This is a genomic window from Ignavibacteriales bacterium (assembly GCA_026390575.1).
Taxonomy (GTDB): domain Bacteria; phylum Bacteroidota; class Ignavibacteria; order UBA10030; family UBA10030; genus Fen-1298.
Map to the genome: position 1 here is coordinate 403,699 of JAPLFR010000008.1, position 57,671 is coordinate 461,369.

Consider the following 57,671-nt stretch of genomic DNA (forward strand, 5'->3'; position numbering starts at 1 on the left):
AGCGAACGAACAATTTGAATTGCGATGTGCAGCGTTGTGGCACATCGTTCCGGATTCGACTTGAGTGTTTTCCACGGTTCATTATCATTGAAATATTTATTTGCTGCACGCGCGAGGTTCATCACTTCCATCAATCCCTCACGGAATCGATACCGCTCAAACAATTCTCCGGCTTGTAGAGGCGTGTGTTTTAAAGTGTCAATCATTTCTTCATCACGTGCATTGAATTTGCCAAGCACTGGAACTTTACCGTCGAAATTTTTATCTGTAAAAGCCACCGTTCGATTAACAAAGTTACCGACGATATCAGCAAGTTCGTTATTAACGCGTGCTTGAAAATCCTTGAGATAGAAGTCGCTGTCGCGTGTTTCCGGTAAATTCACTGCCAGAGCATAACGCAGCATGTCTGCCGGAAAGAATTTTAGAAAATCTTGAACGTCAATTCCCCAGCCCCGGCTCTTGGAAAATTTCTGTCCTTCGAAGTTTAAAAATTCGTTTGCTGGAACATTTTCGGGCAGAACATAGTGATCGGTGTGCGCGTCGTTCCATGCCATCAGCATTGCCGGGAAGACAATGCAATGGAATACAACATTGTCTTTGCCGATGAATGCAACATATTTTGTATCTTCCTTCTGCCAAAACTCTTTCCATATATCAGGTTTGTTATTGAGAGCCGCCCATTCTTTTGCAGAGGAAATGTAGCCGAGCACTGCATCAAACCATACATAAATAACTTTGTCTTCGTATCCTGCAACTGGAACTTGGACACCCCAATTGAGGTCGCGCGTCACGGCACGATCCTGCAAACCGTCCTTAAACCAGCTCTCGCAATAGCGGAGAACGTTATCTTTCCACCCATCACGCTTATTGCGTTCATCGATGTATGCCACCAATCGCTTCTGATAGTTGCCAAGTGGAAAATACCAATGCGTCGTTTCGCGCATGACCGGCGTTGTTCCGCACAATTTGCACTTTGGATCGATGAGTTCTGACTGATTCAGCCATGTTCCGCAATTTTCACACTGATCGCCGCGGGCCTGTGTTGACTTACATTTTGGACACGTGCCTTCCACGTACCGGTCGGCAAGGAACATTTTGTCTTTTTCGCAGTAGAGCTGTAATTCTTTTTTTGCGACAACAATCTCACGGTTATGAAATTCCCGGAAGAATTCTTTTGTCGTCTCATGGTGTAATGGAAGTGACGTGCGCGAGTAGTTGTCAAAACTCATCTCGAACGCTTCAAATGCCGATTGGTTTGCCGGATGATACCGGTCAATTATTGCTTTAGGTGTTGTTTTTTCTTTTTCTGCTGAAACGGTAATCGCAACGCCGTGCTCATCTGAGCCGCAAATAAACAGAACATTGCGTTTCTTGAGACGTTGATACCTTGCATAGATATCTGCCGGGAGGTATGCACCGGCAAGATGGCCAAGATGCAGATACCCGTTGGCATATGGCAATGCTGCCGTAATGAGAATTCGTTCAAATGGCTGCTTCATACGTATGATGCTTCCGTAATATTTTTCCGTAAGTCAATTGCTAACATTGTGAGAATAAGATGAATGTAGACATTTTTGTCTAGATGAGCAATCGCCTTCTCGACGGACTGATTCGCTGCAACGAGATTCGCTTGCTGAAAATTCCTGACGAAGTTTTCCATGCTCTGTTTTTCATCTTCCATAAGAGGAGCGTGAGCTTTTTGCTGAATGAGTAAGGCATCACGCAGCCATGACTGCAGGAGCTTCAGCCATCGTTCCATGCCTGGTCGATCAGTCGATGAAGCAATTTCATCAATCGCATCGATGAGCGCTGTTTTACGTTTACCAAGAACCAAGCGCATAAATTCAACGACATCCTTCCGTTCTTCTGCCATATTCTGCACACTCAGTCGCCGTGCATTACTGTAGCTTCCATTAGCGAGCTGCGCGACGAGACGTGCAATACTCTCATCGACGCCATCGTGGGCAACAAGCGCTGTTTCAATTTCACCATCCGATACTAAGTCGCATTGTATTAATTGGCAGCGAGAGACGATCGTCGGTAAGAGCTGATCTTTTGCAGATGTCGTTAAAAGAAGAATCGTACCGGGCAACGGTTCTTCCAGTGTTTTCAAGAGAGAATTGCTTGCCTCATTATTCATCATATCGGCATTCAAGATAATAAAGACCTTTTTTCCATCTTCACTCCGGCTCATCGCCGCTTCGCGCTTGATATCCCGCACACTGTTAATTTTAACGAAGTTGGCCTTCGTCATTTCAATCCGTTGGTATGGATCTTTTGCTTTTGCCTGAATCTGTTCACGCACTTCCGCTACCTGCGCCTCCGTCAGCACGTTGATTGGATCGTCCCCATTCTTTTCATTTTTCCCCACCGGAAGCGCGAAAACCAATTTTATATTGGGATGTTGAAACGAATCCATCCGCTGGCAATTAGAGCATACACCGCACGCTTCTATCCCGCCTTGTGTGCAGATTAATGCTTTAGTGAATTCAATTGCGAGAGCATCCTTGCCGATTCCCTCCGGTCCGTAGAAAAGGTATGCGTGGGCTATCTGATCGCTCTGCAGTGTGCGTTGGAGAAGCGATTTAACACGTTCCTGTCCAACAATGGATGACCAGCTCATATCAGTATCGCCTTAGAACGTATGACCTACACCAAGATGGATGATACCTTGGTTAAAGGTTTCCGGGAAGAATCTTTTACTTGAAACCCAACCTTCATTAGGATCTGGATTATACATTTTCATACCAAAATCGATGCGAATTGGTCCTGCAATAGTGTTATAGCGCAGTCCAAATCCAAATGCCATCGCAATTTCATTCAAACGCATTAATTGAGGTGCAGACCAAAGATTACCGAAATCATAGAATAACACAAACGAAATTTTTTGAAGATCAATAAATCCTATTGATCCTGTACTCCAAGGATTTATTCGAGCTTCAATGTTACCTTCAACTAACGCATTGCTCCCTTGCTCCCTCTCTGTTGTAGTCATTGACGGTGCACCAAGAGCTCTCGCCTGCCAGCCACGTACACTTCCACTTCCTCCTGAATAAAATCGTTGAGTGAGTGGTATAACATTCAACGGTGCAACACCATAGAGGAGTGCGGCTCCAGTTCTTAAACGAACTGCCCAAATAAGATCCTGCTTCTTGTCCGGATTCCAATACCATTGTCCGGTGAGCAATGCCTTGACATACTGTGCATAGGGAAGAGTTACTTCTAATACTCTCGGGACAAAGCCGCCTTCTTCAAGTGAGATAGATTGAACGATTCCTTCTGAAGGATAAAAAATATCATTACGCTTATCACGCTGGAGCGTGACTGTGACAAAGGAATTGAATTGTTTTTCAAATCCTTTATCTCTAAAAAAGGTGGAAGTGTACTGCAGGGGTGCTTCAGTCTTCGGATCGCTCAATTGAAGACTCCAATCAATAAAGAGTCTTGTATACGTCGCTGTTTGTGATTGGGTCCCGAGGCGAAAGCTGAGACTTGGAATATAGTATGTTGACTGTTTATCGAGGATGGCTGAAACTGCTGCACTGATACTCGTTTTGTTGTTGATGAAATACGGTTGAGTGATCTGTGTCGTCCATTCTATTTTTGATACAAGAGAACTATCTTTTAAAGCATTGCCTTTAAAGATTGTTCCGAATTGAAGTGACTGGACATTCAGCCGAAGATTTGTAGAAAAATTCCTTGCACCGCCGAAAAAGTTGCGATGATTATAGCCAATACCAAAAAGGACATTAAAAGCGTTGTTCTCGTCATTAATACCTACTTCTGGCGTGAATTCCTGGAACGGCCGAGTCCGCACATGGATTCGAATTGGAATTTGAGAAATCTCTGAAGAATTGTTCGGAATGGCATTTTCAATTTTTGCTGCTTCAAAAACGCCCAACCTATTAAGGTTTCTTTCGCTTTCTATTTTCTTTTCTTCGCCATAGAATTCCCCTGTAGAAAAATCGAGATGCTCGAACACAACAGTAGTATCAATATACTGCTGGGATGTAGTATCTTGTTCAACAGAGATATTCCCAAACGTAAAACGTTTCCCCGTATCGAAGACGAAAACAAGGGAAATATTATCTGTAGATGCGTAACGTTGAGCCCCTACAGTTACTAACTTCACATTGACGTACCCGTTATTGGCACAGAGTCCTACAATGCGCTTGTATTCTGCCTCCACCTTTGTTTGAATATACGGCATTCCTACGATAATCTGTTTATTCGATGAAAGTTCTTCCTGGATATCAGACGAAAGATTCTCGAGACCAAGAAACAAGATAGTGTCAATCAGTGAGCGCCGCCCCTCGACAATGGAAAATGTTAGAAAAACTTTGTTTTTATCCGGATGAACAACAATGCTCGTGTCCACCTTTGCATGGAAAAATCCATTATCTTCATAATATTTTTTTATCTGCTGATAGTCTGAAACAAAGGTAATAGGATCGAAGTATTCTGGTTTTTTTCCAAAAAGAATTTCTTTGTCAAACCTGTTGTAGATCCATTTCTGCACTGCCCACGGAGTTTCACGTGTACGAATCACAGCGAGAAATTGGTCAGTATTGAGCTCTTCGTTTCCTTCGAAGCGTATTGCGCCCACCTCAAATCCATGATCTCCAACCTGTGCAGAAGATAAAGAAATGCAGAAAGAAATACACAATATGATTGTCGTTAATTTGCACATAGAACATCAAAAATAAAAAACCCAGCAGGTAAGTGCTGGGCTCCATTCTATACTCATAATCCCGAAGTACCCTAATGTTTTATTCACATGTTACGTTTTTAATACTCTTTCTCATCCTCGAAGAAGAAATCCTCATCGGTGGGATAATCCGGCCAGATTTCTTCAATACTTTCGTATGGTTCATCGGAATCATCAAGCTCTTCTAAATTTTGGATGGCTTGTGTTGGGGCTCCAGTCCGGACAGCGTAATCGATCAGCTCATCTTTTGTCGCAGGCCAAGGAGCATCATCTAAATATGTCGCTAGCTCGATGGTCCAAATCATTGTTGTTCCATTTCTCTAAATAAATAGTATGAATCATTTAACTAATTTTGAAAATCGCTGGCACTCACATCATCGAAAAAATAATATGCAGGATTTTGCGCCACACCATTCACCCGCACTTCATAGTGAAGATGCGGTCCATTGGAAAGCCCGGTATTGCCGCTGCGGGCAATAAGTTCACCGCGTTTCACTTTTTGTCCTTCATGCACTAAAACTTTTGACAGATGTCCGTACAGTGACATCAACGAGTACCCATGGTTAATCTCGAGAGCCAATCCATAGTCGCCTTTACGCCCTGTGAATTCTACCGTTCCCTCTGCTGATGCATACACTGGAGTACCAACTTCATTGATAATATCAATCCCCTCATGTTTGCGAACAAAGTTCAAAATTGGATGAAGGCGCATACCAAAACCATGTGGATTGTAAAATCCATCCATCGGCTTGATGGCGGGGAGATGCGCAAAGCGGACTTTATTCTGATCGTACGCAGTTCCGATAGCTTCATAACTTGTTGTTTGGAGACGCAACTCGTGTTCCGCTTGATTTGCAGTTGCACGCAAGTTGTTCAGCAATGTGTTCACATTGGATGATGATGTAAAATCGACACGTTCATCTGTTCCGCCAATGCCTGCCTTCTGCAGATCTTCATCAAGTTTTGGCAAATCAGCAAGCATGCGTAATTCATTTCCTTTATTGCCGAGTAACTGGAGTTGCTTCTGAATAGCATCAAGCCGCTGTGTAAGATATTGCAGCTGATTTTGCAGAACTCTGTTTTCATTTACTAAAGAATTATTTTGAATGAATCCGATTCCAAAAGCATCATTATAGTACTGATTGACGGCAAAAAGAGAACAGAAAATAATTATTCCGAGAAAAACCCCGAATATCATAAGGCGGGTTCGTGTCCAACGCGCCTCATGAAAAGTAAGCGATTCAAATGAAAAGCGATAGAGTCTTGTTTTTCTCATATCCTCAATCAATCTGTGAACGAACACACACGAAGCATCAGGGAAACTGCTCGCTGAAAATAGGAAATTATCAATTCTTTGTCAAGAATTGTCATCACTTATTCAAAGTCGTGGTCAAAATAATTAATAACTCGTTTTCCCTTTGATTTTTCAGCAATTGCAGCATCAAGCCGTTTTGCAAATTCTTTGGCGGAGTCGTAGCCATAGTGTTTCAGTTGATAATCCATAGCGATTACTTCAACGATGACGGTTATATTTTTTCCCGGGACTATGGGCAGTTTAATGTGGGGCAAACTGACGCCAAGGATGGAGATGTTCTCATGGTCAAGTCCTGTTCGTGTATATTCGAGATCGTTCCGCCATTCTTGTAATTCAACAATAATCTCAACTCTCTTCTGAAAACGGATAGATCGAATACCAAATATTGAACGAACATCAATGAGACCAAGGCCCCGGATTTCCATATAATGTTTAACGACATCCGAACCAGCGCCCATGAGAATTCCTTCGCCTTTTCGTGTGACCATCACAACATCATCCGCCACGAGGCGATGTCCGCGCTCGACAAGGTCTAACGCAATTTCACTTTTTCCTATTCCGGAACGCCCGGTGATTAAAACACCGATGCCATCGACGTCTACAAAAGAACCATGCAAAACGGTTTGCGGAGCGAAATGATCATCGAGAAAATCGCTCATGAAATAAACAAATTTCGTTGTCTCTAACGGTGTAAGAATCACTGACACATGGTGTTCTGTGGCAATGGCCACCAGTTCATCATCGAGTTTATTTTCGCCTGTAACAAAGATACATGGCAAATCAAATTTAAAAATTGTTTTAAATGCATTGATACGTTCAGTAAAGGTCAGGTGGTTGAGATATCGAATTTCTGTATTACCAAAAATCTGGACACGGTCGTAGGTGAACAACTCAACATATCCTGCAAGCGCCAGGCCGGGCCGATGGATGTTCTTGTCTGTAATCTCCCGCTCAAACCCAACGTCGCCATTGACGCTCTCTAACTTTAAGCGCTGTTTATTGACATCAAACAAGAAACCCACTGTCATACTATTTTTCTTTGTTTCTTTAATATCACTCAGTGCCATTGCCCGTCTCCCGGGTTATTTATTCTTTCTCTCGTATCTTTCTTACACCCTTGCGATCTTTTTCGTGAAGTTTCTCTTTGTACTTTTTCAGGCGAGTTTTTATTTTGGCGATTGCTATATCAATAGACTTTTCATACGCTTCACTTGAACCAATACCTGTCAGAACAGTACCATACACCGTCAATGATATTTCTGCGTTCTTCACACTGTCATGCGACTTTTCATAAGAAAAGATTACTTCGGCCTTAATGATACCATCATAGAAATGCGACAAGTCTTCAATTGCTCTTTCCGCATATTCTGTCAGCGTGGCATGAGGTTTGAAGTGACGTGATGTAATTTTTATATTCATGGTACGTTCTCCTTCCACCGAATGATGATGAGATGCAAAACATTATTTTTGAATCTATGCCTTGGGATGAGCGTCTTCGTAAACTTTTTTCATCCGCGCTGATGACACATGCGTATAGACTTGTGTGGTGGATAAACTTTCATGACCAAGCAATTCTTTCACAGCACGCAAATCGGCTCCATGATTTAACATATGTGTCGCAAACGAATGCCGCAAAACGTGAGGGCTTCTCTTTTCTATCTCTGAAACTGCTCCGATATATTTCCGTACCATTCTTCCAACTGCCTGGGGATACATACGGCGTCCTTCTTTGATTATAAATAACGGACGTTCGTCCGCCTTAGCAGGCGTTTTCGGTGACAGTTCTTTTTTTTCATGAAGATATTCGTCTATTGCAGACAATGCTTTTCTGCCTACAGGCACGATGCGTTCTTTGCGCCCTTTCCCTCTTACTTTGATGAGACCTTCTTCTTGCTTCAGATCGCCGATATTCAGACCTATCAATTCGCTCAATCTCATGCCAGTGCTATAGAATAATTCTAAAATTGCAGTGTCTCTTTTTCCATTCGGTGTGGATCGATCGGGTGATGAAAGAAGCCGCTGCACTGATTCTTCATCTAAGAAGGACGGCAACCGCTTCCCAACTTTTGGTGTGATCAGCACCAAAGCAGGATTTCCATCAATTATTTTCTGCCGCCGAAGATATTTGAAGAACGAACGCATCGATGCAATTTTTCGTGCAGTGCTTCGCTGGCTGAATCCTTCATCAAGCAATGAACCAATAAACGCTCTGAGCGCTTCTTTATGCACATGATCAAACGAATGAATTCCTTCCTGGCGAAGAAATTGAACCAACCTCAACAAATCTGTCTCGTAGGAAAGAATGGTATGGGCAGAATAATTCCGTTCGATTTCCAAATATTCAAGGTAACTTCTGACTATTTTTTCCATAGCCTGTTTCGTTCCCTTGCCCATGCCTTCGTTACGCAGAAGCGACAGCTTCTGCTTGATTGACTTCCTGCTTACACGATGGACACACTATATACTCGCCTTTTGCCTGAGAATATTTTGCAACGACATATTCATTTCCACAATACGTACATGCCTGCGCTACCGGTTTATCCCAAGATGCGAAATCACAATTCGGATATTTTGAACACCCATAAAATGTCCGTTTGCCTTTTTTCGTCTTTCGTTCAATGAGTTCACCTTCTTTGCACTTTGGACATTTGATGCCCATGGAGATCGGTTTTGTATTTTTGCATGTTGGATAGTTAGAGCATCCTAAAAATGTTCCAAATCGTCCACCCTTCACAAGCATATCTCCGCCGCACAGTTCACACTTGCCTCCAATAACGTGTTGTGTTTTTTCTGCATCTCCTGGAAGGGGCTTTGTACTCTTGCATCCCGGGTAACCTGTACAAGCCATAAATCTTCCATTACGGCCCCACTTGATCACCATAGGTTTGCCGCACAACTCGCATATATCTTCAGTTTTTTCCTGCAATGACTTTTTGATTGCAGTTGCTAACCCTGAAGCTTTTTCCACCGCCTGGTGAAATGGTCCATAAAAATCTTTCATAACATCAAGATATTCTTGCTTGCCGGAAGCGATCGTATCTAATTCTTCTTCCATCTTTGCAGTGAACTTTACATTAAAGATTTCAGGAAAATGACTTACCAACAATGTGTTCACTTGCATGCCCAGATCTGATGCGTAGAGCTTTCGTTCTTTTTGTTCGACGTACTTTCGATCAATAACTGTTGTCACAATCATCGCATACGTGCTCGGACGGCCAATACCCAGCGACTCTAACTCTTTTACCAATGTAGCTTCCGAGTACCGGCCCGGCGGTTTTGTAAAATGTTGCAGTGGAAGAAGATCTGTAAGCTGTGCCGCTTGACTTTTTGCCAGATTCACTGGGAGCTTAGACGTAGGATCAGTATCTCCTTGTTCCCCCGCATTTTCTTCTTCGATATCGTCATACACTTGTAGAAAACCACGAAATGTTGGAAGTTGATCGCTTGCTCTAAACAGGTACTCTCCGCCTGTCACTTCAACTGTCACCTGTTCGAACTCTGCAACCGCCATCTGGCAAGCGATGAACCGATTCCAAATAAGTTCGTACAACGCAAACATATCTTTATCCAGATATTTCTTCACGACCTTCGGTGTCAGCTTTATAGAAGTTGGTCGGATAGCTTCGTGTGCGTCCTGTGATGCTTTGCCTTTCTTGAAGAGACGAGGCTCTTTCGGCAAGTACTCCTTGCCATAATTGTTATAGATATACTCGCGGACATGCGATACTGCTTCCCCGCTTAACCGCGTCGAGTCTGTACGCATATACGTAATAAGACCTGTCAATCCTTCTTCGCCTATTTCCTGGCCTTCGTACAATTTCTGCGCCAGCATCATCGTCCGCTTAGCGGACATGCGAAGGCGCTTTGCAGCTTCTTGCTGCAACGTACTTGTAATAAATGGTGCAGGCGGATTCCGTTTTACTGGTTTTCGAGTAACATTGCTGATTTCGTACTTCTGTTTCCGAACGTCAGCCATGTAGCCGTTCGATGTTGTTTCATCTGGTATACGCGGATCGTCACCTGCAACTTTTACAAGTTTGGCAAGAAATTTGTCATCATGCTGTGTTGTGAATTCAGCTGTCAACGACCAATATTCTTGAGGTAAAAATTTTTGAATCGCCGCTTCGCGCTCGCAGATCAACCGCAATGCTACCGACTGCACTCGTCCTGCAGAGAGTCCGTAATACATTGTCTTCCAAATAAATGGCGTCACTTTGTAGCCCACAATTCTGTCCATCGCGCGTCGTGCTTGCTGCGACATCACCATATGCATATCGACTTTTTTGGGATGCGCCATACCATCTCTGACGCCTGCCTCGGTAATTTCGTGAAAGAGCACGCGTTTAATATGTTTATTGTCATCTTTCACTTCTTCGGCAATATGCGCCGCAATTGCTTCACCTTCACGATCAGGGTCAGTTGCGATGAAGACAGCTTTCGCCTTCGCGGCTTTTTCTTTGATACGCCCAACAACATCTTCTTTCCCTGCGATCGTTTCATACACGACAGAAAAATCATTGTCGATGTCTACGCTCAATTTACTTTTAGGAAGATTCTTGATGTGTCCAACCGATGCCTCAACAAAATATTCTTTCCCTAAATATTTGTTAATCGTTTTTGCTTTTGCAGGTGATTCAACGATAATAAGAGATTTTTCCATGCGACCTATTCTTCAGTGAATTGTATCATTCGTACCAAGTGAAATTTGTCCATTGCTGCTTTCCATATCAAAGAGATATCCGGCAACAAAAGATTTCATTTCCGGTAAACCGACAGCTGCGAATCCTGCCATCATAATACGTTCGATGATAGTCTCAACATCTACATTGTTGAGAAGTCCCAGCTGTTGACATTGTATCAAATATCCATACGCCTGCAACCCAACGACCATTTTCTCGGCATCATTTAATATGCGATGAGATGTGCTGGATCCGCTGGTTACATCCGTGATTGACTTCCCTACGGAAAGCCGTTCAAACAGCCATGAGAATGCAGACGATATTTCACTTTGTGTATACCCATCGCGCGTCAGAGATGATACATCCACATCATTGAGACGCTTATTAGAACGCAGTTCATTGACTAAAAAAAGAATTATTTCCACAACTCGTTCTTGCATGAGTATTACAACCGTGCCTTTCGACTCATCAATCCTAAGTAAAATTCTTCTCTCGCATTCATCATATTTTTTTTGCCTTGAGTTTTATCATCATACCCAAGCAAATGCAGTGCACCATGAATCAACAGCCGACGCGCTTCTTGCGTGTATGTAACATTATATTTCTTTGCTTGGTTTCTCGCCGCATCAAGATTGACATAAATTTCTGCTTCAACACCGCCATCGTTGCCCAGTGGAAACGCAATAACGTCTGTGATGTAATCGTGCTCAAGAAATTCCTTGTTCATCTTACGGATAAAACGATTGTGCGTACAAACTACAGCAAGTGCCGGAATTTCTTTTCCTTCTTCTTTATAAACAATCTTTAATGCGCGGAAAACTTCCTTGCTGGGGAACCGCAAACGAGGATGGTTAGTTGAAAGAAGTATCATTCGTGTTGTCATCTCCGCTTCAGACTCCTTCCCCGCACCGGTACTGCAATTACCTTTTGAGTGGTGGGCGGAAGAATCGATTCGGTTAATGACAATGCAATACCAGAAAGCATTACTTCGGGACCTAATTTTGTGAAATCACCAGAGAGAATATTCCGATCAACGTTTGCATACAGCGAGCATCCACCTTCGCGTTCAATTGTTAATCCAGAAAGCTTGCCATCCGATTCACCGACGAATGTAATCTCTCCTAACATCTTGCTGATAACATATCCTGTGCAAAAATGCAGCTGGAGATGCGCGGTGCGTGTATACACGGAGACAAGATTTCCTTTTCGGTTGCCAATATCGATATTGGAATATATCTCAACAGCTAACTTGCGCTGTTGTTCTTTGTTTTCAATTTCGAAACGAACACTTGTGCCTATTCTCTTCGGCTTCACTTCCAGCACTTGCGCCAGCTTAGCAATATCCTTTTTTTTGAATTCGAATTTCATTCCCGCCCTGCTCAAATAATTATTCACCACGCATTATTTATTCACCGTAAAACATATCCATCCAAAATCAACTCACGCCAATATACATTCCACATGAGTGAATGTCAAGTTTAGATGACAATCGTTGTGTTTTCGACAGCAGCTTCACACTCGAATTTGTATCCCCTGCTTCGAATTTCTTTCTTGCACTTTTTTAAAATATCGTCAACTTTTTCATCACTGTGATTCTGTTCATGGTGGAAAAGATATAAGCGCCGCACGTTCGCTTCAGCTGCTAGCCGTAGCGCAAATAAATAATCCGAATGTCCCCAGCCAACTCGATCAATATACTCTTCAGGTGTATACGTCGTGTCATGAATGAGCACATCAGCACCGCGGCAAAAATCGAAGATCCTTTGATTCGGATCGCCACTCGCCGTCATGAATTTTTCTTTGACCTTTGACTCAAAATTGCTCATGGATCCGGCAAATGCTTTATCGAAGGGTTCATTGTCACTAATATATATTAATGACTTTCCCTTATAATCAACGCGGTACCCAAGTGCAAATCCGGGATGATTCACATAAATCATCTTCACGAGAGCATCATACACTTTCATTTCTCCCTCTTCCGTAATAGGGACGAATTTTATCTTTGCTTTAAGATCATGAAGCTGGACAGGAAAATAAATACGGTTCATTTGCTCTGAAATAATCTCACTTAACGGTTTCTCCGGGCGGTCTGTTCCAACAATAGTAAGTTCATTTCCGGGGCTGAATGCCGGTTTGAAAAAAGGAAATCCCTGAATATGATCCCAATGAGGATGCGAAATGAAAAGATGTGCCTTGACCGATTCTCCGTTATTAATCAGATAGTCACCGAAACTTCGGATGCCAGTACCTGCGTCAAAAATAATGAGCCGGTCATCGTCAAGACGAAGTTCCAAGCATGGTGTGTTCCCGCCATAGCGAACCGTTTGTTTGCCTGGAGTTGGAATTGAACCACGAACGCCCCAAAATGTGAGTTTCATATCATCTCTCTTCGATTGTTCATGATTGGTATGCCTGCACATAACCGACGTAGTTTGCTGCTGACTGACGTATGAATTGTTTTTCTTCTTCTGTTAATGCACGTTTTACTTTAGCCGGAATCCCTGCTACAAGCATTCCTTCCGGAACATCAAATCCTTCAAGCACTATCGCTCCAGCCGCTACCATAGAGTTTTGATGAATATGCGCTCTGTCCAATACAATAGCACCCATTCCGATCAAGCAATTATCGTCAATGGTACATCCATGCAGAACAGCGCTATGACCGATCGTGACATTCGAACCGATATTCAAAGGAGCCGTTTTCGTTGTAACATGTAATACAGAATTGTCTTGAATATTTGTGCGTGAACCAATGCGAATGAAATTCACATCACCGCGAATGACAACATTAAACCAGATGCCGCTGTGTTCTCCAATTTCCACATCGCCAATGATCTTTGCACCATCCGCAACAAATACCGATGCATGCAACTTCGGTATTCGATCCTTATAAGGGATTATTCCCTTCATTTTTCGTTCGCTGTTCTGGGCGGTATCCAATTATCTCGTTTCCAATTCTTCAGTTCCACCTTTATGCTTCCCAGAATAACTTTCATTCGTGCTGTCATGGGAATGCCCGCAGCATCATTACTAAACACTCCTTCGAATCCGCCTGTCAACCCAAAGACACCAACAAAGTCTGCGCGTCCATCTAATTTCATTACATCTATGGGATAATCGACTGCATCAATATCTTCCTCTAAATGTTCGATACCAAAATTGATATGTGTGGTTACTTCATTCGTATCAATGAATGTCGGAATTTTTGTCTGGTTCTTTTCACGTACATGTGCACGCGCGTAATAGAAAAGCGATAATCCATCCTGACAGTTATTTGTTATAGTAACTATACGTTCGCCTTCTTTTTTGTATTCGTTCGTTTTGAGTTTATTTCCCCATTCGAAGTACATTTTGTGTGCCTCATAATCGAAACGCATTTTTCGATACGTCGTTTTTTTACTAGTGCTGTCTTCGCTCAGCCATTGGTAGGTGAACGCATCCTGATCCATCTCACTGTAAAACCTGATATGCAAATCAACGAGCCAGCTCAGCGACGGATTGGAATCCATGATTGCACAAGCGTGATAAATCACTTTTCCATTTCTTTCTTCTTTATTCGTCACTTTAAAACGAATCGTCCCAATGTGGAAGAAAGAATAGTGGACGCTATATTCCAACTCTTCTCCAGCCTGCAGCATTCTTTCACTCTGCCTCACCGGTTCTGAATTCTGATTGAAAGATCGAATGGAGAGCTTTTCATTCTGCAGAGGCAAGCCCGCAGCTGTCCGTAAAAAAAGCATAAACCAGATGACTATGGGAATAAAGAACCGCACGTATACCCTGCTCCTCATTGAGTGCTTATTTCAGTTTGGCAATTTTTTCTGCTTCTGGAAAAAGAGTCAACGCTTTCTGAATTTGATTATCAACACCTACCATCACACCGATATATCCTTCTAAACCGAAAATCATCTGTGCAATTTGTGCCTTCAGACGAGCTTTCAGGAAATCGAGATCCTTTGCGTATTCTTTTTCATCAATTTTGACTTCTTTCGTTTCGATGAACTTTCGAAATTCTGTCATGAGTTCGTTCGAGATAGTGTATTTCAATTTATAATCTTCATAATTCTTGGCGTATTTTGCCCGAAGAACAAATCCGGTACCTTCCATATAGTTTTTACAGAAATCATAGAAAAGATTTCGCCGCCAAACAGTCTGTATGAGCCCCGTAACCTTTTCCGACTTGACAACATAGTCCGGAGTGATGCCGCCGCCGCCAAGCACTGTGCGACCATCAGCAGTTTTAAAGATTGGGATAGTTGAATCCGGCTTAACCTCATGCTTTTGTTCAAGACTGTCATTCTTTTGTCGAGATTCCTTTGCTGATTCTGCATCATGCTTGTGTTCTAGATTATCGCCTTCTTGTTCATCGCGCTGAAACGCTTCCAGTTGATATTCGTCTTTGTCTTTCCCCTGATACGATCGTTGAATCAACCGCCCGCTTGGTGTATAATACCGAGCAACAGTTAACCGAAATGCCGAACCATCCCGCAGCGGCCACTGACGCTGTACTAATCCTTTTCCAAACGATGTTTCACCAACGATCAAACCGCGGTCCCAATCCTGGAGAGCGCCTGCCACGATTTCACTTGCGCTTGCAGATGCGTTATTGATAAGAACAATAAGTGGAAGTTTTTCATACGCTTCTCCGCTTTTTGCAGAGTACGATTCTTCAAATTCTGGTTTTCGTGCTTTTGTGTAAACGATTCTATGCGGATTGTCGACAGGCCCACCATCAAGGAATTGATCTGCCATTCGGACTGCCTCTTCTAAATATCCTCCGCCATTATCACGTAAATCTAAGATGAGCTTGCGCATTCCTTCCGTCTTAAGCTTTTGCAGCGCCTTCTCCATTTCAATATGTGTCGTTTCCTTAAACTGATTCACACGGATGTAGCCAACATCTCTGGTAATCATCAGCGCAGCATCAACGCTCGTGAGGGCAATTTCATCGCGAATAATGACAAACTCAAGAATTTCTTTTACACTTGGGCGAACTATGGAGATTTTTACTTTGGTTCCTTTCGGTCCGCGAAGGGTACGCATCACTTGCTGATCTGTCCATTTAACGGAAGACGTATCGTTAATTTTAACAATTCGGTCATTAGAAAGCACACCCATTCTTGCTGATGGACCGCCAGCGACCGGTTCGACCACTGTAATGCTGTCATTCAAAATACGGAACGAAATACCAACTCCTTCAAATTTGCCTTTGAATTCCTCCTGTACCTTTTCAAATTGTTTAGGCGGAATATAGACTGAATGAGGGTCAAGCGTGTTGAGCATTCCAACGATCGCCGCATCCGTCAGCTTCCCGGTATCGACATCATCAACATATGATTTCTCCGCAGCACTGAGAACATCACCAAATTTTTTAATTTGTTCGTAAATGTTGTCAGCTGAAATGAGTTTATTGATTTCCATACCGGCAAAAATGCTCACAACGACCAGAGCCACCGCTGTGGCTAACGAAAACCTCTTTTTCATTACACTCTTCCTTAAAAATTGCAACATTGCATGTTGAATATATTATTTTTGACTTGATATTTTGTATGCATCATCACTTATCATAATAATATACGTGAAATCAGCCGAAAATCAAAGACGGATTGAACCGTAATTCTCTCTCAAATACGCATACGTTTCCTTCAAGTTGCTGGAATGTTAATAATTCTTTCAGATGGAAGTTGAGAAGAAACTGAATGAGTTCGATTACCATGTGAACATAGTAAGTCTTTCTCGTCATTCTTCGTTCGTCCTGTTCGTACAGACGCTATTCTGGCTTCATTTGCGGGAAGAATATAACATCTCTGATTGAGTCTTGATTTGTCAATAACATAGTCAACCGATCAATACCGATACCCAGACCTGTTGTTGGCGGCATACCATATTCAAGAGCGCGGAGAAAATCTTCATCCAGTACTTGTGCTTCTTCGTCTCCGCGCGCACGAAGTTTCATCTGTTCTTCAAATCGAGCGCGCTGGTCAATCGGATCATTGAGCTCAGAAAACGCATTGCATAACTCCTTCCCATTGACAATTGCTTCAAAGCGCTCAACTAATCCAGGTTCTGACCTGTGTTTCTTCGCGAGCGGAGACATCTCAAGAGGATAATCTGTAATGAATGTCGGTTGAATTAAATATGGCTCAACCTTCTCGCCAAATATTTCATCAATAATACCGCCAGCGCCTATGCTTGGTTCTACCACGATGTGCAGCTCGTTTGCAATTGCCCGGAGCTCCTCCTCGTTCTTTCCTCGTAGATCTTTACCGGTGTGTTCTTTAATAGCATCAAACATAGTAATTCGCTTCCAAGGCGGAGTAAAATTAATTTCGTGATTTCCTAATTTCGCAACAGAGACTCCGTTCAGTGCAATCGCTATACTTGACACAAGTTCTTCCACTAAATTCATCATCCATCGATAGTCGTGGTACGCAACATAGAGTTCCATCATCGTGAACTCCGGATTGTGCGTTTTATCCATCCCTTCATTGCGGAAGTCTTTAGATATTTCATACACGCCATCGTACCCGCCGACAATCAACCGTTTCAGATAGAGTTCATCTGCGATCCGCATATACAGTTTCATATCCAACGCATTATGGTGCGTCATAAACGGTCTCGCAGATGCACCGCCATACATCGGCTGTAGAACGGGTGTTTCCACTTCCAAATACCCACGCTCATCTAAAAATTTCCGAATGGTGCTTATCAGCTTCGATCGCTTTATAAATACTTGTCTTACATCCCGATTAACGGCAAGATCAAGGTATCTCTGACGATAGCGTAATTCTTTGTCGGAAAAGGGATCATAGATCGTCTTGTTTCCTTGTTCATCCACTTTTTCTTTTGCAATGGGCAGCGGTCTTAATGATTTTGAAAGAAGAGTAAGTTCTGATCCGTGAACAGAAACTTCTCCCATCTTCGTGCGAAAAACAAAGCCTTGAACACCAATGATATCACCGATGTCCATAAGCTTAAAGGCATCATACGATGTACCTATATCATCACGTCGTAAATAAACCTGGATGCGTCCTTGCGAATCTTGAATATGGCAAAACGACGCTTTACCCATCCGGCGGATGGACATAATTCTGCCGGCAATTGAAACCGTACGCCGCGGTGCATCGTCTAAAAATTGATGAATGATTTCCTTGGAATAGGCATCACGCGTAAATTCATACGGATATGGATTTATACCAAGCTTCGTGAGTTGTTCTAATTCTTCCTGCCGGCGCAGCATCAGGACATTAATATCTTCATGTTCCGGTTCAGATGATTGAGTTTTCTTGTCTTCAGCCATTGTCAATTCCGATAATCAAAAGTGTTCAGTGTCATTTTCTTTATGTTTCATAAAAAATTAAGTCGATCAAGAGTACCTCGTCTATTTAATACAATCCATTCAAATAACGGATCTACCGGTTCAGATCTAACTTTCTCTCTCCCTGAAGAATCGTATCCATTTCTTGCATTGACGATCAAAGCATCATTGTGTGAATTTGTGAAAGTCTACGTGCTCCCTCAGATCTTCTGTCACTGTCTGTAATACATATGAATCCCCTTCGGTTATGTTATGGTCCCAAATAGACCATTCTACACCATCGTATTTATGCTTCACTGCTTGAAACAGTGTATAATCATCCAAACATGTTTTTTCACATTCACACAACGTATAATATTGATTTTGACATTCTAAATTTATTATTAAAAAATCTTTTCGATACTTTCTTAAGTATGTTTATTCAAAACGACATAACCTCCTAACAATTAAGGCGATTAGGAGATTTACATTGAGTATCATCAAGCTCGTTTTGTATCAACCAGCCAATATTAACCACCTCATATAAATCAAGAAGTAATGGATTCCCGGCAAACGCAGAGAGAGACATATAAAGTGAATTTGCATGACCAACCAGACCCAATGGGAGCATCTGCCAAAGTGAATGAACTGTTTTTAATAACCAATCAATAAAACGAGAAGAAGATGCTCCAAGATCTCCAGAACCAAATGGCCCTGGCAATAGTGTGGGATGCAGAAGAATTCCGCTGCTACGAGTAAATCTCATCAATTTCTTTTCTGCTAGTAGAGCCGGCAAGTTTTTTTAAGTAGTTGATTTCGCTTCTGTTGAGAAATCTCCAATTTCCACGAGGAATCCCGAGCGGCGTAAGTCCAGCAAATGAGACGCGGTCAAGTTGCCGAACATCATACCCGATAACTTCGAACATTCTTCGAATCTCACGGTTCCTTCCTTCACGGAGAGTAAGAAGCACCTTCTTTCGTTTAGAACCATCGATAAGTTCAGCAGACTGTGCCTTTGCTAGACCATCTTCAAGCCGGACACCTTTGCGCAGTTTCTTCAAATCTTCATCACTTACTTGACGATCAAGCGTCACGCGATATAATTTTTCAATTTCGAATTTCGGGTGGATTAATGCATTTGCCAAATCGCCATCATTTGTAAAGAGCAGCACACCTGTTGTATTTCTATCTAATCTCCCAACTGGATAAATGCGTTGTTTGACATGGACATATTTCATAACTGTGGTGCGTCCCTTTTCATCACTCATCGTCGTAATAGTATCTTTTGGTTTGTTGAAGATAATATAGACGAGCTTCTCTTCGAGGTTCACCAATTCGTCTTGAACAGAAACTTTATCCTTCCCTACGCGCACCTGAACGCCTAATTCTTTTACTAATTTGTTATTGACTTTCACCGCGCCTGAAAGAATTAATTCATCATTCTTTCTGCGAGAGCCAATTCCAGCCATTGCAAGATATCGATTCAAGCGAACAGTTTCTTGATGTACCTCTGTATCTTTTCTTTCCATACCTTCCAACGTTTTTGCGTCTGCCCCTTTGGGGTTTGAGGCTTTCCTGCTTCCAAAGTGCTTTGGCCGTCGTCTTGATTTAATTCTTCTGTCGTTGATGAGATTTCTCCATTTTGTATTTCTATCTCCGATGTTCTTTCTGATTCAATACTGATGTTTGTTGTCTCAGATGCTAATTCGATTTTTTCATTTTCTCCTATTTGAATGACCGATTGATTCTCTGTAGCTCCATTCGGAAGATCTTCTTGTAATGAATCGATCGATACTTCTTGCATTTTTTCATCTGCGACGTCGTCATCCGTTACCTTCTTTTCTAGTGGAGAATTTTCCGGGATAAACTCAATCTTTTCTTGTCCCGCTTCTTCCAATATTTTTCGTTCTTCAAGAGGCATGATCCTGATTTCGCGTGTTCTCTTGTGTGGAACGATTTCAACACCTTTTTCGTCAAGTTCTGGTTTCTTTTTGGGAATGTGCGGTAAGCGTGATTTAAAGTCCTCTTGATCCTTTCGCGCCTGTTCAGCTCCAGCTTGGGCTTCCAACATTCTGCGTTCTGTCTCAAATTGACTTTCCCCAAGAATTTCTTCAATCTCTCTTGGCCGAGGCAAATCCGTGATGTCGTTCAATCCAAAATGTTTTAGAAATTCTCTTGTTGTTCCGTATAAAAGCGGACGTCCGACACTTTCAGCCCGTCCTGTTACGGCCAGCAATTCCTTTTCCAGCAAAGTTTTAAGGACATAATCGCAATTCACACCACGAATTCTTTCAACCTCTGCTTTTGTAATCGGCTGTTTATAGGCAATGATTGCCAACGTTTCAACACCGGATTGTGAAAGCTTCCTGCGTCCTTGTTCCTTGTAAAGCTTGCCAAGCCATTCAGCATATTCTGTCGATGTTGCGAATTGATATCCACCGGCAATCTGCACGATACGATACGGCCGATCTTGCTTCGAATATTCTTTATTCAGATCAGCTATGATTTGTCGTATGGTTTCCGGTTCTACGTGCTTGGATTCATCATTCCGTACGTTCTCACCTTGATAGATAGAACGTATCTGGTTAACAGAAAGCGGTTCCTGCGCGGCAAAAATGAGTGCCTCAACCAATGCTTTGAACGTCGTCGGAATTTTCAGCTCAGTTTTTTCTATGGTTGTCTGTTCTTCTGTCACATCACGTTTCTCATAATCGAAAGATCACCGAATGGCTGTAATTGTCTGATAATGATTTTCTTTGTCCGTATAACCTCTAACAAGGCAAGAAATGTTACGACAATACGAATGCGTTCTGTAAAGTCTTTGACTAAATCGTAGAAAGTCGCTTCAGAACGACGGGAAAAATATTCTTCAATATAAGCAATCTGTTCTTCGACAGTCACATTGATTTTTTCAATTTCATGGACGAATGTTTTCGGCATTCGGTCAATTGCAAATTTGAATGATGCAATCAAATCGAAGAATGTCACATCACGGATCATATCTTCGCCTGTCTCTTCTTCTACGACATGTTCATCGGCAGAATGATATCCACGATAGTTCACTTTCATTTGTTCTTCTTCGCGATTCTTCATCTGTAAAGACATTTCCTTGAAGCGCTTATATTCCACCAAACGTTGCACTAAGTTTGCACGCGGATCAAGTTCTTCTTCTTCACCTTGCTCCGGCGGTAAAAGCATTTTTACTTTTATCTGCATCAACTCAGCAGCCATGACTAAAAATTCACCGGCGATTTCGAGGTCAAACTGCTGCAAGAAATGCATGTAATCTAAAAATTCCTTCGTGATGCTCGCAATCGGAATGTCATAGATATCCAGCTCATCGCGCTTGATGAAGAACAATAGAAGATCCAGGGGACCTTCAAAATCATTGAGTTTTATTGTGTACAAATAGGTATCAGCTATCAGTTGTCAGTAATCAGTTTATTTATGCCAATACTTTTTTTCTCGCATCAGTAATAAATTGTTTGAATCTATTATCATTCTGCCTTTTACTTTCTACTTGTTTACCCCAGGTTCATCGCTTCATGAACTTCAGCCATCGTCTGCTTGGCAACCGATTTCGCACGCTGTTCGCCATCGGCAAGAATATTCTTGACGTCATCCATATGTGCTTCAAAATATGATCTCTTTTCAAAACTTGGTGCAAGCGTTTCTATAATTTTTTTGGCACAGTTCATTTTGCAGTCAAAACATCCGAGCTTTCCACTTTCACAACCGGCACGAATCTCCGGCACTTCTGCGGGATTAAATTTATTGTGATAGGCAAAAACCAAACATATATCGGGATGCCCAGGATCACCTTTACGGACTTTTTGTGTATCAGTGACAGCTGTCTTTAACTTTTTCATTATAGCTTCGGGTGAATCTGAAAGAAGAATTGTATTGCCAACTGACTTGCTCATTCTTTTTCCATCGAGACCCGGCAAACGAGCGAACTTTGTAATTTTTCCTTCCGGTTCAGGGAAAACCGCGGCATATTGTGTATTGAACCGTCTTGCAAGCTCACGGGTAATTTCAATGTGAGGCAATTGGTCTTCACCGACAGGTACTACTTCGCCTTTGTAAAGCAAAATATCTGCAGCTTGCAGAACGGGATAGCCGAGATGACCATAGACGATGCTGTCTATTTCAAGATCGCGAACTTGTTCCTTCAACGTTGGATTTCGTTCAAGACGTGACGTCGTAATAAGCATGGAAAATAGGAGATGCAGTTCAGAGTGCTCTTTGATTTGCGATTGACGAAACATTGGGCTTTGCACTGGATCAAGTCCGGCAGCAAGCCAATCTATCAGCATATTGATAGAGTTATCATAAATATCCGATGTATCCGGATTTGTTGTCAATGCGTGATAATCGGCAATGAGATGGAAATTCTGATATTCACCTTGCATGGCTACCCAATTTTCCAACGCACCTGTAAGATGGCCCAGGTGCAATTTCCCTGTGGGACGCATACCGCTGAGAATTATTTTTTTCTTTTGACTCAAGAGAATACGTGACCCCTTTCGGTGGAACATTCATAGTATTCAGTTATCAGATATCAGTAGTCAGGAATATGTAAAACTATTCTCGCTGGAAGCTGAAAACTGATAGCTGACTACTGATAACTAGTTCATAAACAAATACGGTTTCCAATGGTCATCCACCGTGCCAACAAAATGCCGAATAAACATTACGTGATTGGGACGAATCGGTTTGCGTAGGAGTTTCATGTCTGCTTCATGCAACGTTCGGTCACCTTTCTTGTTATTGCATGAAACGCATGCCGCAACAAGATTTTCCCAAGTATCTGGACCGCCCTTTGCTTTCGGAATAATATGATCTACAGTAAGCATTGATTCAGTTTTCCCGCAATATTGACATAAATGTCCATCACGGCGTAATATGTTTTTGTGGGAGAGGACTATTTTCTTATAGGGTAGACGAATATAGACGGAGAGGCGAACGATGCTTGGAAAAGGCATCGACGTATAGACAGAACGCAATTTTCTACCATCGCACGCTGCAATCAATTCTGCTTTGCCTAAATACAGAAGAATGATCGCTTTCTTTACGTTACAAATGCTTAACGGCTCATAGTCATGGTTGAGTACAAGCACTTTTCGGCTCAATTTTCCGTCTGCGCCGACGGTTCGTTCAAAGACACTGAAGACCTATGCACCTCCTTTTATACAATTAAGTTTTTAACTTAAAAATTTCTTGCCGGATACCATTGAGTCCATTGAAAATATACCATAATCCATAGCCAGAGTCAAGATTTGAAAAGAAATGAGACTGTACGTGTTGTTATGCAGTAAGAATATTCTATTAAGAAATTCCAAGCAATCCCAATAACCAATTCCTATTACTTGTTGAAATCCTAAGAAACCTTAGAATTTGTATCAGCAGTATGGAAAAAACAAAGCTGCCCGATAATATAAAACATCGGACAGCTTTTTAAGTAATTGCAAAGAGCTTTTTTAGTTTTTACTGAACGTTCGCATGAGTAGCCGAAAGCCAACCGACGAAGTGGTTTTGACTGCAATTTTCAGGTCTGTTTTGAGTTAACACATAGGTTCGTGTTTGTGGGGCAGCCATTCCTAAATCACTATAACGAGTTAATATTATTTCGTATGGAGCGCTGTGCCTTTGTGAACCAGAACTAGATTGGTAGTTAGGTGTTCCTGTCCCCATTAAACATTTCACATAACTCTCCGAACACAAAAGCAAGCGAGGGCTTGAAGTTCCATTTGTTCTGGTCCAAAGACCGTCATCACCTTGCTGATGGGCTATCTCTGCACCTTGTGCCATTCCAATAAGACAATATTGTGAATGTTCAAAATCACGGGTAAGCTCAGGCACATCACCGTTTGCGCTGATCTCATCAATTTGATTTTGCATCCTGGTATAACCCGTATTATAAATTGCTACACTATCAAAAAAAACCCCCGTAGCCATAATTGATAAGGCTTGTGAAATATGCCAGTTTGGTGCACTGGCTGAAGGACCTAAAACAGTATGATATTGCTTGTCCACAAAGGAAAGAAATTGCCCAACGTCATCGGCCGACCATCCTGCTGCGCCATTATTATAGAATCTGATAATTTCGGCACCCGCTATCCATATAGGCAATGCCCATGAAGATTCTAATGTTTGTTGATTATTCGAATACACGACCAAACCTGTAAATGTATATGACCAAGCGTTGTATATCTGTATTGCCTTATCTTTATAAGCAGGATTTCCGGTGACGACCCACTTAATGGTATGGATATATGCTGCATGTGCATCATCCCGATATGCATCTTCCGAGGGACTAGAGCCCGATGGAACGCCATCTACTATTGCAAATGGGGTTGGTGTAAAACTTAAACTACCACGGCCATCGTTCGCTAATATCTGATACCCGGCTACCAAAGGATGACTGCCTCCAGCATTCACTGTTGATTTAATGAAATCAAGATCAGCCTGGCTATTAAAAATTCCCGGATGCCTCAGATTGTAAGTTGGTGGTACGGTTTTATTAGTATCTGTGTTTGTCGAACTCGTAGAAGCACTTTTTTTACATCCGAAGATCACTAACGCTGCAAAGGCTGTGATTGATATTACTTTCCAAAAAGAGTTTATCATTTTTCTTCTTTGTTCCTAATTTTAGTCTATGAGTTCTTCGACTCATATTAAAATATTATGAGTGTATTGTATCCCTTTTCAAAAAAGAATGCAAATGAATTGAGGTTGACCAAAAAGTATCGAAAACATGGTAGTCGAAGACTTTAGTCTTCGTTTATTATCTGAAAACGAAACCTGATGGTTTCGACTACCGTTAATTTTACACTTTTTGGTCAGCCACATCACTGTGAAAAACATTTCATCTTAATGAATCAAGATTCGGGGTATTTAAACCGAATTGAAATTTTGTACTCAATAGGGTAGATTGGATTAAGCATTCCAAAGGTTTCCAGCGATTAACCAAAGTGAATCTTCGGAAGTTCGTACTTAATTACATTTGTGTCTTTTACTTATCTCTTTCATTGAATCGCCGCCAAACTTTTCTAAGAATGCATTTGCCAAAACTGGAGCGATCACTGCTTCGCCAATGACCGATGCAGCCGGCACAGCACATACATCGGAGCGCTCATATCTAGATTCAACTAATTTATTCGTTGCTAGATCAACAGCTTTCAATGGTTTAGCAAGCGTGGCAATCGGTTTCATTGCAGCACGGAGAACGATCCTCTCTCCATTCGTTACACTTCCCTCAAGTCCGCCGGCGCGATTAGTTGTACGTACAATTTTATCGCCTTTCAATGTGAACTCATCATGGACCTGAGAACCAAATCTTGTAGCATTTGCAAATCCATCTCCAATCTCAACACCTTTAACCGCTTGAATCGACATCAGAACTTGAGCAAGTTGAGCATCCAGCTTTCTATCATAATGCACATAACTTCCTAATCCTATTGGAACGCCCGTAACGATAATTTCGAATATTCCGCCAAGCGTATCACCTGCTTTCTTTACTTTCTTGATCAGTGATATTGCTTTCGTTCCTAACGATGTGTCAAGCATACGCACCTCGGATTTATCCGCTTCTTCCGCCAATTTATATGCCGCTCGCGGTGCAAGGCTGATGAGCTTCGTAATCGTATGATCGATTTTTATTCTATTCTTCACCATTGCTGAACCAATACTCAAGACATGACTGCCGATGAAAATGCCATTGTCTTCCAAAAATTTCCTGATGATGGTACAAAGTGCCACGCGCATCGCTGTTTCTCGCGCGCTTGCTCGATCGATCACATTACGTAGATCATCAAATCCGTATTTCACTGCACCGGCATAATCAGCATGACCGGGACGAGGAATTGTAATCTTCTCGATTCCTGCTCCATTACTATCGACGGACATCCTCTCTGTCCAATTCTGCCAGTCTTTATTCTGAATAATTAAAGCAATCGGAGAACCGATCGTTTTGCCAAAGCGTACGCCGGAGAGAATCTCAACATGATCCGTCTCTATTTTCATCCTGCCGCCGCGGCCGTATCCTTGCTGCCGCCGCTTCAATTGGTGGTTAATGTATTCAACAGAAATCTCGACACCTGCCGGCATTCCTTCCAAAATACCAACGAGCACTTTGCCATGCGATTCTCCTGCAGTTAGATAGCGGATCATAGGTTTACTCTCATGTTAAATAATATTGATGGAAAGACGAACTGGATTTCGCTTTTTCACGTATTCAATAAAACAAAATTTCGAGGGAGATTCAATCGACCGGCAAACAAAAAGCGCGACCAATATGCTCAGCCGCGCTCTTTGTTTATAGTTGTGAATTGCTCTTTGACGTTTATTTGGGCATTTCAATAGGGACAAAGCGCATTTTCTTGTCTTCGCCCTTTACCCGCAGCATCACAGCATCGCCCGCCTTCAGTTTCTTAATCGATTTTTCAAATTGGTCAGGTGTTGAGATTTTTTGATCTCCAATATCCGTTACGATATCACCCTTCCGCAATCCGCGTTCTTGTGCAGGGCTAAGATCTTCGATATCAGAAACCAATACGCCCTTCTCCACCTCATAGCGCTTTTTTATTTTTGTATCGATTGCTTTTACAGTGACACCAATTTCCTTCACATCAATAGATTTTTCTAGCTCGACGTCAGACTCAACTTCGTCTTTTTCACTATTTGCATTCTCTGCCACTGCTTCATCTTTTTCATCGCGTGAACCAAGCGTAACTTTTTTCGTAATTTGCTTTTTATTCCGCCAGATCTGAAGTGTCACATCTTCTCCCGGGTGCTTTGTCGCGATAGCTGTTTGCAGAGTTTGCACTGAATTCACTTCTTTTCCATCGACTGAAAGAATAATATCTCCGTCTTCAAGGCCTGCTTTATCGCCTGCAGCGTCTTTTGTGACTGATTCAACCCAGACTCCTTTTTTCTTATCAAGTCCTGCTGCTTTCGCATAGACTGCATCGACATCTTTAATTTGTACGCCAAGAAATCCACGACGAAATTTTCCAAATTTGATAATGTCGGTGGCAACCCGTTTAGCAAGATTCAAGGGAATTGCAAAACTGTATCCTTGGTACCGCGCGTTTGTTGTCGCGATCGCCGTATTAATACCAACAACTTCTCCATTGATGTTCACAAGAGGCCCGCCGCTGTTGCCAGGATTAACAGCCGCATCTGTCTGAATAAAATTCTCTATCCCATACCCATCTTGTTGGTTGATACCAATGGTTCTTCCGAGAGCGCTGACAATTCCCTGTGTCATTGTCGATTTCAATCCTAAGGGTGCGCCAATTGCGAAAACGATGTGTCCAACCTCAACATCATCTGAATTTCCAAGGGCCGCAGCCGGCAGATTGTCTGCTTCAATCTTGATCACGGCAAGATCTGTATACTTGTCTGTCCCAATGAGTTTTGCTTTGAATTCTCTCGTATCAGAAAGCTGAACTTTTATTCCGTTCTTCTTTGCATTTGCAACAACATGATTGTTGGTAAGAATATATCCGTTTGATGTGATAATCACACCCGATCCTGCACCGACTTCCGGTCCGCGTTTCGGCATTTCAAATTTAAAATCAGGGCCAAAGAATCGATGGAAAAATTGACCTGGATCTTGCTGAGAATCTGGCTCTGATTCTCCGCTCATTTCAACTTGCACATACACGACTGAAGGCGTCATCGTTTTACCGACATCGTGAAATGCATCATTTAATGCCTGCAATGTTGAATTCGGTTTGATGGGAGCCTGCTGAGCGCCAAGTTTGACGTCTTCCCCTGCAAACGAGAAATCGACGCCTTTGAAACTTGATACCAACACTACTCCAAAAATAATTCCCAAACTAATAAGAAAGACAGCCGCTAGTACTGATTTGGTTGACATACTACTTCCTCCAATTAAATTACAGCTTTATTATATTGATGAAATAATTCAGTCGATTTCAAAGGCTTTAGTCCTTCAAAGTGATATCGTAAATATAGACGTAATAACTCATCGATTTGGTTCCCGACCTGCATATCAAACTCGAGGTTGCCGAGACTGCTCATCTGTGCATTCAATAATCGGCGCACAATCTGCAACCCCTGTGCTGAAATAGAAACAAATGCGACACTCTCATTACGCATGCTCATGAAAGAATCGTTTGGCATACAGCATCTATTACAAAATACTGCACCGCGAGCCACTTGAAATGCGAACTGCTTTTCACCATTGCCCATGATAAGAGAATTCCCACATTCATTGCAAACTTCAAAGTTCGGTGCATATCCGAACAATGAGGCCAGACGTAATCGGAATGCATGTAAATATGACGAGTAATTTTTAGAACTGGAATTTAGTGCGCTCAATGTTTCAACGAGCAATGCAAAGAGCGCAGGATTGCGTTCTTCTTCATGTGTCACTTGATTCATGAGTTCAATCACTGATAACGCTGTGGTCATTCGATCTAAATCTTCTGTGAGATTTTTAAACGAATCGATGGCATCACATTGTGAAATCAGGTGAAGATCGCGATGTTCCTTTTTATAAATAACAAGCATCGAACGTGACATTGGTTCCAATGACGAACCGAATTTATTCTTAGCAGTTCGTGCCCCCTTGGCAATCCCTTTCAGTTTTCCGTACTCCTGTGAATAGAACGTGACAATCTTGCTCGTGTCACGGTATTTCATGGATTTCAGGACTATGGCTTCGGTCTTAATCAGCATGCATGGTTGATGATGAGGGATCTGGCATAAGGGATTGGAGTTTATGAATCGAATCGGAATATGGCGGATAGAGAATTCCTTGATCTGTAACGATCGCCATTAGTAATTCATTCGGTGTGACATCAAATGCTGGAGAATAAACTGCTACACCTTCCGGTGCTATTCGTTTACCGAATATTTCCGTGACTTCTCTTCCATCGCGTTCTTCAATAGGAATATCGTCACCGGTCTTCATCGTGAAATCAATTGACGAAATTGGTGCGGCAACATAAAATGGTATTCCGTGATGTTTCGCCGCCACCGCAATAGTATACGTTCCTACCTTATTCGCAACGTCACCATTCATTGCTATGCGATCTGCACCAACAATAACCACATCAATGATTCCTTGCTTCATGAGAACCGCTGCGGTATTATCAACAATTAATGTTGCAGGAATGTTTGCTAGTTTCATTTCCCATGCCGTGAGCCGTGCACCTTGCAAAAGCGGCCGTGTTTCATCCATATAGACGCACTTGAGTTTCCCATCTTCCCATGCCTTTGTAATAATACCAACCGCGGTCCCGCGTCCTCCGGTGGCAAGAGCACCTGCATTACAATGAGTAAGAATGGAGCAGGATTGCGGAAGAAGTCCAACACCAAAGGAACTAATGCGCTCGCACATTTCAAAATCTTCATGATGGATGAAAAGCGCTTCATCGAGTAGGTGTTTTTGTAAGTCAGCGACGGAATTTGTCCGCCATGCGTCCAGTACACGGCGCTGTCGTTTCAAAGCCCAGAAGAGATTAACCGCAGTTGGACGCGTAGAAGCAAGGAGATCTATTGTAGATTGAAGATACGTTCGTATTTCGTCGGCGTCGTATTTTTCTAATCGAAGACTTGCAAGAGCGACACCATATGCCGCGGCAATACCAATCAGCGGTGCACCGCGGATTGCAAGATGCCTCATCGCTTCGGCTATGACGGCAACATCATCCGTTTTAATAAAAACTTCCTCAAGAGGAAGTTTTGTTTGGTCAAGAAACCGGATATTGCCGTTTACCCATTCTAACGGCTTCATCGCAATCACTTCTCATCAAATCGTGATAAATCCATAAAAGAATGGAATCGGTCATGAATTTTGAGATAACTCAAGTCACGCAGACTATCCAGACTAAATTTTTCTACGCAGAATGAAGCTAATGCACTGCCATAGACTATGGCGCGTTTGAGGTTTTCAGAAGACATATCGTCAGTACGAGCAAGCCAGCCAATGAAACCACCGGCAAAGGCATCTCCCGCTCCCGTCGGATCGAAAATAGTTTCCAGCGGATATGCCGGCGCTGAGAAGATTGTCTCCTCCGTGACAAGCATTGCACCGTGTTCGCCTTTTTTGATTATAATGATTCGCGGTCCCATCTTGATGATTTTTTTTGCCGCTTTTATAAGATTCGGTTCTTGTGTCAGTAAGCGTGCTTCAGAATCATTGACAATGATGACATCCATAAATTTCATTGTTTCTATTAATTCTTTTAATTTCGTATTAATCCAATAATTCATGGTATCACCGACAACGAGACGCGGTTTCTTGATTTGATTCAATACCTGCAATTGAAGCACTGGATCAATATTGCCTAGACAGACGTACGAAGAAGATTTGAATCTTTCAGGAATTTTCGGATCGAATTTTTTAAACACATTAAGATCCGTAAAAAGTGTATCACGAACATTGAGGTCGTAATGGTACTTTCCGCCCCATTGAAAGGTTTTCCCATGTTCGATGATTTGCAATCCATCCAAATCTATTTGCCGCGACTCCATGAATTTGATATGCTCCTTTGGAAAGTCTCCGCCGACCACACCAACCAGGCGTATCGGCACAGTGAAGTAGCTTGCCGCAACAGAAATGTACACTGCTGATCCGCCCAGCGCTTTTTTTACACTTCCAAAAGGTGTCTCGACAGTATCAAGTGCAACAGAGCCGACAACTAATAAACTCACGATTGTATCCTTTCGATGTTAGAATGGTGTAATTTCTACTAATTGGGCGGTTTCTTTATTCCCGATTATAAATTCATTTACAATATCCATAGAACGTCTTTGGCCAGGCCACACGAGTCTTTTTCTTGCATCTTCAAATCGCAACCATTCGAAGCGTTGATGTTCTGAGGATAAGTGCAGTGCTGAAGACGAATTGAACTCAACGGCAAACACTGGGACCAATTGAATCGTATCCTTTGCACGATCAAAATATGTATCTACATAAGGGATGGTCCAACAACGCTTAGGATGTACCCCTGTTTCTTCCTTCAGCTCGCGTATCGCTGCTTTTAATGCACTTTCATTCTTTTTCATCGTTCCGGTTACAATCTGCCAGAGTCCGGGGTAAAGCTTTTCTTCTTGAGCACGCTGGAGAACAAGAAAATGCGTTTCTGTCTTATGCACTCTAAAAACGCACACTTCCACAATTTGATTTACAATGCTTGCCAGATAAACTCTTTCTTCTATTGCAAAAAAGATAAATCAATTTTAGTTGAATTCAAATTGCAGGATTTGTTGGATGTACAATTAATCTCGTACTGACTGATTTCTCCAATTTGCCAGAAATATACCGCAAGCGATTCCGACATTGAGCGATTCTGCTTTACCGAAACGCGGAATACTTAAGACTTCATCAACTTGCTGAAGAATATCCGGGTTTACACCATGCGCCTCACTTCCTAGAATAAGAACTGATTTCTTCTGTGGTGAAGTAAAATTGAACGGTTTGCCATCAAGAGCAGTTGCAATGAGTTTGAAACTTTCGGATTTAAGATGAGAGAGCGTTGTTTGTAAATCAATTTTCTCGAACACGTTCAAATGAAAAATAGAACCTGCAGTTGCACGGACTACTTTCTCATTGTAGAGTGAAACACTTCCTTCGCCTAAAAGAACCGCATCAACACCGAACCAATCGCACGTGCGAAGTATGGTTCCCAAATTTCCCGGATCACTTACATTGTCGCACGCAACAATATATTTTGCAAAACGAAGACATTGTATATCGAATGTCTCAGTGTGTTGGTGTACAAGAGCAACAATTCCTTGAGAATGTACTTCATCAGAAATTTGCTTTAGCTGCACTTCCTTCAATTCTTTTATCGGAATACTGCGGTTTTTTGCAAGTGCAAGTACTGATTGGTGCTCGGAATTTTGACCTGCTTCGGGCTTCACGGCAATCAGTTCAATGGAGAAATTTGACTCCAATGCATCTCGGAGCGGACGCCAGCCCTCAAGAAGAAATTTACGTTCGGTATCCCGATACTTCTTTTGCTGAAGTGAACGAAGATATTTTACTTCGGCTTGAGTTATATTCATAATTGGAATATAGAGAAAAAGGCAAGGAGAAACAAAATATGATACGTAACCTTGTCAAAGTTCCAAACCTTTGACAAGGTTAAATTAGACCTTTTACCTCCATTCTTTTTTCGTCCATTTCATACCATCACTTTCTAATATGATTGCTCCTAATTTATCAGTTCGCTGTATATCAATTAAATTCGCTTTCATCCGCCAAAGAGTGAATGGTGATGGATGGCGGAATTTATTATGATTTCCGACGGAGATCAGAACTGTCTGAGGACGAACAAGTTTTAGAAACTCTTCACTTGTACTGCTGATGCTCCCATGATGACCGGCTTTTAGAATATCGCTTGAAAGAAATGCACCATATTTGGGAATTATTCTATGTTCAACAGCTACTTCCGCATCTCCAACAAGCATTAACGATGAATTGCCATAAACGATTTTTAACACTATGGAAGAATTATTCATGTTCCTTTCTGCAATGTGATTCGAATCAGGATGGAGAACGTACACGCGCGCATTTGAATCTATTTGAATCTGATTTCCCGCTTGTACCGTCTTTATTCCTGAGTGTCTCGCTTCCGCAATTTCTAATACATCTTTTACTTGATGATTTGCTGCGGCAGGAGATGCCATAATTATCGTATCAATTTGTAGCAACTTGAGAACTGATCCTGCTCCTCCCATGTGGTCACTGTGTGAATGAGTAATTAGTAAATAATCGAGCTTTGAAATTCCATTTCGTTTTAAGAATGGCACAATGGTACGCTCGCCTGCATCGAATTTCTGAGACAATGGACCGGCATCGATCAACATCCGTTTAGTATTTGGGAATTCAATTAAAATGGCATCGCCCTGTCCGACATCAAGAACTGTCGCAGTACACTTGGGATGCGCCAGAGATACGATATTCGAATAGAGAACATAATTACTAAACGCTAGAACCATAATGAGCAGCCATGCACGGACGCGCGGCAAATTCAAATTGAAGATACCGATCACCAAGATATAATATCCGACAACAAACACAGCTGTGAAATGCCACGCTTCTAAATATGCAAATGGAGCACTCGACGCTTGTTTAACGAATCCAAGCAAAAACCAAACTAAAAAATCATTTACCGATGCATATAATTTTGCAATCCACGGACTCATCGGATAAGATATAATCTCCGCGGCTCCGATGAATGTATTGATTCCACTTATTGGCACGACTGGAATATTCGCGACTAAGGAAATAATGGATACGTGGCCAAAATAGTACGCAGTGAAAGGCACCGTTCCCAACTGAGCAGCAAGTGAAACAGCGAACAATTTCAGCACAGCATCAACAGCTTTGATTTCTTCAAATCGTTCTGGAATTTTCTTGATAAGCGACTCAAGGCGAGGATAGAAATACACAATAGAGATCACTGCTGCAAATGATAGCTGAAAGCCGACATCGAACAACGTATTGGTGTTCCAAAAAAGAAGAATAAGCGCGGCAACACTAATTGAATTGTAAATGTCTGCTTTTCTTTCAAATAACGTTCCACAGAGAAGAACGATCGCCATAATCGTTGCACGGACAACTGAGGCGCTTGATCCTGTGATCAACATATACACGATGAGTCCCAGAATTGTCGCGGCGATAACTGCTATCCGCGGCAACCGAAAGAAACCAAGAACAGAAAAGAAAATGAGTGCGACGAACGCAACATTCGAACCGGATACTGCCAAAATATGAATCGTGCCCGTATCCAAGAACGATTGTTTTACATCGGATGGGATATCGGCGCGGTAACCAAATATGATTCCTTTTAAGAAACTTGCATGACGTGGAGTATGAAGACGATCAATGATGCGATACAACGCTTGTTGCACTGAATATATCCAAGCTTGAAAGGAATTTCCATCCCCTTCTCCACGAATTCGCACATTATCTAATCCTTTGATAGTGACAATACCTTGAATATCGTTCAGTGCAAGATATTTTCCGTAATCAAATTCCCCCGGATTTCGCTGAAACGGAAACGGCTCCAGTATTCCATGCACTTCGATTTTTTTTCCAAATTTAATTTCTTCTGTAGAGCGGTCTGTTTTTTCATATCTCAGCATGATCATGAGTCTGCGTGAATCCCGATCAATCTTTCCTTGTCGGATAATGCTGTCTGTGCGAACGACGCAACTCATTCGACGTTCCTGCTGGGCAGGTTCGGAATCAATTGCACCAAAGAGCATCACAGGCTCATCGGTGCTATGTGGTTCAAGTTCTCTCGAATTAAAATTTGATTGTTGGAAGGTTTGAAGGAACATACCAAGCAGTATAACTGCACATTGGAGAACTATCTCAGCAAATACTATCCATGTATCTTTCCAGAATAATATCGCAGAGATAAAAACAGTAATAACAGTAAGGGCGAACAAATAGAGAGGAGGGGATGAAATCCAGGTCGCAAGAATAATTCCGGCGGAGAAAATAAGAACCAACCGCAGTGCTGGACGGCTCTGGAACATAAATACGCTCACGAATCAAGAAAGAGTCTGACGATTGCAGGTGTAATGTGCGTAAGATTTTTTATTCGCTTTGCTATTTTATGACAATGCTTGCCTGCAAGAATACACGGCACCCTATTGCGCGTGTGTGATTTGGTAGAAAGATCTTCAATGTTCCCATGGTCACTGACAATCATGAGTAATGTGTTTCTGGGATCAAACGATTGTAAAAAACCCGACAGAAATTCATCGAGACGTTCCAGCACTTCCACCGCGAACGCCATCTTTTGACTGTGACCGGCATGATCGGTCAACCAGTACTCGAATAGTGTAAAATCATACCGTGCCGCGATGTGCGCAAGATGCTTGCCTGCTGTTTCAGGTGTGATCAATGAGATTTCAGGGTGTCCAAGTTCCGGCCATTGTGTGCGAATAAAGTCTGCAGAAATTCCTTCATCTCGCTGAAGATCTTGGGCTGTGAGTAACGGAACACCAGCAAGATGACATGCGAGTGTTGTCGCTGTAAGACGTCTGGTGCCGGATTCTGTGTAATCGAAAAAGCGCTGAGGAAAAGCATTGGTGAACACCACTGACTTACCTTTTGCCTTCAATCGATAAAAGATATTTTTCTCTGCAATGACCTGACGAAGAATCGATGGTGGGTAGGGTCCAAAATGCCTGCCAAATTTCTTCGCTCCATTGACACCTGTGAACATTGCAGTTTGGCCGGTTCCACTTTGCGGCAAACCGGCTACACCAAGCGTCGCATTAATTGCAAGTACTTCAGCTTGATCTGTTGATTTTTTTTTAAATGGGAGAAACGGTAGTTCTCCTCCGCACAGTGTTGTCAACGTTGGCATCCGTGCACGAAGGAATGGATTCACATCCGCATCTTTCTTTCCGACGCCGACACCATCGAGAAAGAGCAGAACGACATGGAAATTCGAATTTTGGGTTTCACTCCCCAACGTCAGACTTCCCTTCTCACTATTGATTCTTGCTTTCTACCATCAACGTTACTGGCCCATCATTGACAAGTTCGACATCCATCATTGCGCGAAAAACACCGGAATCAACGTGTTGTTCGCCTAACTGTTTTTGTAAATGCCTGATGAAATGATCGTAGAGAGTTTCGGCAATCTGCGGAGATGCAGCATCAGTATAACTTGGCCGATTCCCTTTTTGAGTGTCGCCGTAAAGCGTGAACTGCGAAACCACCATCACTGCGCCCTTTACATCCTTGACGGAAAGATTCATCTTCCTTGCTTCATCTTCAAAAATGCGAAGTGACGAACAACGCTCCGCAAGATATTCCGCATCGGACTCTCTATCGCCGTTCTTGATACCAAGGAGGATAAGAATTCCATTTTCGATTGAACTATGTAACGTTCCGTCGATTGTTACTGAACAGTGCTTTACTCGCTGAACTATTGCACGCATGATTGGTAATTAGCTTTTGTGAGAAGAAACGACTCGTTGAAATAGAATATTCTCTTTACTACTTCAGATAATAATTACGCTGATGGAAGATCCGCAATCAATTTAGACTTATCAAATTCGACGGCAATCCAGCCCAAATTCCGGATACAACACGCGGTACTCCCTGTAAATCATTTGCAATTTGAAGTTGCTCTACTCCAGCACTTTTCAATTCATGTGCAACCTTTTCTGCTTGGTGAAAACCAACTTCAAAGAGAATACCGCCGCCGGGTTTGAGAATATCAGGAATAATTCCAATGAGGCGATGGTAGAATTGAAATCCATCCTTGCCGTCGGTCACCGCTACTGAAGGTTCGAAATCCCGCACTTCCGCATGCAATTGTTCCCACTCGTCTTTCGGAACATAAGGAGGATTACTCACAAGAAGATCAAATCGTTCTCGGAATAATTCTTCTGATCGATCAAATACATCGATGAGAGAAAATTGAATCTGTGAATCAACGGAGTGCAGTCGCGCATTCTTCTCGGCAACAATCAATGCTTCTTGACTAATGTCGATTGCTGTAACGTACGCATGCTTGATATACTTTGCGAGTGATACTGCAATATTTCCGCTTCCCGTTCCAACTTCTAGCACATGGATCTGTGCATCGCCGGAATAACGCTGGCATAATAACATTGCTTGTTCAATGAGGGTTTCTGTTTCGGGGCGCGGGATGAGCACACGTGCATCGACGGCAAAGTGAAGTCCCATAAAACTTGTTGAACCGATAATATATTGCACCGGCTCTCGCTTTAATCGTCGTTCAAACAATGTGCGAAATTGCTTCAGTTCTCCGGGTGTGAGTGGTTTATCAAAATGGAGATAAAGTTGAATTCGCTGCAGGTCTAACGCATGTGCAAGAAGGAGTTCGACGTTGAGACGGGCATCCTCGAATCCTTTACGTTGAAGGTGCTCTATCGCAGATTTCATTAATTCACGAACAGTCCATACTCGCGTCTTATCTTCTGGCATACCGACTTATTTCTTGCTCCGTTTGTGCGCCTTCGATTTTCGGTTTTTGACTGGCTTCGCTCGTTTTATTGATTTAGCTTTTTGATGAGAAGTTTTTTTCTTCCCGGATTTTTTAACTAAGTTTTTCGATACGCTCACTGATTTTGTATTGGCGGAAATATTATTTGAGTTACCTGTCTGGCCCACAAACGCTCTTCGCCGAATACTTCCTACTTCCTCTTCATCCTCATTGATCACAGTTTCAACAATTCGTCTGCTTCGCAACTTCACACGGTCCTCTGAAAAGAAACCAAGATGTTCCATCTCCGAATCTTCTATTTCCACATCCGGCAAGATTTCTTCATCCTCCTGAATTTTAATCTGCGCAGGTACAATTTGGAAACGGTTGTCGCCTTCAAGCATCGCGCTAAAATCCGACAAGGATGCAACTTCGAATCCCTTCGTCTTGGAACGTTTAGCGATCTCTTCCCACACTTGACGAACCGGCGCCAAAGGTTCTTGGCGAACACTGAGAATCAACTCAGCTTCATTTAAACATCTCTCGTACACAGCTGACTCCTTGAATAAGTATAAAGTAAAAATATTTCCTATGAAAAATGTAAAGTTATTTCGAGGAAAGCGCAAGCTTCTCTGCACGCGGATTTGGTGTACGCACCAAGACAACAATGCCACTCAGACCAACAACCAACGAGAACAAAAAGACAATATTGTAACCATAGGTTGCGGACAATAATCCGGCGAATGGTGTAATAAGGTAGAACGGGGCAAACCAGGCATTCATCAGCCCTACATACATGGGTCGTTCTCCATCCGGTGCGCATTCAACCGCAAAATTGTACCGCATCGCTGTTTCAGCACCAACATTTATACCAAAGAAAAGAAAAACAAAATAAAACCAGGTTACAGATTGCGCCAACCATGCAGTTGCAATTGCCAGCAATAGACTTGCCCCGCAGACAACCAAGGCACTCTTCGTTCCTCTTGCATCGGCAAGCCAACCTAAAAACACGCCACTCATAATCTGTCCAATAATCATCAGAATTGTGAATATACCAACCACATATTCAGAAAGATCAAACCGTTTCATAGCTGCAATAGTGAAGAATGCAGCTGATGAAAAACTGATTGTGAGTAAGGCGGAGGCAATTAAAAATTTTCTAAAGAAGCGATTGCCAGCGACAATTGAACATACACGAGCAAAGAGATCTGCTAGACGTACTGGAGCTGAAACAGGAGAAGGCAACTCTTCGACAACTTTATGCTGTGCCGCCAATGAACTTGTTTGAAATAGAAACGCAAGTCCGATTGCTGAAGCATAATTATATGGAAAACGGAGCATCGTGAGTAGTGCTGTTAAGATAAAGCCGTTGAGCAAAGCAAGTAAAGCAGCGAGAGATACTCGCCAGCCCATTATTTTTCCTCTTCTTTCTGGCGATGTTGTCTTTGCTAAAAAGTCCATCCAGATAGGAGAAATTGAACCTGATGTCGCTTGATTAGAAATATATAATAGAAACAGTAACGTTAGGGAAAGTGTCGGCGCAGAAGCTCCCCATCCTGCAATAACACAAGCAAGCAGAAGAATATGCAAACGTTGAATGAATCCATATTTAATGACTGTCGATTTGCGATATTGCGATGCACCAGAATAGTTTGCCGCAATAACTTGCGGCATAAAGTAGGCAAGATACACTACGACGGGCCAAGTGCCGATAAGAACATCGCTGCCGCCCAACCGCTTAATCAGAGCAGGCATCATCGTCTGTACTGGAATGAGAGCTCCCGTACTGATATAGAGTGCCCCTTCCACGATGTGGTAGCGCTCATTTCTCGTTTGCAGAACGTGCAAATTCATAGTCTCTCTGCATAATAAAAAAGGTCACGCTCGGTGACCTTTTCCATTCGACATCGTTGAGCGTGCTTCTGCTACTTTTGCATTTTTTCGGCAAACAGCTGAGCAACTTTTTCAATATCATAGCCGACTTTTGGCAGATAGATACCGCCATGTTTTTCTACCATCGATTTCAATGTATCATATGCGTCGGCACTGCAAAAAAAAGTTGGCGTTGTCCGATTCGGACCTTCTTTCTTTGCTAATTGAAGAAGTGCGATACCCGGAAGATGCCCTTTGAGATTGTTATCTTTAAAATCATTATCGAGGATTATCAAATTGAAAACTTCAGATTTTATCTTCGCCCATGTTTCCACACTCGTAGCCGTCTCAATAATTTCAATCTCGTCTCCTAAGATGGCGGTGACAACTTCAAGCGCAAAACCATGAGATTTGCGCTGTCCTTCGTCGTCATCAGCTACAAGAACTTTATACGGCATAAGATTATTATCTCGATCAAAAATACTTTGTTGTTATAGTTTTTATACTACAAACTTTTCAGTGAAAAAACAATAACCCTTTGCATTCATTCACTCTTAAGACAAGAATGGCTATTCTCATCGCGTATACACAACTTTTCCCCCAAGCACAGTGGATTCCACCTGGATTGACGGTATCTCCATAGCAGGGCAACGGAATATATCCTTTGAAATAACGATAAAGTCTGCAAGTTTTCCTCGTTCAAGCGATCCTTTTAGAGTTTCCTCACATGCAGCGTATGCAGCCCATGTTGTGAAACCATGAACTGCTTCTTCCCGTGTCATTTTCTCTGATGCGTACCATCCATCAACAAACGCCGTTGTATCAGAATATTCACCGGCAACAGGTTGGAAATATTCGCGCATATCATTAACATTCTTCGGTATACCATGTTGATCCTGCCGAGTACACGCAGCATAAATGCCAAAGAATGGATTTGGGCTTTCAACGGGAAAATCTGAACCGGCTGGAATAACAACACCTGTGTTCAACAACGATCGCCAAGCATATGCACCACGAATCCGTTGTGGCCCGAGCCGTGCTTCAGCCCAATACATATCCGATGTACAATGAGTCGGCTGCATGCTCGGAAGAACACCGAGCTGTTTGAAGCGAGGAATATCTTCCGACGAGAGCACCTGTGCATGCTCGACCCGCAATCTTGCAGAGGGCATGTGATGCTTTTTTAATGCCAATTCGTACACATCGAGGATAATATGGTTTGCTCTATCGCCAATTGCATGCGTGCAGACTTGAAAACCATGATCCAGCGATTCATCCACTAATTTTTGTAATTCCTCTTCCGAAAGCATCGTCAGTCCGCGATTGGTTGGATCATCAGAATATGGTTCGATCAGTGCGGCTCCCCGAGAACCCAATGCACCATCGACATATATTTTTAATGCGCGAATAGTAAGTTTGTTCTTTCCGTAACCGATAAGCTTTCCTTCCCTTGTCATTGCATCCCATAACTCGCCTGGACCATCAACTGCAGCGTACACGCGAAGAGGAAATTTATTTTCATCGATCATTTTCTTGTATAATGCAACTTGCTTTGCATCTACTCCCATTTCTTGAACCGACGTCAGTCCTACTGAAGTACATTCTTCCGTCGCAAGCCGAATCGCTTCCCGCATTTCCTCATCGTTTGGCGCCGGCACGAATTTGTAGATCAATTCCATTGCTGCATCGATAAAAACTCCCGTTGGTTCTCCACTGGCATCGCGCACAATTTTACCTCCGGGTACATCAGTCGTTTGTCTATTCACACCGGCGATTTCTAATGCGCGTTTGTTCACCCAGCAGGCATGTCCGTCCACTCGAACGAGATAGACAGGATTGTCTGGCGCAATTCTATCCAATAATGTCCGAGTCGGGAACGATTTCATCTGCCATTCATTTTGATCCCAGCCACGTCCTCGAATCCATTGTCCCGGGTTCGAAACAGCTACTCTCTGTGCAATTTTCTCTGCCGCTTCTGTCTCAGAATGCGATCCAAGGAGATCAACCGTCATTCGAGCAAGACCAAGACCGAACAGATGACAATGTGCATCAATGAGTCCGGGCAACACGGTTTTTCCGCCCAGATTGATTATTTTCTTTGCTCTAAATTTCCGTTGAATGAACTCGTTTGTTCCTACTCCAACGATCTTATCATTTGATGTCGCCAATGCTTCTGCGATGGTACTGTTTGCGTCCATCGTATAGATGTTGCAGTTGATGTAAACAGTGTCCGCGCGTTCAGGCATATACCGGTTGAGGAAAGCAACGATGACAACTCCTGCGATCACAAACAAGATAAACCACTTGAGCTGATGCGGCATGGTAATTCCTAACGGTTAGAGGATGAGTCATTCCAAGAAAGTCGTTGTGATTGTGAAAATAGACATTTCAGCATATTTAATTGGTAATGTACCTTGAGGAAAACGGAATTGCAAATAAAATCTAAGGTTGAGCAAAAGCAATTTTTAATGCATACAATTCATTGATTCATTCTTGCTTCCACTCCAATATTCTTCTAACTTATGTTATTCTATAGTAGTTCGATACCGTCATGAACGATTTTAAATGAAGATTTATGAGAAAAGCTCTCCTCCTCTTTTTTTGCATATCCTTATTGTGCACAATCCAAAAATCTCTTGCTATTGCCGGCGAATCATCTTCCCCAAAAAAAATTCTGATAATTGTAGAAGGCTCGTCAAGCTTAAAAAACCAAGCCATGGGAGACGGGCGGCAGCTTGCAACGCTTCTTGGGCATTTTAATGCTGTTACAACACTCAAAGGCGTACAGGATTATAAGTTTGGCGAACTCTCTTATTTTGATTATACGTTTTATATTGGTTTTGAAGTCCGCAATGCCGTTCCTACAAAATTTCTTTTAGATGTGTACAACACAGACAAACCGGTTATTTGGATCAACACAGGAATGGTGGAATTTTGTCAGCGGTACGATATGCAGAAAAAATTCGGTTTCACCGTCACACATATCGATTCTGTATTAAAGTTCGATCGGATTTTTGCAAACAATGCGACATTCACGAAAGGGGAACCTCACCTCGGAATCATTCGTATCACAAATCCCACGAAGGTAAAGATTCTCGGAAAGGCATATTCCTCAACAAAACAGAAGGAATCACCATACGCTATCTCTATAAAAAATTTCATCTACTTTGCCGATTCTCCATTTGCCTATGCAATTCCCGGAGATCATTACAATTATTTCGCAGACTATTTGCACGATATTCTTCATGAAGATCATGAGTCATTCCATCGGGCAATGATTCGTATAGAGGACGTAACGCTTTTTGAAAATCCTGATAACCTGCGCGAAATAGCGGACATTCTCTCCAGCCGTGGCATTCCCTTTATGGTTGGTGTCATCCCATTTTTTGTCGATCCCGGCGAAGGAACTCGTTTGAGCCTCTCTGACAAACCGGATCTTGTCGATGCATTACAATATATGGTGCACAACGGCGGAACAATCGTAATGCACGGCATCACGCATCAATACAAAGGTGTGACAGCTGTTGACTATGAGTTCTGGGATGACAACACAGGGGGACCCATCAAAGGTGAGACAGAAGAAGCTGATGCCCGGAAAATCGAATCGGGGATTCAGGAGTTCATGAAAAACGATCTCTACCCTCTTGTGTGGGAAACACCGCATTACACGGCTTCGTTCACGTTATACAAAACAATCGCAAAGTACTTCAGTACAGCATGCGAGCAGCGGCTTTCGATTGAAGATGCCGACTTCAGTCAGTTTTTTCCGTATATCATCAACAAAGATCTGTTTGGGCAGACGATCTATCCGGAAAACCTTGGATATGTCCCGTTAAATCCGGATAAAGCGGCAAGCCGCGCATCCGTTGATGAACTCCTGAAGAATGCAAAAGCACAATTGTATATTCGTGATGGTTTTGCTACTGCCTTTTTCCATGCCTTTCTCGACCTTGATTTGCTGAAACAACTTGTCGATGGATTGGAAGGGCTCGGATACAGTTTCTTCGATATGCGGGAAGTGGCACTCTGGGTCAAAACAAAAGATCGCGTGATCCTTTCCGGTACACAAAGTTATTCTATCACACTCAAAGATCAATATTTATCCGAAGCATATTTCGACGAATCCGGAGAAGTACGCGACCGTTCGATTTCCGAGAAACGGATTCTCGGACCTATCACAAAACAGGTATCACTAAAGCCGCGAGAATTCTATAAGGCCGAACCTACGGAATTTCGTGAACGTGAGCAATCATTCGCGGAAAAAACCATATCTCAGGCAGAACGTTTGTATGATAATCTTTTTGCGAAAGAAGATGAATGGAACGCTGCACATGTGTTGATTTTGTGGAATCATTTTGCGCGCGGCGCTTTCTTCAATGATCAGGCATCATTCGCCTCTGCATTGCGAAGTGTGAACATCATCGCGGATACAGTATTTCTTGGACAACCGATCATTCCGTCGAAATACAATCTCTTGATTGTGCCCGCCGCAATCGCTGACTCACTCACACCGGAAGATATTTCCACTCTTACGAATTACGTCACTTCCGGCGGAAACATTATTCTCGATTCCAAGACCGATCTTGCCGGAGAATTTGGAATTCAATATGCCAGTACGCAGATACGAGTTCGTCATGTACGCGACAAATTATTTCCTGAAGAGCAAATCGTCTGGCGTTATCCTGAACTCGTAAACAAATTCGATGTCGACAACCTCGATAAAATTTTCTGTATCGATGAAGCGACGGAATCTCCGATGGTCATAGGCAAGCGTTTCGGCAAGGGAAAAGTGCTGTATATCAACTCGCGATTCGATCCGCATTCCCAGCAAGGATATTCAAATTATCCATACTTCATTGAGTATATTCGTCGATATTTTCAATTACGCCCGATCGTACGGCGCGAAAAGCTTGAAGTGTTCTTCGAACCGGGGAGCCGGCGTCTGTATAGTGTTGAGAACCTTGTTCGGTCATGGGTTTCGAATGGAATACGTATCATTCACGTCTCAGGCTGGCACGAATATCCTAAATACACATGGGACTACGCACGTTTGATCCGGCTGGCGCACGCAAACGGTATACTCGTTTATGCTTGGCTGGAGCCGCCGCAGATTAGTCAATTTTTCTGGGATACTCATCCGGAGTGGCGCGAGAAAAATATCTTCGGCGAAGATGCGAAACCAGCGTGGCGATACCCGGTTGCGCTCACCGATACACTATGTGTCCAGGAAATGACAAGGTTATACCATTCTTTTTTAGAATCGTTCGATTGGGATGGTGTCGATCTCGCTGAACTCTATTTTGAATCGGGACGTGGATTTGAAGAACCGAAGCTCTTCACTCCTGCTCATCCGACTGCCAGGCTCGAGTTGAAACGAAAATACGGCATCGATTTGAAAGCGGCGTTCGATTCACTTTCCTCATCCTACTGGAAAACAAACGCGAAAGTAAAAGAAACAATTGTGAACTATCGTGTGGAGAAGATCAAGAGTATTTATGAAACCCTTCTCAGATCCTTCAATGAAATCGCAAAAACTAAACCAGGTTTCCAAATCATTGTTACAGCGTTAGACAACTTTGGATCTCCGGAACTTCGCGAGCAATTCGGCATTGATATGCACAGCATCCTCGAACTTCAGAAACGATTCGGGTTCATGTTACAGGTTGAGGATCCGGAATCGAAATGGTCCAGCGACCCGCGCAGGTATATCGACATGGGGAAACAGTACAGCAAACTTGTTGATTCTTCCAAACTCATGTTCGATCTCAATATTCTCACTTTCCGAAAAAAGGAAGCTATTATTCCATTCCCTACACTGATTCAAACAGGGACGGAAAGTTTTCATCTGATTCGATCTGCTTCGCTCGGAGCACCGCGTCTGACGATTTATTCGGAAGCAAGCGTGAACCCGCAAGATTTAAGCTTCTTTTCCAATGCGCTCGCAAGCGATGTTCATTATCGATTCACTGAATCCGGTATACATGTAGAAACGCTGTCTTCATTCGTACTGCGCCTCCCAAAAGAAGTTACTGAAATCACATTGGATGGAAATCCGATGCCGCCGTTCCGGGATAATCGATATGTGATTCCGGCAGGCGAACATTCTATTATTTTGAAGCCACAGACTACAAGTAATTTCTCTACACATGAACTCCAGACACGTATTATGTCCGCAACGGGAGAACTCAAATCTGTGGACTACGGTTTGCGGGAAGTTACTCTGGAGTATAGTTCCGATGTCCGCATGTTACTTTCTCTGAGCAACATGCCTACCTCTGTAACAATCGATGGCTCTCCAATAAATTTTACTGTCATGAAAGGGAACGATTGCTTTAGTACTTTCCTTCCTTCCGGCAGCCATAGAGCAAACATTGTTGCCGGCGATCGATTTGCATACGGCATCAATTTTACCAGCTTCTGGTCGACCACGGCAATTGCGGTATTTAGTGCGCTTGCGATTTCATTGCTTCTCTTGATGTACGTGTTTCTGAAATTTGTCAGGCGCTCTTCGGAAAATCGAAAGGTGTAATATTCCATGACTGTTCTTGAAGTTGATCTGAGTTTTCTTTTCGTTATTGCGGTCATTCTCATTTGGTTCACCATCGCGTACCAGTTCGTACTGACAGTATTCGGTTATATTAACTGTGTTCGTTCACTCCGCGAGAAACGTGAAGTGGATAGACGCACATACGACTATCCTTCTTGTTCGATCCTGATTCCGGCGCATAATGAAGAAAAAGTGATCGGCGCCACAATTGAATCAATGCTCCAGCTTGAATATCCCAAAGACAAACTTCAGATCATCGTTATTAACGATGGATCGAAAGATAGTACGAAAGACATTATACAGCGTTATGCTTCATCGGATGCTCGTGTGCAGCTCTTCGATATACCAAAAGGCGAAGGCGGCAAAGGGAAATCCCGAACGCTTAATCTTGGTATTCAACAAGCCAAAGGTGACATCATCGCTATCTACGACGCCGACAATACACCGGACAAGGATTCACTCCGGTATCTCGTTGCACAATTGATAGACAACAAAGAGCTCGGCGCAGTCATTGGGAAGTTCCGCACAGTGAATAAGAAAGCCACGCTTCTGACGCGCTTTATTAACATCGAAACACTCAGCTTCCAATTGATGCTGCAAGCTGGCAGATGGCAAATGCACGGCATTTCAACGTTACCAGGAACGAACTTTGTGATGTGGAACCATCTCGTACAAAAACTGGGCGGTTGGGATGAAGAAGCTTTGACAGAAGACTCAGAGCTGAGCATCCGAATTTACGAAGCAGGTTATAAAATTAAGTTCATCCCCTATGCAATCACGTATGAACAGGAACCGCAAAAATGGGGCGTCTGGATTCGGCAGCGCATGCGATGGGTACTTGGCAACAATTATGTTGTAAATAAATTCTGGAAAGAAATTCCTCATTTCAAGAATAAGAGATTAGCATTTGACCTGCTGTACACGCTTTCACTTTACTATATTTTCTTTTTTGCTGTCGTTTTCTCGGATATTTTGTTTATTGTCAGTTTGTTTCAAGTGGTGGCAATTTCTTTACCTGGTCCCTATACTTTTGTATGGGTGACATCATTAATTTTATTCATCTTTGAAATATTTCTTTCGATTTCCTACGACGACGAAGATAACTTTAAGAATCTCGTCATTATTGTTCTCATGTACTTCTCGTACTGCCAATTGTGGATTTATGTGGTCATCAAAGCGGCGTATCATGATTATATCAAGAAAGAAAAACACATTTGGGATAAGACGATACGGTTTGATACGCTTGCAGCGCAACCAAAGAAGTAATAAGCCGTGGAATACGCGTCAGAATATTTCATTGCCTGCAAATTGTTCATTTCGTATATTGAAGCAGCGACATTCCATTGCCCCGTAGTGTAATTGGCAACACGCCTGACTCTGGATCAGGAAAGTCTAGGTTCGACCCCTAGCGGGGCAGCTTCCAAATTGGCAATTGACAATTTCCAATTGACAATTTTCAAGGCCTTATCGTCTAACGGTTTAGGACGTGACCCTCTCAAGGTCGAAATACGGGTTCGATTCCCGTTAAGGCTACTTCTTCAGTTGGCCGCTACTTTTAGCATAAGTAGTATCAAACCTATCGTATTCAAAAAATTCCATCAGAATCTTCAACATTCCAATTATCGCGGGTTCTCCACCTGTGCCATGTTTAAAAATGCTGCTATCGTCTATTATTTCTGCGTTTTTACCGCATATTCATCATTTTTTTATGTTTTACTTCGTCCACCATTCCATATTTTATCGTTCCTTTATAATATATGGTGTTTTTTTTATCACACGGTTTTCAATATTTTTTAAATTTCCATTTGCTCATTTCATTAAGAATCTATATTTTCCACCACGTTTTCTTATCACTATCTAAAAGTGACTTATTATGGCTATTGATCTGCTCGAGCAGATACATCCTCATATAAAGGATTCAATCTATCCATTGCGTACTCCGCTTCCAGATTGGAGGATGAAAGAGGGCGAAATTCCCGATGGTGGATCGGCTTCACTGCGCGATAAATCGTGGACGTCAATTCGAATTCCTTTTCAATGGGGAAAGTACGATAAAACGTACTGGTTCCGGGAGACGATTACGATCACACCAGATTTTTCTGGAAAGCCGCTGGTTTTACTTCTTGATTTTCCTGAAGCACTTCTTTATCTCAATGGGAAACCATACCATGGCATCGATCATAATCACAAAGAGATTTTGATTTGCGAGAAATCAAAGCTCAACGAGCAATTTGTTATTGCCATTCAAGCATATAGCGGACGAAGACTCGAACACAACACCTTTTCTTTTGCGGAGCTTGCGGTGTTAGACACAACTGCACGCCGCCTTGACAGTGCCTTGACCGTTCTCCAGGAACTTGATAAACTGATAGACCATGGATCTTACGAATCGAAAAAAATTCGTGACCTGATTCACCGAACACTCATCTTTTTAAAGTACTTTAAGCCCGGTAGTGAGGAATATCCCAACGCAATCCGGCGAGCATATAATTTTCTTCTCAATACACTTGAAACAGAACTGAAGACGACAATTCCTGGACTTGTTCACCTTATTGGACATTCACATATCGACACTGCATGGTTGTGGACACTTCATGAAACAACGAGGAAGTGCGGCCGAACATTTTCATCAGTATTGAGATTGATGGAAGAATTTCCGGAATTTAAATTCTCTCAAAGTCAGCCGGTTCTGTACGAATTTACTAAACGGCAGTATCCTGATTTATATAAACAGATCACTCAGCGTATCACTGAAGGAAAATGGGAACCGCTTGGTTCGATGTGGACTGAAGCCGACTGCAATATACCGAATGGCGAATCTCTCGTCCGTCAAATTTTATTTGGAAAAAGATTTTTCAAACAAGAATTCGGCATTGATTCAAACCTCCTCTGGCTTCCTGATTCGTTCGGCTTCAACTGGTCACTGCCTCAGATACTTAAGAAATCTGGAATAACTCATTTTTATTCCTCCAAACTTCTTTGGAACGACAAAACAATATTTCCGCATACATCGTTTTGGTGGCAGGGAATCGATAAAACAAAAATCCTTGCACACATTTCCCCCGTCGGGCTTGAAGGACAAATTACACCGAAGTCACTCCTGAAGAATATTAATCCAACACAGGAAGACCTGTCTGTATCATCCTCCCTCCAAACATATGGATACGGCGATGGCGGCGGTGGACCGATAAAAGAAAATCTCGAATTTGCTGTCGTACTAAAAACAATCATTGGATTGCCGTCTTCACAGCTTTCAACCGTTCAAGATTTTTTCAGGCAGTTGGAAGAACAATCGGCAAACCTCCCGACATGGAATAACGAGCTTTATCTTGAAACGCATCGCGGCACGTATACAACCCACGCGAAGATTAAAAAAGAGAACCGTGAGTGCGAAAATCTTCTCTATGCTTCCGAGCTCCTCTCCACTCTCGCGATGTTGTTTGGAAAAAATAGTACTGCACGACGTTATCCAAAGCAGAAACTTGAAGACGCATGGAAAAAACTGCTTCTCAATCAATTCCATGATGTCATTACAGGCACTTCAATTGCCGACGTGTACAACGATGCACAGCAGGATTATCAGGATATCAGAATATGTTGTGCAGATATCATGAGTAATTGTATTCAGGGATTATCTTTCCCTGCTAAAAAAAGCAAATCGGAATTCCATTTCGCACTTTTTAACACATTGGGATGGCAGCGAAATGAGTATGTAGAAATTTTTGTGAAGTCGAATGAAAAGTTTCTTTCTGTGGAAGATTCCGATGGAAATCCCGTCCTTTATCAGGTTGTGGAACGAACAAAGAAAGGGCTCATACTGCTCTGTTTCGTTGAACATATTCCAGCTTTCGGATTCAAACATGTACTTGTCCGCACACATGGAGACAAAACAGAATTGTTCGAACCGTGGGCAGCATCGTCAAATAAATTGGAAACACCCTTTTATAGAGTTCACTTTGACGGCAAAGGTGCGTTCAGATCACTGTATGCAAAGCAGCTGCGGCGCGAATTATTTCAGAAGGGGAAAACCGGCAACTTCTTTGCAACATTCCGCGATGTACCTAAGCAGTGGGAAGCTTGGAACATTGATGCTGAGTATGAAAAACACCGGATCGATTTATGGAAAACCAAACAATGTAAAATAATTGAGCAGGGTCCCTTACGCGCAACGGTTCGCCTTGACCTTAAAACTGAAAACGGTTCCACTCTCTCGCAGAATATTCGTTTCTATCGTCATTCACCGCGAATTGATTTCCAAACACATATACGTTGGCTGGAGAAACAGGTTCTCATGAAGGTTGCGTTCCCGTTCAATATGAAAGTATCGAGCGCAGCATACGAAATCCAATTCGGCGCAATCAATCGATCATCAAAACCGCGTACAGATGAGGATAGCGCAAAGTTTGAAGTACCTGCGCAACAATGGGCAGACATGTCCGATGCTAAATATGGCGTCAGTCTGATGAACGACTGCAAATACGGATACAATGCAAAGGAGAATTCACTTCAGCTGACACTGTTACGATCGCCCCGCTATCCAAATCCCATCGAACCGATGCATTGTGATGAGGGAGTCATCGACCAGGGGGAACATACATTTTGTTATTCTCTCTTTCCCCATAGCGGCGATTGGACGAAAGCGGGAACAGTTCAAAAGGCACGTGAATTAAATCATTCAGTTTTAGTTTTTCAAAATCTCCAACCGGAGAATATTCCCTCACTCCTTGAATCCTCGAAGCCGAACATTGTTATTGATGCAATCAAGAAAGCTGAAGAGAGCGATGCAGTCATTCTACGGATGCATGAAGCGCATGGTGTTTCAACAGAGACATCGCTTCGCTTTGGTGTTGACACATCAAGTGCAGCGGAATGCGATTTATTAGAGAATGAAGAAAAATCACACAAAATTGTTAAATCAAAATTGACTCTCAAGTTTAGACCATTTGAGATTAAAACAATCAAACTTGTTACCAAGCCGTTAAAAAAGAATCGTAAATGAATTTTCAAAATGCGCATGAATGATACAGCAGAATCCCACAATGAAACTTACGGCACTACTAACCCGCTTCAAAAAGGGAATCTCTCTTGCTATCGGTCTTGTCATCATCGAGCATGTTGCGTGGATTGTTGAGCCGGCAGTATTTGGAAAAGTCATTGACGCGTTGATTGAACGTGCTTCCGGTCAGGCAAGCAATTTACAGACTTCATTGTTTCCTCTGTTCTTATGGATTGGCGTCTTCTCGATCAACTCTGGCACCGGTGTCATCCGGCGAATCGTTGATCAAAAAATCTATCTCGCAATGTTCACGCAATTGGCAACGGATATTTCAACTGTTGCTCAAGAAAAGAAATTTCGAGCTTCAAAGACTGCAGCACTTGCACAGCTGTCGGAGCAGTATATTACTTTTTTCCAATATCGCGTTCCGGAGATTATTGAACAAGTTGTTCAGATTGGCGGGACTGTCATTGCACTTGCAGTTTTCGATTGGCGAATCTCCCTTACTTGCTTGACCATCGTCTTTCCGCTTCTTCTCATCAACAAAATTTACACGCGAAAAGTCAGCGCACTTCAGAAAGATTCACACGATACATTCGAGAATGCGTACGATGTGTTTTCTACACAGAAACCGGAAGAGATCCGTAGTTACTATACAAAATCCGCAAGCATTAAACAGAAAATAGCGAATTGGGGCGCACTCAATTTTGGCGTGATGCGATGTATTTTACTTTTTATCTTTCTCGCTGTTCTCTATATTTCCATCGATCTGGATGATTTTACAACCGGCAGTATCTATTCCATCGTGGCCTACATTTGGACATTTGTAACCTCTTCCGAATATCTTCCGGAATTGATGGAGAGCTGGACTTCCCTCAAAGATGTTTCCCACCGTTTAAATCAGGCTTCGCTTTAATATTTCTTTTATTTCATTTCATCAAGCGCTTCACGAACCATTTTAATAATTATCACAGCATTGTACGGCTTTTGGATAAAATCCATTGCACCTGATTTAATGATTTCAGTTCTCACATCTAGATTAAAAAATCCACTTGCAAGGATCCCTTTCAACTTCGGATTTATCTTCTTCATTTTTAGGAATGCATCCCACCCGCCAAGGCGCGGCAAACCAATGTCAGACAATACGACTCCGATTTCATCTTTATGTGCAGTGAATATTTCCACGGCTTCCACACCATCTACCGCTTCAAGAACCTTCATTCCATTATCCTCCAACATCATTTTGAGAAGGTCTCTCAGGTTCTCTTCATCTTCCACAATGAGAACTGTATCGTGGCTTTTCACTCGTACTTCCTTTTACAATTTATCCTCATTGTTTTCTAAACGTCCCAATTGGAATAGCTTCACAGTGAACATCATCATCCATGCCATAAGTAAAACACCGCCGGGTGCAGCAAAAGCTGTTGCCATGTCTTTTATTCCGGGAGCAAAGGTTACAAGAATAATATAAATCAATAACAATGCACTTCCCGCGATGCCCATATATGAAGATATCTTATTAAAGATTCTACCTTTTAACATTACAAAAGACATAATGATTCCCGCTATGTTTGGCAATACAAATCCGATAAAAACCCCCAAACTTCCATGCGCTCCTCTTACAAGCAATGCTTCACCGGCTGCCGCGTATAAAGTTTTCTGGGATTCTGTTGTCGAAGCAGCATATTTATTACTGAGTTCAAGCATAGACAAAGCTGTATTACTTGTAACAAAGATTGTTGTACCTACTAGAAAAATAATCAAGGCGAGGATGGCATATGCGTTTTGTACTTTACGATGAACAGCATAAAGTGCAAAATAGGTTGGCATGAGGATTAATTGAATAATAATATTCAACAGATCAAGATTGTATAGTCCAAGTAAGCAGCTATTTTGAAATTGTGCATATCTGTCAATCGCAGTTTGTGGTAAAGCGGATAAATTTCCGCCGGAGATAGAACCAACAATGATATCCAGGAGAATACCCATTAAAGCGATGACAGCAGCGATTCCGCCTAATGTATAAATATTCTTCCATTGCTTCTCTGTATCCTCATTTCCATAGTGCTGATTTTGTTTAAGGTCAGACATTTACAAATTTCCTTTTTCTACATTATGTAGAGTGTTTTACATATGTCTAGAGTAATAGTGCGCCGCATTCAACAAACTAAAATGTGTAAATGATCCATTCTTGGAAAACTCTTTATAGATTCTTGTTAATAACGATACTGCCACACAGCGCATCTGGTAATTTGTATGAGTGTACTTTGAATATTTTGAAAATGCAACTTCTATCAATGAAGAGTGATCAGTGATTAATGTGCGATTTATAATGAACACGGTTGTAGGGTGATAGGGAAATGGGAGATGGGAGACGAGACAATCCCTCATCTCCCATTCCATAAATCTAAACCGATATTATTTTGCTTTTTCTTTCTTCAAGGAATGTCCTGTTATCAGTCCAAAGACAAACAACACTAGTGCCAACGCACCGAACGCAAAGATCGTATCACCAAAAATTCTTGACCACTTGATGGTTTCCACCATCGGTAAATGAAGAAATTCTGAGCTTCGTGCATACCAATATCCATACTTTACCGACGCCCATGTTTGCATCAGACCGACCGGCAGAAGACTTCCAACAACCATCGCCATCAAGCCGATGTTGAGTGACCAGAAGGAAAACTTAAGCATCTTTTCTTTCCACTCCTTCTGCACCCACATAATGCGCAGGCAGAAGAGCATCAATCCGATACCAAGCATTCCATAGACACCAAACAATGCAGCGTGTCCGTGAACCGGTGTTGTATTCAATCCTTGCATGTAATAAAGGGCGATTGGAGGATTGATCATAAAACCAAATAATCCTGCGCCAATCATATTCCAAAACGCAACAGAGATGAAGAAATATATCGGCCATTTATAATTCTTTACCCATTCAGCGGCGCGTGAAAGTTGAATATTTTCCCATGCCTCAAATCCGGCAAGCACAAGAGGCACTACTTCAAGCGCACTAAAAACCGCACCAAACGCAAGGATAGGCGTTGGAGTACCGGAGAAATAAAGATGATGCAGCGTACCTATGATTCCACCTGAGAGATAGACAGTTGAGGAGAGAATAACAGCGGTATTTGCAGTCTTCACTCGAATTAATTTTAATCTCGCAAACATGAATATGATAACGACTGTAGCAAATACTTCAAAGAATCCCTCTACCCAAAGATGCACAACCCACCAACGCCAGTATTCCGCGATAGCAAGATTGGTATGCTTACCCCACATCAGACCTGCCATATAAAAGCCGCCGATGGCGACTGCAGCGATCAGAAATAGTGCAAGAAGAGATCTGTGTTCATCCTTTCGTCGGATTGCAACAAAGATGTTTCTGCCAAGCAGGTATACCCAAAGCACTAATCCAATTGTGAGAGCAATCTGCCATACTCTGCCGAGATCAACATATTCATATCCCTGATGACCGAAATAGAACCAAGCATCTCCGGATAATTTGTGATTGACGCTCAGCCATTCGCCAGTCATCGAGCCAACCACAACAAGAAGCAGCGCACCAAAGAGAACATTGACACCAAATCGCTGACCTTTCATCTCCAATCCACTTACAGCTGGAGCAATATAGAGTCCTGCCGCAAGCCATGCTGTTGCGATCCAGAAAATGCCAAGTTGCACGTGCCACGTTCGAGTCACTACATAAGGCAGCCACTTGCTCATCGGAATTCCATAAAAGCCGTTCCCCTCTACGCCATAGTGTGCGGTGATAATTCCAACAAAGATCTGAACAAGTATTAATGCCGACACTACAAAAAAATACTTGAGTGTTGCTTTCTGCGACGGCGTGTGTTCACTATTGAAAAGCGGATCGGAATTTGGAACCATTGGCGGCAGCGATTCCGACGCATGCGATGCATGATACCAAATCATTGCCCCAATACCGGCAAGCAACAAAATGATACTCACTCCAGTCCAGACAACTGCATCTGGTGTCGGATGATTGTTGACCAAGTCCTCATGCGGCCAATTACTCGTGTAAGTGATATCATCTCCCGGCCGATTAGTTGATGCCGCCCATGATGTCCAGAAGAAGAACGCCGAAAGCTGACGAAGTTTTACTGGATCATTTAATGCACCGCTGGGGATGGCGTAATCCGATTTCCCTTTTGAGAATACTTCTGAATAATGCAGTACATTTGCCTCAAACGCTGCCGCACGAATTGAATCGATGACAATTTTTCCAGTCACAGCATCGTATGTGTTCTTCCGCATCATTTCTGTTAATCTCGATTGCAATAATGCTTTTTGTTCTGGAATGAGGTCGGCATATATCTTTCCGAACTCTTTCTTCGACCAACTGTTAAGAATGAAAACGCATTCGCGGTGAAGCCAATCGGCCGACCAATCCGGCGCAACATAGCTTCCGTGTCCCCAGACCGAACCGAGCTCCATCCCGCCCATCGCCTGCCAGACATTCTGACCTTCGCCAATCTCCCCGCTTGCAATGATAATCTTTCCATCGGTCGTCATAACTGTCTCGGGGATTGGAGGTTTCTCTTGATAGATGCGCCATCCAGCCCACCCCAATACCAAAAATCCTACAAAAATGACTGCAGTAAAAGCTATCCAATAGCGTTTCATGAGAGTTTTCCTTTAAGTATTTAATTTTGCATACGTTAGTAAATTGCAATTCCGTCAATCTCTGTATTGATCGAGATCAAAACCAGCCCTTGCTAAAGCCCGCCTTGTTGCTTCAAGAACATTGGGAGTATCGACATATTTAGCAACCGGCACTGGCGGATAATTTTTCACGTCGTTCATGATCTCATCGACTTCCGATCCAAGAAGGCTCTCACACACTCTATAAAGACAATTCGCGCATTCTTCGTGTCCATTGTGATGATTCATAATCGCGCGTATAGCCGTAACTATTTTTTTATTGGAGACGGAACCAGGAGCGCAGCCAGCGCACCATGTTCTACTCTTAAGGTATCGGCTGCATAATACGGCAATCCATTTTGAAGCCTCTTTATTGCCGGGAGCAATATCTTCTCTTCAATTCCGATGTGCCTGAGCAAACCTTCCCTGAATTCTGAATAAGTCGCCGGATCGATGTGTTCAATAGTACTGGCAGCCTGATTCAGCAACAACTCAAGCCGTCGATGATCACTAACAAAGAATGAATATAATTTATCATTCATGGTTCAGAGCAATTAATGAACATCGTGTTTGTCGAGGCTTTCATTATGATGAGCATTGCTTTCCGCCGCCTGATGCAGCCTTTCAGCATAGTGGACAAATTCCACATACGCTTCGACAAACTCGCGTCCTGCATCCACACTCTTGTCAGCATCCTTCTTTGCCTCCAACACATGTTTAAAGCGTATAGCAATCCCTTCTTCGATAATTACACTGAGAAGGTTGGAAAGTTCTTTCACATCACCCGTTTTGAGAGCATTATCCGCAGCAGCAACAGGCGGTTCTATGGGTGTACCAGAAGGTTTCAATCCTGTATACGGCTCGCCTTCGCTTGCACGATGCAGACGAACAAGTGTTTCAAAGAAATACTTTTCGGCAAGTTCCTGAGCCTCCTGTCCTTTCGTCCTCACCTGTAAAGTTTTCTTAAATGCCGAGCGAACTTCATCTTCGTATTCCTTCTTTATCCATTTGAGAACAGGTGTTACATCACTTTTCTCGAGTGCAAGTTTTGCTGCTTTGACCACTGGACCGTCCATTGTGTCACAGTGCGCTCGAACCTTGTTTTGAAAAAGAAGAATCGTTAACAGCACTAAAATGCCAATGAACATTATTTTTGATTTCATGGCTTACTCCCGATTTGTGAATGAATTGTTCCAATATGTGACATTCTTGACTTCACAGTTATGTATTAAATCTTCCATCGTGCAAGGAGAACAACATCTTTCGATGTTTTTGCATCGTACTTTTCCATCGCAATACTGCCGAAGATCTTCACGTCCATAAATCCAGCGCTTCGCAACAGACGGACAAGATCAGGTGCTTTCCACGGAGTAAGTATCACTGATTTGAGCGAATGTACAATTCTCTCTTTGCCCTTTTCAACAGTCAAGATATTGAAGCAGATACGCTTATCTTCATAATCGTAAAATCGAACAAACATCTTTCCGTTTGCTTCCTTGATGCTTTGGATGCGTTCGTGCTGTGTGAGAATGCGGCTGTAATTGAGAATCTGAAGAAATAGTATCCCTTCGGGATTCAGCATTTCAGAAAAACTCTTGAGAGAATTAAGAAGGTTCTTTTCAGTTAATAAATGTGCACAAGTATTTCCTAGACAGAATACGGAATCGAACTTTTTATGAACAACTGTATTCAACTCAGGGAAAGTTGAATTGATTGTTTTAATATGAACGCCATATTCCTTTGCATGTTTTCGTGTCTGAATCAACATTTCTTCAGAAATATCGGTTGCAATCACTTGTAATCCCAATTGTGCCAGCAATAGTGAATGAAATCCTGTACCGCACCCCGCGTCGAGGGCGCTTGTCAAATTGTAGCGTTCTATCAGCATCCGAAAGAACGGGCGCTCGTGTGGAAAACGTTGATCGAATCCAGTCATTCCATCATAATCCGCAGCAAGTTCATTGTAAAACTTCTCCGGAAGATTATCTGACTTTTTATTAATCGTTGGGTCCATAGTTGGTAACCTGTCCTCTGTTGTGTTGATACAGCGGTGATTCAATATTCTGGATTCTTTTTGCATATTCTTCTATTGAAACACTATTTTGCCAGTGACCAGTTAACATTGCCAATCCTGTAACCGCAATAAAGACGCCAACGATAAGAATTCCAAACACCCACGCTGGAATTAATTTGTTAGTACTTCCTGCACTCATCACCAGTGTATTCTTTACCGGACAAGATTCCACACAGGCATAACAACTCATACATTCATCACTCCATACTCTCTTCACTGTATGTACTTTAATTGACGAAGGACACGCTTTTGTACAGAGTTCACAGTCGATACACGTAGATATGCGACGAATGATTTTCGCTGGACTTAAGACGCTCAAGAATCCAAGCAATGCACCGTAAGGACAAAGATAGCGGCACCAGAAGTTCTTGATGACTATAGACAAAGCGGCAAGAGCGATAAGGGTCCACAGAGCAAAGGAAGAGATGTTGACAAAAAATAAATACATCTTTATATCTGCAACTTTATTATAAGGACTATAAATGAATTCTTTTAATGTCGGAACATCCATTTGAAAGATCGAATAAACGAAAAATATCAGGAGCAGGTATTTTAT

General features: G+C 42.4%; 51 protein-coding genes and 2 tRNA genes (2 of these 53 only partly in view). 6 read left to right on the top strand and 47 right to left on the bottom strand.

The window, feature by feature from the left end:
* From metG to NTX44_08135, 39 genes are all read right to left on the bottom strand, one after another.
* A protein-coding gene (gene metG / locus NTX44_07945; protein ID MCX6121538.1) for a methionine--tRNA ligase crosses the window boundary here: on the bottom strand, positions 1-1,499 show its 5' portion. The gene continues 574 nt to the left of window position 1, outside the view; 1,499 of the gene's 2,073 nt are visible here — the first part of the coding sequence; the start codon lies at positions 1,497-1,499; the stop codon falls past the left edge of the window.
* Entirely contained in the window at positions 1,496-2,623 is a 1,128-nt protein-coding gene (locus NTX44_07950; protein ID MCX6121539.1) for a hypothetical protein, read from the bottom strand. The genes metG and NTX44_07950 overlap by 4 nt, the downstream gene beginning before the upstream one ends.
* Positions 2,624-2,635: 12 nt before the next feature.
* Complete coding sequence (locus NTX44_07955; protein ID MCX6121540.1) at positions 2,636-4,606, bottom strand: BamA/TamA family outer membrane protein; 1,971 nt, start codon at positions 4,604-4,606, stop codon at positions 2,636-2,638.
* 182 nt (positions 4,607-4,788) lie between these two features.
* Entirely contained in the window at positions 4,789-5,013 is a 225-nt protein-coding gene (locus NTX44_07960; protein ID MCX6121541.1) for a DUF2795 domain-containing protein, read from the bottom strand.
* Positions 5,014-5,054: 41 nt separating this feature from the next.
* Positions 5,055-5,984, bottom strand: a complete 930-nt coding sequence (locus NTX44_07965) for a M23 family metallopeptidase (GenBank protein ID MCX6121542.1) — start codon at positions 5,982-5,984, stop codon at positions 5,055-5,057.
* 98 nt (positions 5,985-6,082) lie between these two features.
* Complete coding sequence (gene hprK / locus NTX44_07970) at positions 6,083-7,090, bottom strand: HPr(Ser) kinase/phosphatase (GenBank protein ID MCX6121543.1); 1,008 nt, start codon at positions 7,088-7,090, stop codon at positions 6,083-6,085.
* Between the two features lie 19 nt (positions 7,091-7,109).
* Positions 7,110-7,442: a ribosome-associated translation inhibitor RaiA gene (gene raiA / locus NTX44_07975; GenBank protein MCX6121544.1), complete on the bottom strand. Its 333-nt coding sequence runs from the start codon at positions 7,440-7,442 to the stop codon at positions 7,110-7,112.
* Positions 7,443-7,496: 54 nt separating this feature from the next.
* On the bottom strand, positions 7,497-8,393 hold the full coding sequence (gene xerC, locus NTX44_07980) for a tyrosine recombinase XerC (GenBank protein MCX6121545.1): 897 nt from the start codon (positions 8,391-8,393) through the stop codon (positions 7,497-7,499).
* Between the two features lie 31 nt (positions 8,394-8,424).
* Positions 8,425-10,683 carry a type I DNA topoisomerase gene (topA, locus tag NTX44_07985; GenBank protein ID MCX6121546.1) on the bottom strand — a complete coding sequence of 753 codons (2,259 nt, stop codon included), beginning with the start codon at positions 10,681-10,683 and terminating at the stop codon, positions 8,425-8,427.
* A gap of 12 nt (positions 10,684-10,695) precedes the next feature.
* Positions 10,696-11,127 carry a DUF494 family protein gene (locus tag NTX44_07990; GenBank protein ID MCX6121547.1) on the bottom strand — a complete coding sequence of 144 codons (432 nt, stop codon included), beginning with the start codon at positions 11,125-11,127 and terminating at the stop codon, positions 10,696-10,698.
* 20 nt (positions 11,128-11,147) lie between these two features.
* Positions 11,148-11,585 carry an rRNA maturation RNase YbeY gene (gene ybeY / locus NTX44_07995; GenBank protein ID MCX6121548.1) on the bottom strand — a complete coding sequence of 146 codons (438 nt, stop codon included), beginning with the start codon at positions 11,583-11,585 and terminating at the stop codon, positions 11,148-11,150.
* Positions 11,582-12,070 carry a hypothetical protein gene (locus tag NTX44_08000; GenBank protein ID MCX6121549.1) on the bottom strand — a complete coding sequence of 163 codons (489 nt, stop codon included), beginning with the start codon at positions 12,068-12,070 and terminating at the stop codon, positions 11,582-11,584. The genes ybeY and NTX44_08000 overlap by 4 nt, the downstream gene beginning before the upstream one ends.
* 110 nt (positions 12,071-12,180) lie before the next feature.
* On the bottom strand, positions 12,181-13,080 hold the full coding sequence (locus NTX44_08005; protein ID MCX6121550.1) for an MBL fold metallo-hydrolase: 900 nt from the start codon (positions 13,078-13,080) through the stop codon (positions 12,181-12,183).
* Positions 13,081-13,099: 19 nt separating this feature from the next.
* On the bottom strand, positions 13,100-13,642 hold the full coding sequence (locus NTX44_08010; protein ID MCX6121551.1) for a gamma carbonic anhydrase family protein: 543 nt from the start codon (positions 13,640-13,642) through the stop codon (positions 13,100-13,102).
* Positions 13,609-14,493, bottom strand: a complete 885-nt coding sequence (locus NTX44_08015) for a DUF3108 domain-containing protein (GenBank protein ID MCX6121552.1) — start codon at positions 14,491-14,493, stop codon at positions 13,609-13,611. Before NTX44_08015 ends, NTX44_08010 begins: the two co-directional genes overlap by 34 nt.
* 7 nt (positions 14,494-14,500) lie before the next feature.
* A complete protein-coding gene (locus NTX44_08020; GenBank protein ID MCX6121553.1) occupies positions 14,501-16,186 on the bottom strand; it encodes a S41 family peptidase in 1,686 nt (561 codons plus the stop codon).
* A 286-nt stretch (positions 16,187-16,472) separates the two neighbouring features.
* Positions 16,473-18,002 (bottom strand): lysine--tRNA ligase, encoded by a 1,530-nt coding sequence (lysS, locus tag NTX44_08025; protein MCX6121554.1) that lies wholly within the window; start codon positions 18,000-18,002, stop codon positions 16,473-16,475.
* Between the two features lie 457 nt (positions 18,003-18,459).
* Entirely contained in the window at positions 18,460-18,765 is a 306-nt protein-coding gene (locus tag NTX44_08030; GenBank protein ID MCX6121555.1) for a 4-alpha-glucanotransferase, read from the bottom strand.
* Entirely contained in the window at positions 18,749-19,486 is a 738-nt protein-coding gene (locus NTX44_08035) for a pseudouridine synthase (protein ID MCX6121556.1), read from the bottom strand. Before NTX44_08035 ends, NTX44_08030 begins: the two co-directional genes overlap by 17 nt.
* On the bottom strand, positions 19,483-20,694 hold the full coding sequence (gene scpB, locus NTX44_08040; protein MCX6121557.1) for an SMC-Scp complex subunit ScpB: 1,212 nt from the start codon (positions 20,692-20,694) through the stop codon (positions 19,483-19,485). The genes NTX44_08035 and scpB overlap by 4 nt, the downstream gene beginning before the upstream one ends.
* Positions 20,691-21,407, bottom strand: coding sequence for a segregation/condensation protein A (locus tag NTX44_08045; GenBank protein ID MCX6121558.1), 717 nt, complete (start codon positions 21,405-21,407; stop codon positions 20,691-20,693). Before NTX44_08045 ends, scpB begins: the two co-directional genes overlap by 4 nt.
* A gap of 116 nt (positions 21,408-21,523) precedes the next feature.
* On the bottom strand, positions 21,524-22,537 hold the full coding sequence (trpS, locus tag NTX44_08050; GenBank protein ID MCX6121559.1) for a tryptophan--tRNA ligase: 1,014 nt from the start codon (positions 22,535-22,537) through the stop codon (positions 21,524-21,526).
* A gap of 90 nt (positions 22,538-22,627) precedes the next feature.
* Complete coding sequence (locus NTX44_08055) at positions 22,628-23,119, bottom strand: HNH endonuclease (GenBank protein ID MCX6121560.1); 492 nt, start codon at positions 23,117-23,119, stop codon at positions 22,628-22,630.
* Positions 23,120-23,486: 367 nt separating this feature from the next.
* Positions 23,487-24,629 (bottom strand): alginate lyase family protein, encoded by a 1,143-nt coding sequence (locus NTX44_08060; GenBank protein ID MCX6121561.1) that lies wholly within the window; start codon positions 24,627-24,629, stop codon positions 23,487-23,489.
* A 366-nt stretch (positions 24,630-24,995) separates the two neighbouring features.
* On the bottom strand, positions 24,996-26,171 hold the full coding sequence (gene aroC, locus NTX44_08065; protein MCX6121562.1) for a chorismate synthase: 1,176 nt from the start codon (positions 26,169-26,171) through the stop codon (positions 24,996-24,998).
* A 172-nt stretch (positions 26,172-26,343) separates the two neighbouring features.
* Positions 26,344-27,885, bottom strand: coding sequence for a trypsin-like peptidase domain-containing protein (locus tag NTX44_08070; GenBank protein ID MCX6121563.1), 1,542 nt, complete (start codon positions 27,883-27,885; stop codon positions 26,344-26,346).
* Positions 27,886-27,899: 14 nt separating this feature from the next.
* Positions 27,900-28,673 carry a DNA repair protein RecO gene (gene recO, locus NTX44_08075; GenBank protein ID MCX6121564.1) on the bottom strand — a complete coding sequence of 258 codons (774 nt, stop codon included), beginning with the start codon at positions 28,671-28,673 and terminating at the stop codon, positions 27,900-27,902.
* A gap of 25 nt (positions 28,674-28,698) precedes the next feature.
* On the bottom strand, positions 28,699-29,769 hold the full coding sequence (gene mtnA, locus NTX44_08080) for an S-methyl-5-thioribose-1-phosphate isomerase (protein MCX6121565.1): 1,071 nt from the start codon (positions 29,767-29,769) through the stop codon (positions 28,699-28,701).
* Positions 29,770-29,774: 5 nt separating this feature from the next.
* Complete coding sequence (locus NTX44_08085) at positions 29,775-30,689, bottom strand: PfkB family carbohydrate kinase (protein ID MCX6121566.1); 915 nt, start codon at positions 30,687-30,689, stop codon at positions 29,775-29,777.
* An 18-nt stretch (positions 30,690-30,707) separates the two neighbouring features.
* On the bottom strand, positions 30,708-31,148 hold the full coding sequence (locus tag NTX44_08090) for an NUDIX domain-containing protein (GenBank protein MCX6121567.1): 441 nt from the start codon (positions 31,146-31,148) through the stop codon (positions 30,708-30,710).
* A gap of 108 nt (positions 31,149-31,256) precedes the next feature.
* Positions 31,257-32,045, bottom strand: a complete 789-nt coding sequence (locus tag NTX44_08095; protein MCX6121568.1) for an RNA methyltransferase — start codon at positions 32,043-32,045, stop codon at positions 31,257-31,259.
* Positions 32,046-32,138: 93 nt separating this feature from the next.
* The gene (locus NTX44_08100) at positions 32,139-34,529 is read right to left on the bottom strand and encodes a DNA internalization-related competence protein ComEC/Rec2 (GenBank protein MCX6121569.1); all 2,391 of its coding nucleotides are present in this window, start codon (positions 34,527-34,529) and stop codon (positions 32,139-32,141) included.
* 8 nt (positions 34,530-34,537) lie between these two features.
* Entirely contained in the window at positions 34,538-35,476 is a 939-nt protein-coding gene (locus tag NTX44_08105) for an alkaline phosphatase family protein (GenBank protein MCX6121570.1), read from the bottom strand.
* Positions 35,477-35,495: 19 nt separating this feature from the next.
* Positions 35,496-35,948: a D-aminoacyl-tRNA deacylase gene (gene dtd / locus NTX44_08110; GenBank protein ID MCX6121571.1), complete on the bottom strand. Its 453-nt coding sequence runs from the start codon at positions 35,946-35,948 to the stop codon at positions 35,496-35,498.
* 97 nt (positions 35,949-36,045) lie between these two features.
* Entirely contained in the window at positions 36,046-36,963 is a 918-nt protein-coding gene (prmC, locus tag NTX44_08115; GenBank protein ID MCX6121572.1) for a peptide chain release factor N(5)-glutamine methyltransferase, read from the bottom strand.
* A gap of 6 nt (positions 36,964-36,969) precedes the next feature.
* Positions 36,970-37,512 carry a hypothetical protein gene (locus NTX44_08120; GenBank protein ID MCX6121573.1) on the bottom strand — a complete coding sequence of 181 codons (543 nt, stop codon included), beginning with the start codon at positions 37,510-37,512 and terminating at the stop codon, positions 36,970-36,972.
* A gap of 55 nt (positions 37,513-37,567) precedes the next feature.
* Positions 37,568-38,815 carry an MFS transporter gene (locus NTX44_08125; protein MCX6121574.1) on the bottom strand — a complete coding sequence of 416 codons (1,248 nt, stop codon included), beginning with the start codon at positions 38,813-38,815 and terminating at the stop codon, positions 37,568-37,570.
* A gap of 71 nt (positions 38,816-38,886) precedes the next feature.
* On the bottom strand, positions 38,887-39,291 hold the full coding sequence (locus NTX44_08130; GenBank protein ID MCX6121575.1) for a hypothetical protein: 405 nt from the start codon (positions 39,289-39,291) through the stop codon (positions 38,887-38,889).
* 117 nt (positions 39,292-39,408) lie between these two features.
* The gene (locus NTX44_08135) at positions 39,409-41,154 is read right to left on the bottom strand and encodes an amidohydrolase (GenBank protein ID MCX6121576.1); all 1,746 of its coding nucleotides are present in this window, start codon (positions 41,152-41,154) and stop codon (positions 39,409-39,411) included.
* 254 nt (positions 41,155-41,408) lie between these two features.
* On the opposite strand from NTX44_08135, the gene NTX44_08140 reads away from it, so the two are divergent.
* The 6 genes from NTX44_08140 (at position 41,409) to NTX44_08165 (ending at position 51,292) form a co-directional block, all read left to right on the top strand.
* Positions 41,409-45,362 (top strand): DUF2334 domain-containing protein, encoded by a 3,954-nt coding sequence (locus tag NTX44_08140; protein ID MCX6121577.1) that lies wholly within the window; start codon positions 41,409-41,411, stop codon positions 45,360-45,362.
* A 6-nt stretch (positions 45,363-45,368) separates the two neighbouring features.
* On the top strand, positions 45,369-46,646 hold the full coding sequence (locus NTX44_08145) for a glycosyltransferase (protein MCX6121578.1): 1,278 nt from the start codon (positions 45,369-45,371) through the stop codon (positions 46,644-46,646).
* 78 nt (positions 46,647-46,724) lie between these two features.
* A tRNA-Gln gene (locus tag NTX44_08150) sits at positions 46,725-46,797 on the top strand.
* Positions 46,798-46,840: 43 nt separating this feature from the next.
* Positions 46,841-46,913, top strand: a tRNA-Glu gene (locus NTX44_08155).
* Positions 46,914-47,253: 340 nt separating this feature from the next.
* The gene (locus NTX44_08160) at positions 47,254-50,379 is read left to right on the top strand and encodes a glycosyl hydrolase-related protein (protein ID MCX6121579.1); all 3,126 of its coding nucleotides are present in this window, start codon (positions 47,254-47,256) and stop codon (positions 50,377-50,379) included.
* A gap of 40 nt (positions 50,380-50,419) precedes the next feature.
* Positions 50,420-51,292 (top strand): ABC transporter six-transmembrane domain-containing protein, encoded by an 873-nt coding sequence (locus tag NTX44_08165; protein ID MCX6121580.1) that lies wholly within the window; start codon positions 50,420-50,422, stop codon positions 51,290-51,292.
* An 8-nt stretch (positions 51,293-51,300) separates the two neighbouring features.
* On the opposite strand, the gene NTX44_08170 is transcribed toward NTX44_08165, so the two are convergent.
* From NTX44_08170 to NTX44_08205, 8 genes are all read right to left on the bottom strand, one after another.
* Complete coding sequence (locus tag NTX44_08170; GenBank protein MCX6121581.1) at positions 51,301-51,681, bottom strand: response regulator; 381 nt, start codon at positions 51,679-51,681, stop codon at positions 51,301-51,303.
* 12 nt (positions 51,682-51,693) lie between these two features.
* Positions 51,694-52,467, bottom strand: a complete 774-nt coding sequence (locus NTX44_08175; protein MCX6121582.1) for a DUF4386 family protein — start codon at positions 52,465-52,467, stop codon at positions 51,694-51,696.
* Between the two features lie 327 nt (positions 52,468-52,794).
* Complete coding sequence (locus NTX44_08180; protein ID MCX6121583.1) at positions 52,795-55,023, bottom strand: nitric-oxide reductase large subunit; 2,229 nt, start codon at positions 55,021-55,023, stop codon at positions 52,795-52,797.
* A gap of 54 nt (positions 55,024-55,077) precedes the next feature.
* Positions 55,078-55,290 (bottom strand): hypothetical protein, encoded by a 213-nt coding sequence (locus tag NTX44_08185; GenBank protein ID MCX6121584.1) that lies wholly within the window; start codon positions 55,288-55,290, stop codon positions 55,078-55,080.
* A 20-nt stretch (positions 55,291-55,310) separates the two neighbouring features.
* Positions 55,311-55,583, bottom strand: a complete 273-nt coding sequence (locus tag NTX44_08190) for a hemerythrin domain-containing protein (protein ID MCX6121585.1) — start codon at positions 55,581-55,583, stop codon at positions 55,311-55,313.
* Positions 55,584-55,595: 12 nt separating this feature from the next.
* On the bottom strand, positions 55,596-56,204 hold the full coding sequence (locus NTX44_08195) for a DUF6448 family protein (GenBank protein ID MCX6121586.1): 609 nt from the start codon (positions 56,202-56,204) through the stop codon (positions 55,596-55,598).
* 65 nt (positions 56,205-56,269) lie between these two features.
* Positions 56,270-57,055: a class I SAM-dependent methyltransferase gene (locus NTX44_08200; GenBank protein MCX6121587.1), complete on the bottom strand. Its 786-nt coding sequence runs from the start codon at positions 57,053-57,055 to the stop codon at positions 56,270-56,272.
* Positions 57,039-57,671: the 3' portion of a 4Fe-4S binding protein gene (locus tag NTX44_08205; protein MCX6121588.1), read on the bottom strand. It continues 486 nt past the right edge of the window; the window shows 633 of its 1,119 coding nt (coding positions 487-1,119); its start codon lies off the right edge, out of view — the gene reads right to left on this strand; the stop codon is at positions 57,039-57,041. Before NTX44_08205 ends, NTX44_08200 begins: the two co-directional genes overlap by 17 nt.

Bases quoted from the DNA above. Each gene is read 5' to 3' on its own strand.
- NTX44_07950 (MCX6121539.1), bottom strand. From the start codon at position 2,623: ATGAGCTGGTCATCCATTGTTGGACAGGAACGTGTTAAATCGCTTCTC.
- NTX44_07960 (MCX6121541.1), bottom strand. From the start codon at position 5,013: ATGATTTGGACCATCGAGCTAGCGACATATTTAGATGATGCTCCTTGG.
- NTX44_07965 (MCX6121542.1), bottom strand. From the start codon at position 5,984: ATGAGAAAAACAAGACTCTATCGCTTTTCATTTGAATCGCTTACTTTT.
- hprK (MCX6121543.1), bottom strand. From the start codon at position 7,090: ATGGCACTGAGTGATATTAAAGAAACAAAGAAAAATAGTATGACAGTG.
- raiA (MCX6121544.1), bottom strand. From the start codon at position 7,442: ATGAATATAAAAATTACATCACGTCACTTCAAACCTCATGCCACGCTG.
- xerC (MCX6121545.1), bottom strand. From the start codon at position 8,393: ATGGAAAAAATAGTCAGAAGTTACCTTGAATATTTGGAAATCGAACGG.
- topA (MCX6121546.1), bottom strand. From the start codon at position 10,683: ATGGAAAAATCTCTTATTATCGTTGAATCACCTGCAAAAGCAAAAACG.
- ybeY (MCX6121548.1), bottom strand. From the start codon at position 11,585: ATGACAACACGAATGATACTTCTTTCAACTAACCATCCTCGTTTGCGG.
- NTX44_08000 (MCX6121549.1), bottom strand. From the start codon at position 12,070: ATGAAATTCGAATTCAAAAAAAAGGATATTGCTAAGCTGGCGCAAGTG.
- NTX44_08005 (MCX6121550.1), bottom strand. From the start codon at position 13,080: ATGAAACTCACATTTTGGGGCGTTCGTGGTTCAATTCCAACTCCAGGC.
- NTX44_08015 (MCX6121552.1), bottom strand. From the start codon at position 14,493: ATGAGGAGCAGGGTATACGTGCGGTTCTTTATTCCCATAGTCATCTGG.
- NTX44_08020 (MCX6121553.1), bottom strand. From the start codon at position 16,186: ATGAAAAAGAGGTTTTCGTTAGCCACAGCGGTGGCTCTGGTCGTTGTG.
- lysS (MCX6121554.1), bottom strand. From the start codon at position 18,002: ATGGCTGAAGACAAGAAAACTCAATCATCTGAACCGGAACATGAAGAT.
- NTX44_08030 (MCX6121555.1), bottom strand. From the start codon at position 18,765: ATGAGATTTACTCGTAGCAGCGGAATTCTTCTGCATCCCACACTATTG.
- trpS (MCX6121559.1), bottom strand. From the start codon at position 22,537: ATGTTCCACCGAAAGGGGTCACGTATTCTCTTGAGTCAAAAGAAAAAA.
- NTX44_08060 (MCX6121561.1), bottom strand. From the start codon at position 24,629: ATGATAAACTCTTTTTGGAAAGTAATATCAATCACAGCCTTTGCAGCG.
- aroC (MCX6121562.1), bottom strand. From the start codon at position 26,171: ATGATCCGCTATCTAACTGCAGGAGAATCGCATGGCAAAGTGCTCGTT.
- NTX44_08070 (MCX6121563.1), bottom strand. From the start codon at position 27,885: ATGTCAACCAAATCAGTACTAGCGGCTGTCTTTCTTATTAGTTTGGGA.
- recO (MCX6121564.1), bottom strand. From the start codon at position 28,673: ATGAAATACCGTGACACGAGCAAGATTGTCACGTTCTATTCACAGGAG.
- mtnA (MCX6121565.1), bottom strand. From the start codon at position 29,769: ATGAAGCCGTTAGAATGGGTAAACGGCAATATCCGGTTTCTTGACCAA.
- NTX44_08095 (MCX6121568.1), bottom strand. From the start codon at position 32,045: ATGAATATAACTCAAGCCGAAGTAAAATATCTTCGTTCACTTCAGCAA.
- NTX44_08100 (MCX6121569.1), bottom strand. From the start codon at position 34,529: ATGTTCCAGAGCCGTCCAGCACTGCGGTTGGTTCTTATTTTCTCCGCC.
- dtd (MCX6121571.1), bottom strand. From the start codon at position 35,948: ATGCGTGCAATAGTTCAGCGAGTAAAGCACTGTTCAGTAACAATCGAC.
- prmC (MCX6121572.1), bottom strand. From the start codon at position 36,963: ATGCCAGAAGATAAGACGCGAGTATGGACTGTTCGTGAATTAATGAAA.
- NTX44_08125 (MCX6121574.1), bottom strand. From the start codon at position 38,815: ATGAATTTGCACGTTCTGCAAACGAGAAATGAGCGCTACCACATCGTG.
- NTX44_08130 (MCX6121575.1), bottom strand. From the start codon at position 39,291: ATGCCGTATAAAGTTCTTGTAGCTGATGACGACGAAGGACAGCGCAAA.
- NTX44_08135 (MCX6121576.1), bottom strand. From the start codon at position 41,154: ATGCCGCATCAGCTCAAGTGGTTTATCTTGTTTGTGATCGCAGGAGTT.
- NTX44_08140 (MCX6121577.1), top strand. From the start codon at position 41,409: ATGAGAAAAGCTCTCCTCCTCTTTTTTTGCATATCCTTATTGTGCACA.
- NTX44_08145 (MCX6121578.1), top strand. From the start codon at position 45,369: ATGACTGTTCTTGAAGTTGATCTGAGTTTTCTTTTCGTTATTGCGGTC.
- NTX44_08160 (MCX6121579.1), top strand. From the start codon at position 47,254: ATGGCTATTGATCTGCTCGAGCAGATACATCCTCATATAAAGGATTCA.
- NTX44_08165 (MCX6121580.1), top strand. From the start codon at position 50,420: ATGAAACTTACGGCACTACTAACCCGCTTCAAAAAGGGAATCTCTCTT.
- NTX44_08175 (MCX6121582.1), bottom strand. From the start codon at position 52,467: ATGTCTGACCTTAAACAAAATCAGCACTATGGAAATGAGGATACAGAG.
- NTX44_08180 (MCX6121583.1), bottom strand. From the start codon at position 55,023: ATGAAACGCTATTGGATAGCTTTTACTGCAGTCATTTTTGTAGGATTT.
- NTX44_08185 (MCX6121584.1), bottom strand. From the start codon at position 55,290: ATGAATCATCACAATGGACACGAAGAATGCGCGAATTGTCTTTATAGA.
- NTX44_08190 (MCX6121585.1), bottom strand. From the start codon at position 55,583: ATGAATGATAAATTATATTCATTCTTTGTTAGTGATCATCGACGGCTT.
- NTX44_08195 (MCX6121586.1), bottom strand. From the start codon at position 56,204: ATGAAATCAAAAATAATGTTCATTGGCATTTTAGTGCTGTTAACGATT.
- NTX44_08200 (MCX6121587.1), bottom strand. From the start codon at position 57,055: ATGGACCCAACGATTAATAAAAAGTCAGATAATCTTCCGGAGAAGTTT.